General features: G+C 63.4%; 43 protein-coding genes and 1 tRNA gene (1 of these 44 running past the window's edge). 25 read left to right on the top strand and 19 right to left on the bottom strand.

Annotation, left to right across the window (positions count from 1 at the left end; translation table 11 throughout):
- Positions 1 to 109 precede the first annotated feature (109 nt).
- On the bottom strand, positions 110 to 286 hold the full coding sequence (locus KA354_13145) for a hypothetical protein (protein ID MBP7935586.1): 177 nt from the start codon (positions 284 to 286) through the stop codon (positions 110 to 112).
- 2 nt (positions 287 to 288) lie between these two features.
- Positions 289 to 1,281: a DUF2092 domain-containing protein gene (locus KA354_13150; protein MBP7935587.1), complete on the bottom strand. Its 993-nt coding sequence runs from the start codon at positions 1,279 to 1,281 to the stop codon at positions 289 to 291.
- 436 nt (positions 1,282 to 1,717) lie between these two features.
- On the opposite strand from KA354_13150, the gene KA354_13155 reads away from it, so the two are divergent.
- Positions 1,718 to 1,933 (top strand): hypothetical protein, encoded by a 216-nt coding sequence (locus KA354_13155; protein MBP7935588.1) that lies wholly within the window; start codon positions 1,718 to 1,720, stop codon positions 1,931 to 1,933.
- 208 nt (positions 1,934 to 2,141) lie between these two features.
- Here the strand turns inward: KA354_13155 and KA354_13160 are convergent, their stop codons facing one another.
- The 3 genes from KA354_13160 to KA354_13170 form a co-directional block, all read right to left on the bottom strand.
- On the bottom strand, positions 2,142 to 2,927 hold the full coding sequence (locus KA354_13160) for a DUF2092 domain-containing protein (protein MBP7935589.1): 786 nt from the start codon (positions 2,925 to 2,927) through the stop codon (positions 2,142 to 2,144).
- A 159-nt stretch (positions 2,928 to 3,086) separates the two neighbouring features.
- The gene (locus KA354_13165; GenBank protein MBP7935590.1) at positions 3,087 to 3,257 is read right to left on the bottom strand and encodes a hypothetical protein; all 171 of its coding nucleotides are present in this window, start codon (positions 3,255 to 3,257) and stop codon (positions 3,087 to 3,089) included.
- 563 nt (positions 3,258 to 3,820) lie between these two features.
- Entirely contained in the window at positions 3,821 to 4,000 is a 180-nt protein-coding gene (locus KA354_13170; GenBank protein MBP7935591.1) for a hypothetical protein, read from the bottom strand.
- 371 nt (positions 4,001 to 4,371) lie between these two features.
- Here KA354_13170 and KA354_13175 point away from each other — a divergent pair, with 371 nt between their 5' ends.
- Together KA354_13175 and KA354_13180 are read left to right on the top strand one after the other, a co-directional pair.
- Positions 4,372 to 5,193, top strand: a complete 822-nt coding sequence (locus KA354_13175) for a hypothetical protein (GenBank protein MBP7935592.1) — start codon at positions 4,372 to 4,374, stop codon at positions 5,191 to 5,193.
- 45 nt (positions 5,194 to 5,238) lie between these two features.
- Entirely contained in the window at positions 5,239 to 6,111 is an 873-nt protein-coding gene (locus tag KA354_13180; GenBank protein ID MBP7935593.1) for a serine hydrolase, read from the top strand.
- Between the two features lie 339 nt (positions 6,112 to 6,450).
- Here the strand turns inward: KA354_13180 and KA354_13185 are convergent, their stop codons facing one another.
- Positions 6,451 to 8,004, bottom strand: coding sequence for a right-handed parallel beta-helix repeat-containing protein (locus KA354_13185; protein MBP7935594.1), 1,554 nt, complete (start codon positions 8,002 to 8,004; stop codon positions 6,451 to 6,453).
- Between the two features lie 582 nt (positions 8,005 to 8,586).
- Between KA354_13185 and KA354_13190 the strand changes: the two genes are divergently transcribed.
- Positions 8,587 to 9,366 carry a glycoside hydrolase family 16 protein gene (locus tag KA354_13190; protein MBP7935595.1) on the top strand — a complete coding sequence of 260 codons (780 nt, stop codon included), beginning with the start codon at positions 8,587 to 8,589 and terminating at the stop codon, positions 9,364 to 9,366.
- A gap of 78 nt (positions 9,367 to 9,444) precedes the next feature.
- Here the strand turns inward: KA354_13190 and KA354_13195 are convergent, their stop codons facing one another.
- A complete protein-coding gene (locus tag KA354_13195; GenBank protein MBP7935596.1) occupies positions 9,445 to 10,692 on the bottom strand; it encodes a Gfo/Idh/MocA family oxidoreductase in 1,248 nt (415 codons plus the stop codon).
- A 462-nt stretch (positions 10,693 to 11,154) separates the two neighbouring features.
- On the opposite strand from KA354_13195, the gene KA354_13200 reads away from it, so the two are divergent.
- Entirely contained in the window at positions 11,155 to 12,552 is a 1,398-nt protein-coding gene (locus tag KA354_13200) for a Gfo/Idh/MocA family oxidoreductase (protein ID MBP7935597.1), read from the top strand.
- A 225-nt stretch (positions 12,553 to 12,777) separates the two neighbouring features.
- Positions 12,778 to 13,086 carry a hypothetical protein gene (locus tag KA354_13205; protein MBP7935598.1) on the top strand — a complete coding sequence of 103 codons (309 nt, stop codon included), beginning with the start codon at positions 12,778 to 12,780 and terminating at the stop codon, positions 13,084 to 13,086.
- A 431-nt stretch (positions 13,087 to 13,517) separates the two neighbouring features.
- Here the strand turns inward: KA354_13205 and KA354_13210 are convergent, their stop codons facing one another.
- Positions 13,518 to 15,218, bottom strand: a complete 1,701-nt coding sequence (locus KA354_13210; GenBank protein ID MBP7935599.1) for a hypothetical protein — start codon at positions 15,216 to 15,218, stop codon at positions 13,518 to 13,520.
- A 675-nt stretch (positions 15,219 to 15,893) separates the two neighbouring features.
- Between KA354_13210 and KA354_13215 the strand changes: the two genes are divergently transcribed.
- Together KA354_13215 and KA354_13220 are read left to right on the top strand one after the other, a co-directional pair.
- On the top strand, positions 15,894 to 18,314 hold the full coding sequence (locus tag KA354_13215) for a hypothetical protein (GenBank protein ID MBP7935600.1): 2,421 nt from the start codon (positions 15,894 to 15,896) through the stop codon (positions 18,312 to 18,314).
- Between the two features lie 246 nt (positions 18,315 to 18,560).
- Positions 18,561 to 19,352, top strand: coding sequence for a PEP-CTERM sorting domain-containing protein (locus tag KA354_13220; protein MBP7935601.1), 792 nt, complete (start codon positions 18,561 to 18,563; stop codon positions 19,350 to 19,352).
- Between the two features lie 492 nt (positions 19,353 to 19,844).
- Here the strand turns inward: KA354_13220 and KA354_13225 are convergent, their stop codons facing one another.
- The 5 genes from KA354_13225 to KA354_13245 form a co-directional block, all read right to left on the bottom strand.
- Positions 19,845 to 21,425 carry a hypothetical protein gene (locus tag KA354_13225; protein MBP7935602.1) on the bottom strand — a complete coding sequence of 527 codons (1,581 nt, stop codon included), beginning with the start codon at positions 21,423 to 21,425 and terminating at the stop codon, positions 19,845 to 19,847.
- An 11-nt stretch (positions 21,426 to 21,436) separates the two neighbouring features.
- Positions 21,437 to 22,663, bottom strand: a complete 1,227-nt coding sequence (locus KA354_13230; GenBank protein ID MBP7935603.1) for a hypothetical protein — start codon at positions 22,661 to 22,663, stop codon at positions 21,437 to 21,439.
- 87 nt (positions 22,664 to 22,750) lie between these two features.
- Positions 22,751 to 23,995 carry a hypothetical protein gene (locus KA354_13235; protein MBP7935604.1) on the bottom strand — a complete coding sequence of 415 codons (1,245 nt, stop codon included), beginning with the start codon at positions 23,993 to 23,995 and terminating at the stop codon, positions 22,751 to 22,753.
- Positions 23,996 to 24,270: 275 nt separating this feature from the next.
- Positions 24,271 to 24,444, bottom strand: a complete 174-nt coding sequence (locus KA354_13240; protein ID MBP7935605.1) for a hypothetical protein — start codon at positions 24,442 to 24,444, stop codon at positions 24,271 to 24,273.
- Positions 24,445 to 24,560: 116 nt separating this feature from the next.
- Positions 24,561 to 24,633, bottom strand: a tRNA-Ala gene (locus tag KA354_13245).
- Between the two features lie 273 nt (positions 24,634 to 24,906).
- Between KA354_13245 and KA354_13250 the strand changes: the two genes are divergently transcribed.
- From KA354_13250 to KA354_13260, 3 genes are all read left to right on the top strand, one after another.
- Positions 24,907 to 26,565, top strand: coding sequence for a hypothetical protein (locus KA354_13250; protein ID MBP7935606.1), 1,659 nt, complete (start codon positions 24,907 to 24,909; stop codon positions 26,563 to 26,565).
- Positions 26,566 to 26,662: 97 nt separating this feature from the next.
- Positions 26,663 to 27,364 carry an SDR family oxidoreductase gene (locus KA354_13255; GenBank protein MBP7935607.1) on the top strand — a complete coding sequence of 234 codons (702 nt, stop codon included), beginning with the start codon at positions 26,663 to 26,665 and terminating at the stop codon, positions 27,362 to 27,364.
- 90 nt (positions 27,365 to 27,454) lie between these two features.
- Positions 27,455 to 27,874 carry a secondary thiamine-phosphate synthase enzyme YjbQ gene (locus KA354_13260; GenBank protein MBP7935608.1) on the top strand — a complete coding sequence of 140 codons (420 nt, stop codon included), beginning with the start codon at positions 27,455 to 27,457 and terminating at the stop codon, positions 27,872 to 27,874.
- A 164-nt stretch (positions 27,875 to 28,038) separates the two neighbouring features.
- Here KA354_13260 and guaA read toward each other — a convergent pair whose 3' ends face one another.
- The gene (gene guaA / locus KA354_13265; GenBank protein ID MBP7935609.1) at positions 28,039 to 29,586 is read right to left on the bottom strand and encodes a glutamine-hydrolyzing GMP synthase; all 1,548 of its coding nucleotides are present in this window, start codon (positions 29,584 to 29,586) and stop codon (positions 28,039 to 28,041) included.
- A 15-nt stretch (positions 29,587 to 29,601) separates the two neighbouring features.
- Between guaA and KA354_13270 the strand changes: the two genes are divergently transcribed.
- Both KA354_13270 and KA354_13275 read left to right on the top strand, forming a co-directional pair.
- Positions 29,602 to 30,657: an acetyl-CoA carboxylase carboxyltransferase subunit beta gene (locus KA354_13270; protein ID MBP7935610.1), complete on the top strand. Its 1,056-nt coding sequence runs from the start codon at positions 29,602 to 29,604 to the stop codon at positions 30,655 to 30,657.
- Positions 30,658 to 30,813: 156 nt separating this feature from the next.
- Positions 30,814 to 31,137: an Hpt domain-containing protein gene (locus tag KA354_13275; GenBank protein MBP7935611.1), complete on the top strand. Its 324-nt coding sequence runs from the start codon at positions 30,814 to 30,816 to the stop codon at positions 31,135 to 31,137.
- Positions 31,138 to 31,186: 49 nt separating this feature from the next.
- Here KA354_13275 and KA354_13280 read toward each other — a convergent pair whose 3' ends face one another.
- On the bottom strand, positions 31,187 to 32,032 hold the full coding sequence (locus KA354_13280; GenBank protein MBP7935612.1) for a uracil-DNA glycosylase: 846 nt from the start codon (positions 32,030 to 32,032) through the stop codon (positions 31,187 to 31,189).
- A 165-nt stretch (positions 32,033 to 32,197) separates the two neighbouring features.
- On the opposite strand from KA354_13280, the gene KA354_13285 reads away from it, so the two are divergent.
- From KA354_13285 to KA354_13310, 6 genes are all read left to right on the top strand, one after another.
- Complete coding sequence (locus tag KA354_13285) at positions 32,198 to 32,506, top strand: hypothetical protein (GenBank protein MBP7935613.1); 309 nt, start codon at positions 32,198 to 32,200, stop codon at positions 32,504 to 32,506.
- Between the two features lie 347 nt (positions 32,507 to 32,853).
- Positions 32,854 to 34,710, top strand: coding sequence for an N-acetylneuraminate synthase family protein (locus KA354_13290; GenBank protein ID MBP7935614.1), 1,857 nt, complete (start codon positions 32,854 to 32,856; stop codon positions 34,708 to 34,710).
- 83 nt (positions 34,711 to 34,793) lie between these two features.
- On the top strand, positions 34,794 to 36,008 hold the full coding sequence (gene neuC, locus KA354_13295) for a UDP-N-acetylglucosamine 2-epimerase (hydrolyzing) (GenBank protein ID MBP7935615.1): 1,215 nt from the start codon (positions 34,794 to 34,796) through the stop codon (positions 36,006 to 36,008).
- A gap of 174 nt (positions 36,009 to 36,182) precedes the next feature.
- On the top strand, positions 36,183 to 37,064 hold the full coding sequence (locus KA354_13300) for an HDOD domain-containing protein (protein ID MBP7935616.1): 882 nt from the start codon (positions 36,183 to 36,185) through the stop codon (positions 37,062 to 37,064).
- Positions 37,065 to 37,355: 291 nt separating this feature from the next.
- Positions 37,356 to 38,945, top strand: coding sequence for a glycosyltransferase (locus KA354_13305; GenBank protein ID MBP7935617.1), 1,590 nt, complete (start codon positions 37,356 to 37,358; stop codon positions 38,943 to 38,945).
- Between the two features lie 54 nt (positions 38,946 to 38,999).
- Positions 39,000 to 42,284, top strand: a complete 3,285-nt coding sequence (locus KA354_13310; GenBank protein MBP7935618.1) for a hypothetical protein — start codon at positions 39,000 to 39,002, stop codon at positions 42,282 to 42,284.
- Between the two features lie 196 nt (positions 42,285 to 42,480).
- Here the strand turns inward: KA354_13310 and KA354_13315 are convergent, their stop codons facing one another.
- Positions 42,481 to 43,380 carry a prepilin-type N-terminal cleavage/methylation domain-containing protein gene (locus KA354_13315; protein ID MBP7935619.1) on the bottom strand — a complete coding sequence of 300 codons (900 nt, stop codon included), beginning with the start codon at positions 43,378 to 43,380 and terminating at the stop codon, positions 42,481 to 42,483.
- A gap of 52 nt (positions 43,381 to 43,432) precedes the next feature.
- Positions 43,433 to 43,855, bottom strand: coding sequence for a hypothetical protein (locus KA354_13320; GenBank protein MBP7935620.1), 423 nt, complete (start codon positions 43,853 to 43,855; stop codon positions 43,433 to 43,435).
- A 653-nt stretch (positions 43,856 to 44,508) separates the two neighbouring features.
- Here KA354_13320 and KA354_13325 point away from each other — a divergent pair.
- From KA354_13325 to KA354_13335, 3 genes are all read left to right on the top strand, one after another.
- Positions 44,509 to 45,903, top strand: a complete 1,395-nt coding sequence (locus KA354_13325; GenBank protein MBP7935621.1) for a SpoIID/LytB domain-containing protein — start codon at positions 44,509 to 44,511, stop codon at positions 45,901 to 45,903.
- Between the two features lie 133 nt (positions 45,904 to 46,036).
- Positions 46,037 to 47,344 carry a hypothetical protein gene (locus KA354_13330; GenBank protein ID MBP7935622.1) on the top strand — a complete coding sequence of 436 codons (1,308 nt, stop codon included), beginning with the start codon at positions 46,037 to 46,039 and terminating at the stop codon, positions 47,342 to 47,344.
- Positions 47,345 to 47,351: 7 nt separating this feature from the next.
- Positions 47,352 to 50,996, top strand: coding sequence for a hypothetical protein (locus KA354_13335; protein MBP7935623.1), 3,645 nt, complete (start codon positions 47,352 to 47,354; stop codon positions 50,994 to 50,996).
- A 1-nt stretch (position 50,997) separates the two neighbouring features.
- Here KA354_13335 and KA354_13340 read toward each other — a convergent pair whose 3' ends face one another.
- Positions 50,998 to 51,447: an ACT domain-containing protein gene (locus KA354_13340; protein MBP7935624.1), complete on the bottom strand. Its 450-nt coding sequence runs from the start codon at positions 51,445 to 51,447 to the stop codon at positions 50,998 to 51,000.
- Positions 51,448 to 51,579: 132 nt separating this feature from the next.
- Positions 51,580 to 53,055 carry an AMP-binding protein gene (locus KA354_13345; GenBank protein MBP7935625.1) on the bottom strand — a complete coding sequence of 492 codons (1,476 nt, stop codon included), beginning with the start codon at positions 53,053 to 53,055 and terminating at the stop codon, positions 51,580 to 51,582.
- A 173-nt stretch (positions 53,056 to 53,228) separates the two neighbouring features.
- Here KA354_13345 and KA354_13350 point away from each other — a divergent pair, with 173 nt between their 5' ends.
- The 3 genes in view from KA354_13350 to hypF are tightly spaced (at most 36 nt apart) and all read left to right on the top strand, a layout consistent with a single transcriptional unit that may run on beyond the window.
- Entirely contained in the window at positions 53,229 to 54,071 is an 843-nt protein-coding gene (locus KA354_13350) for an SPOR domain-containing protein (protein ID MBP7935626.1), read from the top strand.
- 17 nt (positions 54,072 to 54,088) lie between these two features.
- Entirely contained in the window at positions 54,089 to 55,720 is a 1,632-nt protein-coding gene (locus KA354_13355; GenBank protein MBP7935627.1) for a lipopolysaccharide biosynthesis protein, read from the top strand.
- 36 nt (positions 55,721 to 55,756) lie between these two features.
- On the top strand, positions 55,757 to 57,671 hold the 5' portion of the coding sequence (gene hypF / locus KA354_13360) for a carbamoyltransferase HypF (GenBank protein ID MBP7935628.1). 407 nt of this gene lie beyond the right edge of the window; only the first 1,915 of its 2,322 coding nucleotides appear in the window; it begins with the start codon at positions 55,757 to 55,759; its stop codon lies beyond the right edge, outside the window.

A 57,671-nucleotide genomic window follows, 5' to 3' on the forward strand; every position in this document is an offset into this window, starting at 1 on the left:
TATAGCCCTGCGGTTCGCGAACCTCACCGCCGGTGAACTCCGGGAGCAACGGCCGCCGGGCACGATTCGCCCGGCCGGGCCGTGCAATTCGGCACCTTCGTGCTGGCTTTTATGCAACTGGGGGGTATAGATAGAAACTCAGGAGCGCCCGGATGATCATGGCGTTAACCGGCATCCAGACTGGCCCCCGCCAGTTGGAGTTGCCGCCGAACATGCCGGTACTCGACTCGGCCGGCAGGTAATCGGCGCGGTACTCCTGGCCCCCGCCGTGGAACTTGATCTGCAAAGCTACTCTCCTCTGTTCAGGGGCGACATCTCGAAGCGTTTGACGTTGCCAGGCAGCTTGAACGCGAATGTCCCCTCATTGAACGAGGGTGAGCCGCTCCAACCAGCGATATCCGCCGTGTATCGCGATCGGGTCTCATTTTGCCCGTAGTCGATGGTGATCTTACGAAGAACCGGTTTGCCTTCAGCCTCGATCCAGAACTCCCAGCTCGAGTCGCCGGCCACGAACACCAGGTGATGGCACTTGCGGCCGTTCACGGTAGCCGTTCCGAGGTAATCACCCGCTGTGATGCGGGTCAATACCCTGTCGTACAGGTCTTTGTACATCAGATCCTCGAGAGGAAAGACGACTTCGTACTTCACGGCGAGGGTGTCGAGTGCGGCGTCGATCGTATTGGGAACCTCGACGACGGTGTAGAGGCTCTTCGAGCGATCGAGCATTGAGACCGTCTTGCCGTCGTAGACCATTCGTCTGGCGCCGTTGTCGCCGGTGACTTCGACCGCTACTTTATCCGGCCGGCTCACGCAGATGGCCCGCCGCTCTGAGACCTGGACCTTGTCGCCGGACACGCGGATCTCATCGCGGGTCGTATTGGCGACCATGCTGAACTTGTCGAGGCCGGCGAGGTAATCGCACGCACCCTTGAGGATCTCGAAAGGATTGGGGCCCTTGGCCGCGGCCGATTCTCCCGGTGGCGCCGGGGATTCGGCAACGACGTAGCCCTTTTTGCCGTCCTGCTCACCATCCTGGTAGTACACACCTTCCGACTCGTAGTAGGTTGTGTTGTTAATGACAACCGTCTCGTATTGTGGAGGGAGGGCGGGGTAGTAGTACCCGACCGGCGGATACGCCCAGCTGTAGCACACGGCTCCGGCGACCCATCCGGCGGTGAACCAGGCCCAGCCCGAGTGCCAGTAGTCGTTTCCGTGCCACGGGTAGTGAATGGCACCGGCAGGCAGGGTGGTGACATAGCGGCCGCCGTACGGGCCTCGCACGCCCGCGACGCCGTAGCCCGCGGGTCCCCACGCTGCGCCGGCGGCTGCTCCTCCGGGTCCTCTGACGCCGACCGCGCCGCCGCCATAGGGTCCGCGGACAGCACCCGCTGCCGCACCCCCCGGTCCTCGGATGCCAGCGGCCGCACCACCGTTGGGACCTCTAACGGCACCGGCCGCGCCGCCCTCAGGCCCTTTGACGCCCGCGGCTGCGCCACCGCCGGGGCCTTTGATGGCACCGGCACTCCCGCCGTCGGGTCCCTTAACGCTGACAGCACCGCCACCCCCGGGCCCCTTGATGCCGCTGATCGTGGTACCGCCCGGCGTCGTGATGGAGCCGTGGTGAACGAGCGATCCGGTGTTTGCCGGCAGTTGAGCGGGACTGACCGGCCGCGAGATCGAGGCTGCACCGGATGAACCCGGAGTCGGCCGCCGGATCGTGGTTGTAGCCCCCCTTGCGATCGCCGGTCCGGGCGCGACGCTGCCGCCGGCGGTGCTGGGCCTGGGGGCAACGCTTCCTCCAGCGGTACTGGGCCGAGGTGCGACGCTGCCGCTCGCGGTGCTGGGCCGCGGCGCCACGCTCCCGCCGGCGGTGCTGGGTCGATATGACGGGTTCGACGGCCGCGAGTACGAGGGCGTCGATGGTCGGGAATAGGATGGCGTGGAGGGCCGCGGTGATGAGTAGCGGATACTCCCGCTGCCGGAGTAGGATGGACGGCTGACTCCGCCTCCGCCCCCTCGGAATCCTCCTCCGCCGCGTCGCCCGCCGCCACCACCACCACGTCCGATCGCGTATGCGGTGTCACCCATGAGTGCGACAGCGAACATGCAGAACAACGCGAGCCACCGGTATTGACGACTGGTCATGGCTGTGCTCCTTCTTCATCGGTCACCAGCTCAGACATCGGAACGCTCTTTGCCCCCGCCGACGGGGCAAAGGTAAATGTCTGTTCCGAAACGGCCGGTGCGAGGTCCCAATCATCCATCGTGGCGATGTACTGTGGCTGGTCCGGCTCCTGGGTATACGTGATCAACAGCTTTCGCGGAACCGCCACTTTGCCCGCGTCGATCCAGATCTGCCAGTCGATATTCTCCTGGCGGAACAGGAGATGATGACACTCTGTCTCGCCGACCGCATGAAGACCCAGATAGGCGCCGGAGTCGACGTTGGCCAACAGCGAATCGTAGGTCTTGCCGGCCAGCAGGTCGGCCAGCGGTATCACCAGATCGTAATGGTCGACCATGTAGTCGAGCATCTCGCCGATGCGGCCCGGCACCTTCTCAGTCGCATAGGCGTTGGCGTCCTTGTCGAGTATCACCAGCGTGCGGCCGCGATACCAGACAGACCACTTGCCATCGTCGGATTCGGTTTCTGCCCTCAGCCGGTCGGGCCGGGCCACGGTGACCATGCTGGAGCGGTGGAACTGGGCGAGTTGCCCGGTGCCCACGGGTCTGTCGATCGTCGCCTGTACACGGACCCGAAACGTCTTCGCGGCGTCCATGGTCGCGCACATCCGCTTGAAGATCGGATCGGCCTGGGGATCGATCTCGCGTATTCGGGCTTCCTGAGATGCGCAGCCTACCGACATGGCTGCAGCGGCGATGCCAAGCATCGCTCCGTAGGAGAGGTATCTTCGTAACAGGGTCATTTGTCTGTCCTCCAAATACCGGGAATCGGTGATCATCGACCGGTTCCGCATGAAAGCCTGTGTTGCTCGCTGCCTCGCGTTGCGGATGCCCGCCACGCTGAAACCAGGTTCAGGACACCAACTGCTGCTTTTCGGCCGGCGCTCTTTCTGCTCAGGGTCTCATGGAACGCGATCGGCGTCAATCATCGCGCCCCAATTCGTGCGTTTGCGTATCTGGTCCTTGATCTCAGCCGGCACCGGGTCGTTTCCCTGTCGCAGTTCCCAGCCGCCGCCCAGCGCGCGACACAGCGTGATCATGCGGTGTGCGGCGGAGCCACGAGTTGAGATCAACCGAGACTGCTCGGTGATCAGGTTCTGTTGGGCCACCCGTACGCGGATGTAATCGGCGATGCCTCCTTTGTATTGCTGTGTCGCGACGTTGACGGCGCGTGACGCCGCTTCTGGCGTGGAACCGGATGGTCTGGCCCGATCGTCTAAGCAGCAGGACCAGATCGAGACAACTGAGATGGACCTTGCGTGTCATGTGGGCCTCCAAGTGTACGGCCCATCTTACTCGTTTTCGCTGGTCGAGTGAATTGCCGTTGCGTCCTCTAGTCGGGCTGGCACCGGCGACCCGCATTCTGGGCAAGTGCGACTCGTGTTCCCGGTCAAGTTATAGCCACACTGCGAGGAGTGACCGGATGGGAAGCGGCGGCGGTCACGCCACCACAGGAAGGCGGTCGGGACGGTGATGGGTAGGAACGGTATCCATAGCGGTAGAGACGTGGAGGAGGGGACGACGGCAAAGCAGATGGGCTCCCAGTCGGGGGGTGCATCCCGTCTGGTCATCTCCAATCTGGCGGGCGGTGCTCCTATGGATGATTGCCAGCCCTCGTAGGCCATCCGACCTCCACTCAGCCCGCAACTCCACGCTTGGGGAAGGACAGCTGCGTTCCGATCTTGGCAACCGAGAGCGCGGCGGCCGCATTCGCACGCAGGACGGCATCGCGCATCGGTACGCCTTCGCCGAGGGAGACCGCGAGGCTGCCGATGAACGTATCGCCCGCGCAGGTGCCCGGCCGCCGTGGAGCCATCAACGCCGATGTGGCGAGCAAACGGTTCAGCCGTTCAGGTGCAACCACGTGGGAACACAGGCGGAGACCTCAACTATGGTGCGCGACCCTTGTGGAAACGACGCGGCAGAGTATCTTCTGGTAAGCCTGGCACTGAAGATGTCACTTCGGTTGCAGGCAACGGCGGGCCGCGGGAGCAAGGGCGAGTGGCGCTTGTCCGCTTCTCCCCTCGTGTCGAGGCCGGACACGCCGTATAATACATAGACCTACCCGGCGACGTAGCCGGGCAAGGCCAAATCGGAAGCGTTCGCCAGCGAAGGCCCTCACATGCACCGTATCGAATGACGGCAGGCCACGATGCCGCCTCCGCTGCCATGCGAGGAGGGTATACGATGCCAGAGATGCGATCACGATGGGCAGCGATTATTGTCGCCTGCATGGGCACCACGACCGGACTGCTGCCGCGGGCGCAAGCCCAGATCCAATGGAACTTCACATCCGACTCGGACGGATGGGTGGTGGCCGACCTGCAATGTGGGGTGGCCTACCGGGATGCGCTGGCCGCCTATCCCGCCACGTGGCACGCCACCGGCGGCGACTCAGTCGGGTACATTAGTGGCACCGATCAAACCAGTAATTGCTTCTTTTTTCAGGCACCCGCGGAACAACTCGGTAACCTCAGCTCGTATGAGGGCGGGCGGATCCAGTTCAGCCTGAAATCCAGCCACAACACCTGGCTTCAGGATAACGTGGTGGTCCTGGTCGGCGCAAACTCGACGGTACTTGTCGCCGAGATCACACCGTTGCCGGCCACTTCCTGGACACGTTACGAGGTGCTACTCCTGGCCGATTCATTCCGGTACAACACGAAGGCCGGCGCGGTCTGCTCTGAAACGGGTTTTCAGGCCGTGCTGGCGAACGTAATTGCGATGCGCATCCCCGCCGAGTTCGGATCTTCGGTTCAGGAGACCACGTCGCTGGATCGGGTACGGTTGGTCACGCCCTGGGGTTGCACCGAGTGCCCCACGGATTACGACGAGGACTGCGATGTGGACGGCAACGACTTCGAGGTCTTCCTAGCCTGCGTGAGCGGTCCGGGCGTCCTCCAGGCCGATGCCTCGTGCCGTCAGAAGGCGGATCTCGACAATGACGGCGACGTGGACCAGAACGATTTCGGCGTCTTTCAGCGATGCTTCACGGGCCCGCAGCCCTAGCTCCAATTCGATGAGAAACGTGTCTCACGAAAGGAAGTCTCGCCAGTGCGGCATCTGCTGACCATCGCCACACTCACCATGACCTGCCTTTGCTCCTGTGCGACCGGACCGGCGAGCCAGCCAATCGAGCGGTATGTGCTCAACTACGACTCGCCGACGGATCCACCGCTACAGGCTCAGGTCGAGCACATCGATGCCAATCTGCGCCGGCGACATGGCATGACCACTGAGCAGACCGCCGTCGGCGTGCTCGACCTCAAGGCTCCTCGGCTGGCGATGATTCACCCGGATCGGATCGAATACGCCGCCAGCATACCGAAGATCGGGATCCTGCTCGCGTACTTCCAGTTGCACGCCGAGGCAGCGACCAGCCTCGACCCAGTGACACGGCATGAACTGGGCCTCATGGTCAAGGCCAGCAGCAACGAGATGGCCGCCAAGTACTCGCGGCAGCTCGGTCTCAAGGCGATCCAGGGCGTGCTTAACGACCAAGGGTTCTACGACAAGGCTCGCGGCGGCGGCATCTGGGTGGGCAAGCACTACGGCAAGGGTGAAGAGCGGTATCCCGACCTCGTCGGCGATCATTCCCACGCTGCCACCGTTCGCCAACTGCTCCGGTACTTTCTGCTCCTCGAAAAGGGGAAGCTTATCTCGCCCGAGGCATCACGAACCATGCGCGAGATATTCGCTTCCCCTGATATTCCGCACGATGATATCAAGTTCGTCAGGGGCCTCGCCGATCGCCACGTGCAGATCATCCGCAAATGGGGCTCGTGGGAGGACTGGAACCACGACGCCGCGGTGGTCACCGGCCCGGACCGCCACTACATCCTGGTCGCTCTCACTCGGCACCCTCGAGGCAACGATTACCTGGTCGAATTGGCGAAAGCCATCGACGACCTGATGCAACGGCGGTAATCGACTCTATCCAAGGAAGCATGCAATCTCTGGGTTTGATGTTGAACAACAGAACACGGCTCAGCGGCGCGGCTGGGCAAGATCATCAAGACAAGGTCACGCGGACCTTGTTTCTTGCGGGAATTCGCTTCCGCGGATCGCTGTGGGGCAACAACCTGCGTAGAATACTGCCGTTCGTCGTAACGATGATCGTGGCATCGGCAACCGCGGCCCAGACCCCTGCCACTCAGGCGGACGCCGCCGTGCCATTGAGCCAGTGGTCGGGCGAAGGAGTTTTCACCCGCCGATAGATCACCAGCGCAGAGCGCGACATCCTGCCGCCGATCCAGGCCGTGGTCCTTAAGGCAAGGCACCTGCGGCTTTGCCCTGACCGGCCAGGCCGCGAGCCGGGCTGTCCGGGGTCAGGTGGTAGTCACGTTTTGCCGCATCGACGAACTTCGGATCGGCCAGGACAGAGTGACCATCGAGGCCATGTGAGCGCATGAAAGCGGAGAAGCCTTCGGCACCCACATTCTGCTTGTCCCACAACACCCACGGGCCGCGAGCCTGAATCCAGCAGTTGAAGTCCATCGCGAGTTCGGCGGTCCAGTCCCGCCCGTGCAAGCGCATGAGGCTGTCGGTCGCGTTGCAGAAGATGTTGTGGCGGATCATCACCTTGGTCGTGGCTGCGGTGTTATCGTAGAACATGAGATGCCGCCCGTTGGGGTCCGGCCGCTGGCCGTGGCCCCAGCCGAATCCGGCATCCACACAGGTGTTGTGTTCGAACACGATGTTGTTCGTTCGGCTGGCGGCCTCGCGGTTCCAATACTCGAAGGAGTACTCGCTGTTCCAGATCACGTTGCGGCGATAGGTGATGTTCTCCTGCACGTTCTTGCCGCTGCCCTGGTTGGTCAACGCGGCATCGTAGATTTCCCAGATGCGGCAGTCCTCCACGAGGCAGCCGCGCGCGTCGGCCCAGAATTCGATGCCGTTGCCGAAGCGGACGGGCGAACCATCGGGTCGCGTGAGCTGATGGCCGCCGCCGATGTAGGAGATTTCGCAGCCGCGGATGGTGATGTGATGGACGCCTCCGCCGCCGAAGCCGTGGGCGGCGCCATAGCGCAGGTCGAGGTTCTCGTAGCTCACATGGCCTCGCCCGCTCTGATCGACGATGTGCCGTCGCAGAGCCAGTTCGATACTCCGGTAGCGTGTCGCTGGATTGGCATCGGAGCGGAGTTTCACTTGCCAGGAGCGGGCGTCGTACAGGTAGTCCCCGTCGCGGCGGAGATCGTCGAGCTTCCATTTCTTCACGCCGGTGGTCTTGCCGTGATCGAAGATGATGTTGCCCACGTCCACTGAAAGAGGCATCGACTGATTGCACCGTGCCTGCGTGAGTCGCCCCGGCTTCACCAGCAGCGTGGAATCCGCGGGCAGAGCGCCGCCGAGAAACACGGTGATTCGGGCATCGGCGGCCGTGGTTGTCACACGGAACCGGATTGTGTACTCGGCCCAGGTTGTGCCGATGGTCGGCGGGTCCGTCTCCGGCGAGGCGTAGGATGTCCACGGTGAGTCCTGTTTCATCAGGGCGACCGAAGCCGGCGTGAATGGCTTGGTGGCCTGGGCCTGGAAGGAGACGAGGTAGTACTCGCCTTCCTGCACGGCAAGCCCGGAGATGAACAGCTGCAGGTGATTGGATCGCGTCCCGGGCTTTCGGCAGGTCAGCCGGAGCGTTGTCTTACCATCCGCGTCCTGCTTGTCGCGGGCGAGATCACACGATGCGCCGCCCTCGTGATGCAGCGACCAGCGTTGCTGCGGTAAATCGGTTTGATTGCCGACCGGCTCGAATCGCAGAGGTTTCGTGTCCCAGAGATGCTCGCCGGCCGGCTGCCAGTCCTCAGGGTGATCGGCGGCCACGGAGCCCAGCAGAATGGGCTTGTCACCCGTCCGAAGGCGCCGTAGGTGACGTCTCCATTGGCATTGCCGTCATGCGGGATCAATTGTCCTCGCCACGTCTGGCCGCGACGGAACAGGACCCGGTCGCCAGGGGCCAGAGACGCGTGGTTAACCTTGGCCAGCGAGCGCCACGCCGTTTCCGCCTTCAGACCGTCGCTCGAATCGTCGCCGCTCGCCGCGTCCACATAGTAGGTATGAGCCGGAGCACCAACCGCGGCCGTGTCCAAGGCCTGCAGTAAACCCAGGATAGTGACGAGCATGATCTTCATCGCCGTCTCACCTGAAATAGACATTGGCTCGACAGCTCGGCATGAGCGCATGCACCGCGTTCGAGTCCAGCTCCAACCTACCGTGTGGACCTTGCAGGGGCAAATGTCGGCTGATCGTCCGGCGCTCAACCCGGCTCGGCGCAAACGCCGCCTTGACAAACATCGGTGCCGACATAGCATCGCAAGCGTCAACCATACGATATAGCGTCCGATGCCGGGGTTTCCGACTCGTGGTTGCTGGTAAGGCACATCCCTCTTTTGAAAGGACCGGAAAATGAAACGGTTGCTCGCAATCCCATCTTTGCTCCTGCTCCAGTTGACCGCGTGTTCCCAGCTCACCAACGTGAAAGACACCCTGCCGGCCGCCCCCGAAGGTAAGACCTGGAGGCTGGTCTGGCACGACGAGTTCGATGGGACGGAGCTCGATGCAACCAAGTGGGGCATTCCTGAATACAAGCGACGTGACGGCTACTGGTCGCGGAAAGCCATCTCCCTCGACGGCAAGGGGCACTTGGTCATGAGCGTCCTGAAGGAAGACGACAAGTACCTGGATGGCTGCGTGCGGACCAGAGACAAGTTCGAGCATTGTTTCGGTTATTACGTGGCTCGTATCCAGTTGCACAGGCAAGCGGGCCACTGGCCGGCGTTCTGGATCATGGGCGATGGCGTGGGCAAGGTCGGCGACGAGGGCCGTGACGGCACGGAAATCGACATCATGGAGAAGCCGCGGATGGACGAGAGAGTCAACTGCGCCCTTCATTGGGACGGATACGGCAAGGAACACAAGTCCGCAAGCACGGTGGTCAACATCCCCGCGGTGATGGACGGCTGGCATACCTTTGCCCTGTGGTGGAAGTCCGACGAATACGTGTTCTACGTCGACGGCAAGGAAACGTGGCGAACCAGCGCCGGTGGCGTATCCCAGGTGCCTGAGTTCATCAAACTCAGCGATGAAATCGGAAAGTGGGCCGGAGACATCAAGGAGGCCACGCTGCCCGATGCGTTCCTGGTTGACTACGTTCGCGTGTACGATCTGGCGGAGAAACCACACTAGGGCCGCCCCGCCGCGACCATCCCGCCCCGCCCGGCATACACGCCCGACGCGCGGGATGAACGCCGAACAGACGGATGCCTACAGCGAATACTGCGGGATCTTCAAGGTCTCGCCGTCCTTCGTGGCCGACAGATGGGCATAGTAGCCGGGGACGGTCATGTTCAATGCGTCGATCACATCGACCGCCGGTTTCCGGCCCCGGAGGATGGCGTCAATGAAGTCGTCACACAAATACCCGTGCGAACCGCCGTGCCCGCCCGGCTCGATACCGGGCGGCAAGGCGGGTTTCTTCGTCTGCACGCCTTGTTCGATCGCTTTCTTGAATCGCCGTTGGCCTTCGGCGTCACCCACGAAGCCGTCCGACCGCCCGTTGTGCCAGTCGTAGCCGCCATATTCCCCCCGAAGCCTTCCGGCTTCCAGATACTCGCCCTGGGAGCCGCAGACAATGATACGGCACAGTCCTCCCTCGCGCGTCCGGAACAGTCCGACTTCCGAATTGAAAATATTGCCGACGCCGTTGGGCGTGCGTTTGCTCTTATCGAACGGGGCTGTTCCCTGGCAACTCACTTCCAGCAAGCTGCCGTGAGTCACGCCGACATAGTAGGCGGTCGCGTGGGTCGGATACCACATCGGCGCGCCGTTCTTGCGCCAGTCCTTGTAGGATCCGATCGCGGGGGCTCCCAGGGAATGTGGATGGCAGTATTCCCCTTCCGAGTAAACGATATGCCCGAAGACGTCGGCCGCGTACAACTTCTGCATGGCGTACAAGTCGTTGTGGAAGACGGAGGTCTCGAACATGGCATAGACCAGGCCCCGGTTCTTGTTGACACATTCCAGCAATCGCTCGGCGTCGTCGATATCGCCCCGGAAGACGGGAACGGCCGTACAGACATGCTTGCCGTGGTTGAGAACCTCGATGCAATGCTTGGCGTGCGATGGGGCGTCCGTAGCCACGAAGACGGCCTCAATCGTGTCGTCCTTGACCAGTTCCTCGAGCGACGGGTAGGTCTTCTCGCACCGGCAGACCTTGGCCAAGTTGGCACAGCGGTCGGGGAAGAGGTCACTGACGGCCGTCACCTTGACGTTGGGGTGATCCTGGAAACTGAAGGCGGCCCCGAACTGGCACACGCCGTATCCTACGATGCCTACACGAATCTTGCGGTCGGAGAAGGGTTTCCAGCTTTTGGACGAGTCCGCGTCGGCAGGCGTTTTCTCAAAGCCCGGGATCGGCTCCTTCTCGGAGCGGGCCGATTGCTGAAGCCCCAGAGCGGCCGCGCCCGCACCCATCGCCTGCAGGAACGAACGTCGTGTCGAAAAGTCACGCATCGCAAGTCCTCCGTATGTGCTCGACGAACAATGATCACTATAAGGGCTTGCCCTGGTGATCAACAAGGGCGATTCGAAGCCCAGGCCATGTTCGGCCGCTGCCAATGTTTTCACCGCAAGCGGCCGTCCACATCCGCGATGCAGGGTAGCATCGTCTTCCCCCCATGCTTCGGTCCCAAGGTTATCTGCGGATCCCCGCCAATCCTCGGGCGCCTCCGTCGCAACGGCCGAGGTCTAATGAAGATAACAACAAGCAGCCACCAGGGTGCGGCCGCGAGGCCGATCCGGACGAGAGCGATCCTGATCGGCGCACAGTCCTTGCTTCGCCCTTTCTTCCTCGAACAAGGCGCTTGACACCGGCGTGTCCGGGAACGACACTCATGCTCATCCGGCTACCATCGTAGGGTCCCGGTGGCCGTGACGGAGCTTACGGACCCCCATCCCATGAATCGGAAACCGGCCATGAAGAAGATCAATTGCTCGATGTCGTCCCGTCGCGAGTTTCTGAGAAACACCGGTTGTCTGGCAACCGCCTCCGCCCTCTCCGGCGTCATCGTACCCTCGGTCTACGCCGCGGGCAGCGATGCGATCCAGGTCGCTCTCATCGGCTGCGGCGGCCGTGGCACCGGGGCCGTTGAACAAGCCCTGTCCACCAAAGGAGGCCCCATCAAACTCGTTGCCATGGCGGACGTCTTTCCCGACCGCCTCAAGGGCAGCTACAACCACCTCCACGGAAACGAGCGGTTCAAGGCGAGCGTGGACGTCCCGCCCGACCGCCAGTTCCTCGGTTTCGACGCCTACAAGAAGGCCATGGATTGCCTTAAGCCGGGCGACATCGCCGTCTTCGGAACGCCGCCGGCGTTCCGCTGGGTCCACTTCACCTACGCGATCGAGAAGGGCCTGCATGTCTTCATGGAAAAGCCGGTGACCGTCGACGGCCCGACCTCGAAGCGCATGTTCGCACTCGGCGAGGCCGCGTCGAAGAAGAACCTCAAGGTGGGCGTGGGTCTGATGTCCCGCCACAGTCGGGCACTGGCGGACCTGGCCAAGCGCGTCCAGGACGGCGAGATCGGCGACATCATCCTGCAGCGCGGTTACCGCATGCACGGGCCGATTGGCTACTTCGCCTCACCGCCCAAACCCGCCGGCGTCAGCGATCTGATGTACCAGGTCCAGCGTTTCCACAGCTTCCTCTGGGCTGGTGGCGGGAACTACAGCGACTTCTACATCCACATCATCGACCACCTCGGCTGGATGAAGGGCGCCTGGCCGGTCAAGGCTCAGGCTCTCGGCGGCCGCCACTACCGCGAGATCTCCAAAGGCGTCCTCTCCGTGGATCAGAACCTGGACACCTACGCGGTCGAATACACCTACGCCGACGGAACCAAGTTCAACTTCGACGGCCGGTGCATCAACGGGTGCGACGATACCTACGCGAGCTTCCTGCACGGCACCAAGGGCTCGGCGATCGCCTCTGCTGGAGGCGACTGCGGCGGACCTTCCAGGCTTTTCAAGGGCCAGGCCATGAAGGACTCGGACAAGTTCTGGGAGTCCAAGGTCAAGGACGGCGAGGGCGATCCCTATCAGAACGAGTGGGACGACCTGATGGACGCCATCCGCAATGACAAGCCGTACAACGAAACCAAGCGCGGCGTTGAAGCCAGCCTCGTGACCTCGATGGGCCGCATGGCTGCTCATACCGGCCAGGTGATCACGTTGGAGCAGATCCTGAACTCCGATCACGAGTTTGCCCCGGGGCTCGATAAGCTGACCGCGGATTCGCCCGCGCCACTCAAGGCCGGTCCCGACGGAAGGTATCCCGTCCCCCAGCCGGGTATCACCAAGACCCGCGAGTACTGAGAAGGACCGAGCGCGGACAAGACAACGCGGGCTCTCCGCACGAGGTGTGGAGAGCCCGCCTTCTTTGGAGGACTGACCGTGGCGCGAGCGGGGACATCACCCATGCCTTCAGAAGCCGCGACGCCGGGATAGACGCCGCCCATCGATGAAGGATCATCGCGATGAAAGACTCACCTCTATTCTGCCACCGCTGCGGCGTCGAGTTGTCGCCGGGGCGCGCGGACGATGGCTTCGTTACTCGGTGATCGTTTCTCCGCCACCTATTATGGATTCCTGGTCTTCTCGCCGTTCGCGGTCGTGCTGGCGCTTATCGTGTTGAGTCGTTGCGGCGTCGGGCCGAGGATGCCACTTACATTCCTGATCACGTTTCTCGCTTTGCCTCTTGCGGTGCGACTCATGCGCCGTGCCCTCGCCCGAAAGACGAGCACCGATCCCGCCCAGTTTCGCTCCCTGGACGGCGCAACCGGTCAGCTCAACCTCGCGTTCGGGCTTCTCTCCACCGCTGCACTCGGCCTCGCGGCCATTCCGCACTGACAGTACGGCCGAAGAAGGGGGGACCAGGGGCTGCGCTCCGTGCAGAGGAAGTCGCCAAGCCGAGAGGAAGTAGTCCCCCAAGGTTGCGGAGGGACGGGGATGAAGGATCAACGAACGTCGAAGCCAGGATTGCGAGGAGGATGAATAGAATGGACAGGATGACGTGGCGAATCCTGTCCATCCTGCTCGTCCTGTCCCGCTCGTCTCGCCGAGTCGCACTTGCGTCAATCCATGCTACCCTTGGTTTCATTCGTCACGCTCGCGGACTCCCGAAGCGCGGGCCCGGAACCGGTCCTTCAAAGCCGGACAAGAGAAGCGTATCGCCGGAATAGCATGAAGCTGTCGCTGCAGGAGTCAGGCGCGTGGATGCTGCAGCAAGCCAAAGCGGCCATGAAGGCCTCCCTGGCGGTGGCCGGCTGGTGTTCGGCTGCTCAGTACAGCCGCACGACCCTGCCTTGGGGATTGATGTTCGTCACCGTGTCGCCCAGCCACTCGACGGAAAACGGCTCGGGGTGCCCGGCGGCCTTTTCCGCAACTCGCTGCTGGGGCTGAGCGAAGGTCAGCTCGACCCGATCGCCCCCGGTGAGGTTCGCCACGAAGGTCTCGTGATGAAGGGGCCGGGCGGGCTGCTCCTGGTCATTGATCCTGAGTCTGAGGGACTCCCGTGATAACCAGTGGGGGGCCCTTATGAAGAGCGGGCCAGGCCGGTGCATCGTGGCCTCCACCCGACCCTCCACCGGGAGGTGGCTCCTGACCGTGACCGCTTCGCTCGGACGGCTTAGCAGCAGGTTGACGTGCAGCCCCGCCTGGTCCTGCGTGACGATCGAGTTCCAGGCGTCGCAGAGGCTCTGCACGGCCCCGCCGACCAGGTCCGTGGCGTACGAGTGGTAGTCGCTCGGCGTCGTGAACACAAACCCGCCCCGCGCACGCCGGCGCACATCGCTGTAGATCGTCTCCGGCGTATCCGGACGCCCGTCGGAATCGGCTATCCAGTCGGTGTTGACGACCTGGCTGGCCAGAAGACCATTGCGGATGAAGCGTTCGGCATCGGCGAAGTACGCACGGTGACCCCCTTGCCCGAGCAGCAGCGCCGTTTGAATCAGATCGCCCGTGTTGTTCGCCTCCCCGCGTCCGGGCCCGTTGATACGCTTCTCCGCCGCCCACCCGAAACTGGTACGCCACGGACGCAGCCCGACGTCGTAGATGCGCCTGCCGGCCTCGACGTACTCCGCGTCGCCGAGTACCCGGCCCAGATCGATCAGCCCGGTCACAGTACCTTCGATGGAATGCAGGTGCGTGCCGGCCATCTCCGTCAGGTCGCCGCTGGGTGTGAACGCGCGGGCCAGATTGTAGTCGGCGAGACGCACCGCGAGGTCGATCGCGATCGGGTCACGTATCGCACGGTAGTAACGTAACAGCGCCCCGATGAGCCGGCCGGAGTTCATCGGTGGGTAGCGATGCGAGCCGTCGAGCTCGTCCCAGCCGGCCTCCAGCCGAAAGCCGGCGGGAAAAGTGCCCGTCGCCCGCGTGGCCACCTCGATGTCCCGTACGAATCGCCTCGCCCGTCCCGCCGACTCGTCGCACTTCTGCCAGGTCGCAAGACCCGCCAGCGCCAGCAGCACCTCCCGGCAGTGATGCATGCACGCGCTGCGGCGGCCGTCGGGGTCGGGCCCGATATCGAACGCAAACCCTGTCGGGTTATCGAGCGATGCGAACAGGAGCCTCCGCAGCCCGCTCAGCACCTCCATGTCGGCCGGGACGCTGACTATCGGAGCGCTCACCGCAAGGGCGTCGATAAACCGCCCCACCATGTGCGGCGATCCCCAGGACGAGTGCTGCGCACACGGCGGGGACTCCGTCAGATCAAACCGCACCACCGGCAAATACCCGCGCCGTCGATCCACCGCACCGTGGTAGATGTGCTCGACGGCCATCCTGATCGCGTCACGCAGATCAATGGGCCGAAGGCGAAGTCCATTGAGCTGCGGGGGCGACGGCCGTGAGGCGGGCGACGGCCGTGAGGCGGGCGACGGCTCGGTCCCCGACGCGGTTCTCCTGAACCTGTTCAAAGCGCAGCCGATCGCGAGAGTCTGGCATCCGCCCAGGAATGTGCGCCGAGTTGAGCGACTCATGAGCATTGGCTCCCTGATGCAGTCAACTTGCCCTCAAGCTGAGACTACCTGCTGGGTCGGTCCAAGTCTCCAGGTCGGCGTCTCGGAGAGATTGACGCGAATGCCCGAAGCTCAAGAGCAATAGAGCAACGATGGCGACGACGACTCGGACCTCGATCAACGTGGAATCTGGCCTATGCAAAAGCCTGCTGGGAAAGAGCTTCCGCGCATTTGCCAAGAGCTGTTCCGACACGTGCGAGCTCCCAAGTGAGAGCCAATGCAGGCGAGGGATCGTTATTCCATAATAACACAAGTACTCCGCGGCCGGAGACTGTCAAGTCGGAAAGTCCGAAAAAAGCGTCGGCTCCGTTCGATAGCCGCTTGACAGGTCGGTCCCTTCGTAATATGCTGATAACACCTCGTACCCAGTCGCTGGTCTGTTGTCACCTCGGAGGCGGCCTGCGTGACCAGCAGAGGATTCAAGCCAACTCCCGGAGCGAGTCGCGTTCGGCGGGAACGGCGGCGCGACTTGCGATCTGGGCATTTCCCCTTGGGTACGCCGCTTTCCTTGGTGCGGAGGGTGGCCGCTGGCGCGAGCTTCTCTCCCTGTTCGGTACACCAGGCTTCCAGGCAGATCGAGGCCGCAGGACACAGGGGCAGGTCCCAGGTCTGGCCAAGAACTCAAGGAGGAAGAAGATGACGCGGACACAATGTGCAGTCGTGGCCCTGGTGGCCTGCGTGGCCATGATGGGGCTGGTTACGCCGGCGGAGGCGGTGACGATCACCGTCGACGGTACCGTGGTGTTCGACGCGGGCGGCTTTGAGGCGGATACGCCCGGGCAGTTGCCCGGCGCGGCCGCGGTGGGAACCTGGAACGTCGGCGACAACGGTGACACGCGCTGTCGCGTGGTGGATAACGCGCCGATCGCGGGCGCTTACGAAGGTGCCCATGCCCTGAACTTCTATCGCAACGAAGGGGATTCTGCTGGCGCGACTGCCGTCATGGCCTCCGCTTCCACCGTCGGGCAGACAGTGAAGGTGACCACGATGCTCTACCTTCAGGAATTCGCCCTCCCCGGCTGGGAAACCAAGGCTCTGTCCGCTCAGTTCGGTCTCCTGGGTGGAGGTTTATACCTCCAGAATGTGCAATTCGGGGGCGGTGGCGTACTCCAGTACTATGCAGGCGGTTGGCAGAGCACAAGCCTGACCGCCTCCTTCGGTGCATGGCACCTGCTGGAAGTCGAGTACCTGACCGGTGCGGATGCCCTGACGGTGACGTTGGATGGTGGTGCTTCGGTTTCGATTCCCGCAGCCAACGTGCTGGCGAGCGTGGATAGCGTCCTATTCCAGGTCAGCAACTGGTACAACGATTGGTATCTTGACGCCGTGCCGGCGGACGTGCTGCTGAACGACACCTGCGCGAGAGCGATGGCCATCGGCGACGGGACTTACGGTGGCTCCACGGCACTGGCGACCGCCGACGGAACCGCCTCCTGCGGGACTTCCGACGGCACCGCGGATGTCTGGTACAAGGTGACACCTTTCAACTCGGGCACTCTCGCTCTGGCAACGTGCGGCTCCGAGTTTGACACCGTCCTCAGTGTCTACAGCTCGTGCGGGGGGGGTGAGATCGGGTGCAGCGACAACTGTGCCGGCTCACCGTGTGGAGGTACGGATTCCTGTTTGAGCGTGTCGGTGACCGCCGGTTCAACGTACTTCGTGCGTGTGAGCGGCGTGAGCGGAGCCAAGGGGACCTACACGTTGAGCGTCACAACGCCGCCTCCCCCCCCGCCGCCACCCAACGATTCCTGCGAGAACGCCGCGGCCATCGGCGACGGGACCGTGACGGGCTCAACGACGTGGGCCACCGGTGATGGTGACGCTTCGTGCGGCAATTCGGGAACCGCGGTCGACGTCTGGTATGCGTACACCGCGACATGCGACGGCGTGCTGTCGGCGGATACCTGCGGATCGGCGTACAACACCGTCCTCTCGGTGCACGGGGAGTGTCCAGGTACGCTCGGCAACACGCTGGCCTGCAGCGACGATTGCGCGGGGACATCCGCCTCATGCCTCCAGACACCGGTTGTATCGGGCCAAGTATACCTCATCCGCGTGGCGGGCAACGGCACGGCCAGGGGCGACTTCACCCTGCATACGTCCTGCGGGCCGGCAACGACGACGCTGGCCCTGCCGTTGGTCCAGGCATTCGAGACCGATCCGGCCGGTTCGACAGGTGGATGGGAGGTGGCGCCCAGTCTGGTCATGTCTCCGCCGCCCATCTGCTCGAGCCCGCCGCTGATCGAGGTGATCACGACGGATCCGAGCCCGGCCGGTGGCGGGACGCACAGCCTCAAGTGGTTCGAACCCGCCGGTGGAACGCGCAGCGGCGTGGGGCTTCGCTGGATGCCGCCCGCCAGCAGCACGACAGGCATCATGAAGCTGAGTTACGACTTCAAGATCGTGCAGCACACGAACCGCGGCCTCTCGTTCTGCCTGTCCGGTTTTGCCGCCGACGGCACATTGAACCTGAACGTATACGGTACCCGGTTTGATTCCACCACCGATGACGGTCTGCCGATCGGCTGGAATTGGTACTACGGCGGAGAATGGCACAACATCATACCCGTAACGGACGTGAATCAAGTGATCGGACACTGGTTCCGCTGCAGTGCAACTGTCGATGTTGGAGCACGCACGGTGGATCTCACCATGACGCCGCTCGATGACGGTGGGGTGGGCGGCCATGTCCTCGGTGAGTTCGGTGGCGGCAACCCGCTGGACATGGACATGGCCAACTACACCGGCTTCTTCGTGTTCCAGGCTAACCCCGCGGCCACCAGCGAAGTCATCTTCGACAACCTGAGGGTCGAGATCGTCGGCCAGGAGGTCTGTCATCCTGTGTGGGCGGACCACGACGGCGACAACGACGTGGACCAGGTCGACTTCGGCGCGTTTCAGGCGTGTTTCACAGGCGCGACGACCGGGCTGCTACCGGGCTGCTATTGCTTCGATCGAGACAAGAACTCGACCGTCGATCGGAGTGACTTTGCGTCATTCGAGCTGTGTGTGAGCGGGCCCAGTGTCCCGGCGGACACGGTGCTGTGCGCACCGTGAATGACGAGACTCCGTCCCCTCGGCGTGTGCCGGAAGGCCATCGGTGGCGGGCGGACGGTTAGCGTGTCCGCCACGGGAGGAGGGACACTGGGTTCCTGAAGGCGGCCTCTGGCCGAACGACCTGGGCCGCCGCAGCGGCACTCACCCGAGGAGTGCCGCAGCAAAGGAGGTGGTCGCACCAAGACGATTGATCTGTTCTGCGTGATTTGCCCGCGACTGTTGTCAGCTTTTCTGGAGGGAGACCTAATGCGATATGTGGGTCTTACGGCACTGGCCGCCATGGTTACGGGAATCATCCTGTCGCCCGCCGTGGGCACGGAGATTCTGCGAAACGACGCGGTTCTGGTTTCGGACAACTACAACACCACGGCCAGCGGAGGAAACGACACCCTCGGGGCCCAGCCATTGGCCGACGTCGGCACATGGATTGTCGATGAGGGCACTTCCGGCAACATCGTGACCGACGCCGCCATACCGGGAGTGCAGGAGGGCGACGGTTACTTGAAGCTGCTCCACGATGGCGCCGGCGGGGCTCAGCTCAAAGCCAAGTTCGATCCCATCACGGTGGTGGGCGACAAGTTCACATGGCGGTCTCGCGCCTATTTCACAGGCGGTGGGCACGACGATGACTATCAATTTGCCCTTCGCACGACCGGGACGCCGACGTCGCCCTGGTATGATGATGTCATCTTCACGACGACAATCCGGGGCGGGGTGGTCAACGCCTACGATGGAAGCAACTACGTTCCCACCGGCACCACGATCCTGACCGACCAGTGGACGACATGGGAGGTCTCATACACCCGAGGGGCCAACACATTCTCTTGGTTGGTGAACGGTGTTGGCGACACGGCAATGCCAACCATACCAGGGGCGTCGAACAAGGACATCGGGTTCGCGATGTTCTTCGGCAACTACACCTCGAGCACCGACGGCGGCTTCCCGGTCTGCCTGGACATGGTTCCGGAACCGACTTCCGCACTGCTGCTGCTCGGAGGAGTTGCCGGTCTGGCCATCCGGCGGCGGAAGACCGCCTGAACACCACGGGGTTTCGCGATGTTCTTTTGGGAGCGGCGGCGGATGCGACTCCGCCACTGCTCCTATTGTTGCGTACGGGAAGTACGTGGTTCCCGTTGAGCGTGCGCGCCTACCTAGCTTCTCGGTCCCGGAAGGCCTTCAGGGGGTGCGCTCAGGCGAAGGAGGTCGGCAGAAGCGAACGAGGCCGCTTATGGCGGACGGTTGAAGATGAACAAGCAGGCGCGACTTCAATTGTGCAACGAGCGCAGACCTCCCCATCCTGGAAGACCGTGTGGTAGGCGCAGACGTTGCCCTCCCGGGGCTGATCGTGAACGATGGTCAGTTCACGGGGGCTCGGGGAGTGCAGCCTCAGCGAAGCCCCGTTCATGCTCTCGATCCGGGCATCGTCGACGAACAGTTCGAGTTGCGATCCGATGCGCACAGGTTCGCCCGCCTGACCGCACAGAGCGATCCCGCCCGTTAGCCAGATCGTGCAGAAGCTTGAAACTCTTATTAATTCTCATTACTGTTTATCAAAGTGACCGCATACACCGTCGCACGTTCCAGGTGTAGACGAAGCATGTGCTTGCCCGCGGCCAGGTCGCCGAGTCTCCGGTCCTTCCATGCCACGGGGTGCCGGAGAGAGTCGCCCTTGACCGGAAGACAGTCGTCGCGCGAGAAGCCGCGAACGCGTTTTCCACGTTTGTCGAGCACTTCGACTCGCACGGACCCCGCGGAGGCGTCCGCATTGACCAGGATGCCGGTGTACCCCGCAAGGTCGATCGGCTTCAGCGTGACCTGGCCGACGTGCTCGAGAGGCTTCAGAAGCGTTGGCTGGTCGCTACGTTCCACAGACCGAATCCCGGCAAACCGATCGCGAGGGATCGAGGCGAAGCCGATTCCGCTCCCCAGGTTGTAGTCGTCTCCGCCGGTAGCCCCCTGCGAGTACGCCCCGTAGTAGAAACGAATCTCATCCTCAAGGACAACCGGCGTCGAACTGGTAAAGACGGACCCGCTGTCGAAGGCGCTTCCAGGCGCGCGGGCCAGCACGAAGGCGTGGCGGAAGGGACGATCCCAGCGCAGGCCGTCGCGACTCGTCGCCATCTCAATGTCGATGACCCCACCACCCTTTGCGCGATCCAGAATCTGGATGAGCGAAAAATACACATCTCCATACAGGAACACAGGGGCAGTGTGAAACTCGACCCAGGGCGAGTCGAGATCATCGGGGGTAAGAACAAGTTGCGGCGTGGACCAGTGAATGAAGTCCTTGCTTTCGGTCCGGCCCATACCGTGTTTGAAGCCCATCCCTCCGTCCGGGCCGTCAAACCACATCTTTCCGTAGATGGCGAAGACGCCACGCTTCGTGTCTTGGAAGACATCCACTGCGTCCGACATCGACAGGGGGACATCCCAATCTCGCCCGGGCTCGTCGGAATATGGCAGGACCGTGCCGTAGTTTCCGTAGAACGAGTGCAGCAGCGGCATCTCGGGGTGCTTCGTCCAATGGATGCCGTCGGGCGAAAACGCCACGTGTAGGCCCGGGTACTCCTTCCCGCTGCTCTTGCCGAAGTCGAAGAACGTCATCTTGTAACGCCTGGTGGGATCAGGGTCCGCGGGGTCGACGATGACCGAGTTGGCGTACCGGACCGACGTGCCACCGGCACCGATCAGCACGATGTTGGTCTTCCTGATATCGTTGAACGGAAAAAGGTCCAGTTCCGGCTTGGCAAAGTGAATACCGTCTCTGGATTCGGCGTAGCACACCACGCAGGCGTGCGTGCGTTGGGTAGCGCGATTGCCCGAGAACGCCTGGTACCAGAGCTGGTACAGACCGGTTTCGGGGCTCCGGTAAACGCTCATCCACGCAATGGCGACCTCCCACGGTTTGTCGCACCTGATGAGCGGGTTTGCCGGGTGCCGGGTGAACGGCTGAACCTGTCGCTTGGTCCCGGAGCGGTAAAGGACGTCCTCATCGTCGATCAGCAGGATCGTGCGGGCCAACCCGTTCGTCGACTCCTCGGCGGCTTGGGCACACAGGGCCACCCCGCAGGTCACCGCCAGAACGAACACCCCTGCCGTGCGTACGCGCATCAGTGGACTCCTCATGGAGACGGGTTGCTGATCGTGCCGATCAGGTAGAGATCCGGATGATGCCCAAAGGCCTCACTGTCGATCACCGCGCCGCCCGTTTCGCCACCTGCAAGGTAGATGTGGTCGCCGCGGACGATGGTCATTGGGGTATTGTTGTTGAGCGGCAGTGGGTCGGCGCTGCCGAAGAGGCCTGTCTGAACATCGTAGACGAACACGTCACTGAAATAGGCTCTGTCGGGATAGTGGCGGGTCGGCTTGCCATACGGGGGGCGAACCGTGCCATCGGGGTTCTCGATCCTTGGGTATTGGCAGCCACCCACGAGGATAATCCACCGGTCGCGATAGGCGATCTCACCCACGGTGAAGAAGTTGCCACTGGCGATGGGCAGATCGCGCAAGCGCGTCCATCCGTCGACCGTCGGGTCGTACATCCAGTTGTCGACAACGGTAGAGTAGCCTCCGGGCGCCAGCGAATTATCGTCGCCGCCCGCGCCGCCAAAAACGTAGATTCTGCCACCGACGACGGCCATACCAGGCGTAAAGCGTGGCGTGCCCGGGCAGTCCGCCAGCCGTCGCCATCCGGCCTTCAGATCCCGCGTATCGAGCATGAGCAGCTTCGCCCCGAGGCGCGGCTGGTGACCCGCACGGTCGGTATGTGTGTAGAATCTCTCGGAATCGTAGTCGGCGCCGCCGAAAAGATAGATCTTGGATCCGATGGCACATGTCCCGGACCAGACGGCTGGGGCGGGCAGTCCCGGTACACTCGTTTCCCAAACCCACTCATCACGTTTCTTCGAGAGCCGATAGCCATCGCGATAGGTGAACGGAGCCGTATAGTTGATGCCGCCCCAGCAGTAGAGGGTCTCATCAACGACGATTCCGGCGAGCGCCTGCCGCTCGATCCCCGGCAGGTCAGGCAGCGACACCCAACTCGCCTGAGGGTCCTTCAGGCTCAGCGCCCACCCCTTCTTCAGGAACCCGCGCGGGTACTTGCCGGGCTTGCCGGGAACCGTCTCCTTGTCTCGACCGGCGCAGAATCCACCCACCAGGATCAACTGGTCATCGATGATCCCGATCGCGCTATCCTGCAACCCCTGCGGCAGGGAGGTTCCCTTTTTCCAGGTGATCCGCAGAATCGAACGCAGCTCCGACTGCGGTTGCGTGTCGGCAGGTTTGGTCTGGGCGATCGTGGTTTGTGCCATAAAGACGAGGGCCAGGCCGACGCGGAGTAAGCTCATTGAATCCTCCTGTCCAGGGAGCCGCGACCTTGAAACCACAGCGCATCTGCGTCTGCACACATATCGCCGACAGAACCCGCCTGCGGCTCATTTCGTCTCTTGAATCGTCCCGACCAAGTACAAGTCCGGATGGTGGCCAAAAACCTCGCCTTCGATTTCACAACCGCCGGTCTCGCCGCCAATCAGGTGAATCCGACGATCTTCGACCACCGTCATGGGGAGATTGTTGTTGAGTGGCAACGGGTCCGCCGTGCCGAACTCGCCTGTTCGCGTGTCGTAGACCAGCATGTCACTGTAGTAGCTCTTGTTCTTGTAGTACTTGAAGGGCTGTCCGTAGGGATCTCGCGCGCTCCCGTCCGGATTCATGACCTTGTCGTAGGGGTTGCCCCCGACGAGCAGGATGTACCGGTCGGCGAAGACAATACGTCCACTTGGGAAGTTCCCGCTGGCGATCGGGAGGTCGCGGATTCGGCTCCATTGGCGGGAGGGCGGATCATACACCCAGTTATCTACAACGGTGCAGTAGGACTTCGTCCGATTGTCGTTCCCAGTTGCGCCGCCGATGACGTAGATCTTCCCTTTCACCGCCGTCATCGCTGCAATCCATCGGGGCGTCCCCGGACATGGGTCCAGTTCCCTCCACCCGGCCTTGAGGTCGGCGGTGTCAATGACCAGGAGCCGAGTCCCCTGACGTTTCACCGAGCCTGTTCGATCGGTGGACGTGAAGAAGGTGCCGTCATTGACGTCGGCGTCGTAGTCGCAGCCTCCACAAACGTAGATTCTCGTGCCGACGGCGCAGACCCCGCTCGAGGCAGCCGGCGAAGGAAGGTCGGGCAGGGAATCCCATACCCATTTGCCAGCACGCAGGGAAAGACGATACCCGTCCTTGTAGCAGTAAGGCTTCGTATAGCTGAAGCCGCCCCACCCATAGAGTGTCTCATCCACCACAATGGCGAACAACTCCTGCCTCGGCTCGCCCGGGAAATCCGGCAAGGGCTGCCAGCCTCGACTTGACTCTGCGAGGCTGAGCCCCCAGACCTTCTTCAGGAAACCGCGTGGGTACACGGTGTCCTTGCCGGGCACCCCCTTTTGTCCGCTACAAAACCCCCCGACCGTGACCAGCATGCGGCCAACGATCCCTCCATCGCTGTCCTGGAAACCCTGGGGCAGGTCGGGGCCTTTCTTCCAGGCGATCTTCAGCATCGGTCGCAGCGATTCCTGCGGCTGCGGCCCCGGGAAGGGCGGAATCGGGTCGGCGCACCATCCCTCCGTTGCCCCACATCCAATCAGGGCAACGCAAGCCAAGCCGTGCAGCAGTCTATGGGAGGCCATGCACATCTCCTTTGGTCCTGGGGCAACGCGTCTCCTCGTCGATGTACACATCAACTCCTTCCTAGGGGAAAGTCGAGATTGTCGTACCGGCCCAGAACGGACCCCAAGGCCGTAGTGGGCCGCTATCCAGTCAGCGATCGAGCACAGTCTCGGAACATGCTGCAGCCGCGATTACAGATCACGTCAGGGCCGGATCCATCTGACCTTGGGGGTGAGGGGCACCCCCGCTGCCGAGTTCCCGCCAACTCGCATCGCCGTGCCGCTCCAGTGTGTGTTCAGTACCCACTTGTTGCCAACCACTCGGCAATCAGCCGCTCGTATTCTCGGCGGCTGTCGGTCGAACCGTGCGGGCCAAGGTAAAAGTCCCTGCCGTTCAAGCGGACCACTGCCAGCCCGCTCGGTTTGTGCAGACGATACCCGGGGATTTTGGGGGGCTTCACGCTGGGCATCTTGCAGCTCCTGGAAGTCCAAATGTGGTCATTACCACACTCATCAGCTTCCCGAGCCGCACTGCCGCACGCCGGCAGGAACGCTAAATCAAGCGTTCGGCTGGACTTACAGTGAATGGAGGCGAAGGGATTCGAACCCTCGACCTTCGCATTGCGAACGCGACGCTCTCCCAGCTGAGCTACGCCCCCAAGCCGAGTGCATAATCTATCGGCCAATGGGCGGTCTGGCAAGAGCCCCGGAGTGTTCTGCAGGCACGATTTGACCCTTCCCCCCTTGCGTCGGTATGTTCCGAGGGCATGACCGTGCTTCGGATTCGACACCCTATTGGCCCGGCGGCCCTGATCCGGATGGCCGTGGTTGTCGGCGCATGGGGGATAGTCGCTCTGGGGGCTGCCTGCGGCCCGGGGTCGGGAGGGGCAGGCGGCCCGTACTCCCCGGCTTTTCCCCCAACGATCGACCGGATGATGAAAGCCTACCCGGACCTGGCCAGTCGGAAGTTTCAGATCCTGGCCGACTTTGAGGACCCTGCTCAGGCAAGTCTGTTCCGACGGGAAATGGATGGCCAATCGGAAGCCATGACCGTCTCCACCGAGCGGGCTCAGCAGAGCACGGGTGTCGGTTCGCTGAAGATGCCGCTGCTCGGCTCGACGCAGCGGGTATGCGCCGCCGACCTTCCTGACCGTCAGTGGTCTTTGTACCGCGATTGGTCGAAGTACCACCTGCTTCTGTTCAGCGTGTTCAGCCCGCGCGACTTGGGCGGCTTCACCTTCGGCGTCACCAGCGGCACTGACAAGCGTCTGACTTACCGCCACCCGCGCATCTTCCTGCACCCCGGATGGAACCTGATTCGGATTGACATGGCCGACCTTGGTGACCACATCAACCTGGCTGACGTTCGCGAGATGCAGTTCTGGTGCGACCCGCTGGATACACCGACCGATCTCTATCTGGATGATCTGCTGCTGGTGGACAACAGGCGGCAGATCTTCGGTCCGACCGACCCGGGGCCGGGGGATCTGTACGTCGGCACGAAGGGTCGCCGCCTGGTGGTCGGAGCGGGCGAGCGGTTCGAGCTGGTTCTTTCTCGCGGGCGGGTCGTTCAGTGGTTCGATCTCGGCAGAGATCCCACTCGACTTCACAACCTGATCGGACCGGGGGCGCTGGGACCCACGCCGGTGGTGGTTTTCGGTGACGCCGATGCTTCGGTGCGGATCGACGACCCGGGGCAATGGTCGGCATTAGGCCCGGCGATCGATTCGCATCAGACCCTTGTCGAGGTCTGCCCGCTTCGGGCGGTGCTCCAGGGCGAGTGGCGGTTCGGTCAACCGGACGCCCCGGCTACCGAGAACGGCCCGGTTCACCGCTGGACCTACTCGGTCTATCGTGACGGCCGCGTGTACATGGCCTGTTCAGGTACTGCGCGTACCCCGGGTTTTCAGCCGGCGGGGCTGGGCATCGTTTTCGGTTGCGATCGCGAGCAGGGGTTCACCCGGCGGGTGATCGAAGGCTGGAGCGGTGAAGAGTCTCCTCCGATCGGGCGTGAAACCTACGCTCTTTTCAGCCGAGCGGAGAGAGGGCAGGCGGACCTGCTGGTCGTTCCCGCGCGCCCGCTGGTTGTCCGGGCGCCCCAGGCACCGCGCGACCCTCGATTGTCGGTGCTGTGGCGGCTTCCGTCAAACGGCGACCAATTCACGTTCAGCTGCCTGATGAGGGTCTGGCCGCCCGATCTTGACTCTCCCGAACAAGCCGGACCGGTGGCCTCGGACTACTGCCACCCCCTGCCGATCACCCTCGACGCCGGCCAGTTGGTTCGCACCGACGAAGGTGACGACAACAAGGACGGTTTCAGCGAGGGCCATGGCTACTACGTCGTGCAGCTTGACGGGAACGTCGCCAAGGTCCGGCTCAAGGGCAAGGAGCACCTGCGCTTTTCGCCACTGTTCAAGCTGGCTGACACCAGCAGCCGGGATGTGTGGGTCTACATCGACGGCCGGGAGCTGAAGGAGCTGCATCGCGACCAGAGCGGCGACGTCCTCTTCGCGATACCGGGTGTGGTTTCCGACGAGGTGCTCGTCGAGGTCACCTCGACTCTGCGTGAGGCGACGAGGACGAAGTCGTAGGGTGACTTCGGGGCCTTGAATGGGCACTTGGTCTTCTCGTCGATTGATGAGTTGCCCTTTCGATGCCGGCGGCGGCCGGATTCAGGAGGAGGCTTCGGTGTCCCTTCGCGGCAAGGTGTGTATTGTGACGGGCGCGGGTCGAGGGATCGGCCGTGCGATCACGTTGCGGCTGGCCCGCCAAGGCGCGAACATCCTGATGGTTGCCCGGACGCAGAGCGATTTGGCCGAGACCGCCAGACTGGCGACGGATCACCCTTGTCGCTGCATCGTACATGAAGCCGACGTCACCCAGTCCGGACAAGTGGATGCCCTTGTCGCCCACTGTGAGCGAGCGTTTGGCTCCATCGACGTCCTGGTGAACAACGCCGGTATCGCCCCGCTGGCGAGCATCGAGAACACGACCGACGACATGTTGGCCACCGCGCTCGCGGTGAATGTGAGCGCGGTGGTCTATGCTTGCCGGGCGGCCTGGACGGCTCTCTCGCGGTCGCAGGGCACGATTATCAACCTCTCGAGCATGGCGGCCACCGATCCGTTTCCCGGCTTTGCCGTCTACGGGGCGACGAAGGCGTGGGTCAACGTCTTCACCCAGGCCCTGGCCGGCGAGGGAAAGAAGGTCGGTATCAAGGTCTTTGCGGTGGGACCTGGAGCGGTCGAAACGGAGCTGTTGCGGAAGAACTTCCCAGGATTCCCTGCCGCGCAGACGCTGCAGCCCGACGACATTGCGGGAGCGGTGGAGTGGCTGCTGGATGATCGCTGCAGGCACATGACCGGACAGACTCTTTATGTCAAGAAGTGAGGAGCCGCGATCAGCGATCGGTTCTCTGTTGCTTCCCGTCGGTGTCATACGACTGGTCGCTGACCGCCCTCCTGCAACGGAGGCCTCAAGATGAAATCCTACCGCAAGGAACTCTGGCTCAAGACTGCGAACCGCCGGGACTACATCAACATCACCTCGGAGATCGAGGACGCGGTGCAGGAAAGCGGCGTCCGCGAGGGACTGGCGCTGGTCAACGCGATGCACATCACCGCCAGCGTCTACATCAACGATGCGGAGACCGGTCTGCTGGCCGACTATGACGATTGGCTCGAGAGGCTCGCTCCGCACGAGCCGACCTCCCAGTACCGGCACAACGCCACCGGTGAGGACAACGGAGACGCCCATCTCAAGCGGCAGGTCATGGGCCGCGAGGTTGTCGTCGCGATCACCGACGGCAAGTTGGACTTCGGGCCGTGGGAGCAGATCTACTATGCCGAGTTTGACGGCGGACGAAAGAAGCGCGTCCTGGTCAAGATCATCGGGGAGTAACGGCGGACTCAAGGCGTTCGCCGTGGTGCGGCCTGATGTCGTTGAACGGCTGAAGGATCCGGAATGCCCGGTGGAGACAGGAGAACGCACGACGAATCGCTGTTGCCGTGATCGGCACAGCCGGCAGACTGGTCGCTCAACACCGACTACCGACCGAGGCCTCGTCACTCCCACTCGATTGTGGCGGGCGGCTTGCTCGACACGTCGTAGACCACGCGGTTCACGCCAGGCACCTCGTTCATGATGCGGCTGGAGATGCGGGCCAGAACCTCATGGTCCATCCGCACCCAATCGGCGGTCATGAAGTCGGTCGTTTCGACGAAACGCAGGGCCACCAAGTGCTGTCCCTCGTAGCTCCGCCCGTCGCCCATGACGCCGACGGTGCTGACCGGCACGAGGGCGGCGAAGGCCTGCCCGATCTTGCGGTACCAATCGGCCGCCCGGATTTCTTCGATGACGATGTCGTCAACCTCCTGGAGGAGGGCGACGCGTTGGGCGGTGACTTCGCCCATGATCCGGACTGCCAGGCCGGGGCCCGGGAACGGATGCCGCCACACGATCTCGTCGGGCAGTCCGAGGTGCTCGCCTGCCCGCCTGACCTCATCCTTGAACAGTTCGCGAAGCGGCTCGATCAACTCGAAGCCGAGGTCTTTGGGCAGGCCGCCCACGTTGTGGTGCAGCTTGATGTTGGCCGCATGGCCGCTGTATCCCTGTCCGGACTCGATGACATCGGGATAGAGCGTCCCCTGGGCCAGGAACCGGGCATTGGGGATGGCCTTCGCCTGGGCGCTGAACACCCTGATGAACTCGTGTCCGATCCGTCGTCGCTTCTCCTGCGGCTCGATCACGCCGGCCAGCTGAGCCAGGAAGCTCTCCGCGGCGTTGACCACGCGCAGGTCGATCTTGAAATGGTCACGGAAAGTCGATTCAACCAGTGCAACCTCGTTCTTGCGCAGCACGCCGTTGTCGACGAAGATGCAGACCAACCGGTCTCCGATCGCCTCATTCAACATGGCGGCGGTGACACTGCTATCCACGCCGCCGGACAGGCCGCAGATTACCCGGTCGCTGGGAGTGACCCGCTGGCGAATGGCCGATATCGTTTCGGTCAGGAAATTGCCGACCTCCCATAGCCCCTTGCATCCGCAGATCTCATACACGAAGTTGCGGAGAATCTGGCCCCCGCAGGGCGTGTGAGTGACCTCGGGGTGGAATTGCACGCCGAAGATCGGGCGGGTTCTGTGCCGAACGGCGGCGATCGGACAGCTGGGTGTTTTGGCGAGCGGGACGAAGTCCTTGGGGAGGATCTGGACCATGTCGCCGTGGCTCATCCAGACATTGGTGCGGGCGGGGATGTTCGCCATGAGGCTACTGGGATCGACGACATCGAGCCGAACGCGGCCGTACTCCCGGGCCGGGGCGGCATCGACCTTGGCGCCCAGGAGGCGGCAGCTCGCCTGCATCCCGTAGCAGATGCCCAGCACCGGCAGTCCCATTTCCAGAAGCGCGGCGTCACACTGCGGGGCACCCTCGTGATACACGCTGGCGGGACCGCCGGAGAAGATCAGCCCGACGGCGTTCATCGCTCGCAGCTCGGCGGGGGTGATGGCCGGTGACACCAAGGTGCTGAAGACGCGGTTCTCTCGCACTCGCCGGGCGATGAGTTGCGCGTACTGGCCACCGAAGTCGAGAATGGCGACGGTCTCTTTCATGGGGGAATTATAAACATGGCCCGGCGAACTCCGCCAGCCAGGACGACAGCCGGTGCCGCGGCGCCGAGCTTGGTCTCGTCACGGTCCTTGGTTGACCCTGAGGGGGGTTCGGAGATAATAGCCGGCGTCTCGTGGCCGGGTGCCGGCGTGCCCGAGGGTCGCCGTGCATGCAGAGGGCGGTCGCTCCCTGGAACGAGGCAGGTGGAGACCCGAACGTTGGCAGGCGAGCAACCGACCACGACTCCGAGCAGCAGCTCCTCGACCGGGCCGCAGGACCGGGTGGACGTTCCGAAGGGGATGTGGAGCCAGTGTCCTTCCTGCCAGGCGACGGTGTACCAGAAGGCTTTGGAGGAATCGCTGCACGTTTGTCCGGAGTGCGGCTACCACCATCGCATTTCCGCCCGCACCCGGATTCAGCAGCTGGTCGATCCTGACACGTTCGAGGAATTCCTGAGGGACCTGGTCTCGACCAACCCGCTCAACTTCAAGGATCGCATCGGGTACAGGGACCGGCTTCGTGAGGTTCAGGCCAAGACCGGCGAGCCGGAGGCGGTCATTGTCGGTCGGGCCTTCATTCGCGGCCGGCCGGTCGTTCTGGCGGCCATGGACCCCTTCTTCATCATGGCCTCGATGGGAGCCGTGGTTGGCGAGAAGATCACCTCGGCCATCGAGCGAGCGGCCGACGAGAACATCCCGTTTGTGATCGTGACCGCCTCGGGCGGGGCTCGGATGCAGGAAGGCATGGTATCCCTGGTTCAGATGGCCAAGACTTCGGCGGCCGTCGCCCGACTGGACGATGCCGGTGGCCTTTACATCGTGGTCATGTCGGACCCCACCACGGCGGGGGTAGCCGCCAGCTTTGCCTCGCTGGGCGACATTCACATCGCGGAACCGGGGGCGATGATCGGCTTTGCCGGGCCGCGTGTGATCGAGAACACGATCAAAGCCCTGCTGCCCGAAGGCTTCCAGTCCGCGGAGTTCATGCTCGAGCACGGCTTCATTGATCTCATCGTCGAGCGACGGAACCTGCGCACGGAGATTGCGCGTATCATTGACTACTCCGGAAAGTAGCGTCCGATAAGCCGGCCCCCCCAGCGGTCGAATCTGAGACCTTGCCGCGCATAGCTCAGCAGGGATCCGTTCTGATCCGATATCACCAGAGAGACGCGGTACGGAACGAGGTGCGAGCGAACTCGCCACCGGTCGACCCGCGAGAAGGGAGCGACTATGTCCTCGTCAGATCAGCCTGAGATTTTCAGCACGCTGGGCAACGATCCCGACATGGTGGAGCTGATCCAGGAGTTCGTCAACGCCCTGCCTGAGCGGGTCAAGTCGATCGAGGCGGCGATGAACGCGAACGATCTTGAGACTCTCCGGCGTCTCGCCCACCAACTCAAAGGCGCCAGCGGCGGCTACGGATTCGAGCTACTCGGCCAAGCCGCAGCGTCGCTGGAACAGTCCGCCAAAGCGGCCAGTTCGGTGAACCAGGTCACCGGGCAGGTTCAGGAATTCGTCTCACTCTGCCAGCGAGCCAAAGTCGCTCCAGCCTGAGCCAAGACCGCCTTTTTGCCTACGAGCCTGCGACGAGTCCGGGCAGCGATCATGCGGGTATCGGCAAACCCAGGAGGGCCATGACCTGCTTCAGGTCGCTCCACGCCTTGCCCTTCTCCGATGGATCCCTCAGGAGATAGGCAGGGTGAAAGGTAGGCATGAGCGGCGTAGGCTTGCCAGCCATGGGCATTCCCGAGATGTGGTAGTCGTGGAACTGGCCGCGTAGCCGCCCGATGCTTTCCGTGGTTCGGAGGAGGGTCTGGCTGGCGGGTTTGCCGAGGGCCACGATCACCTCCGGTTGGATGATCTGGAGTTGTCGGTCCAGGAAAGGCCAGCAGGCGGCTATTTCGTCGAGCGCCGGTGTTCGGTTCTCGGGCGGCCGGCACTTCAGCGTATTGCAGATGAAAACGTCGTCGCGGCTCAGTCCCATCGCTTCGATCATCCTGCTGAGCAGCTGGCCGGCCTTGCCCACGAAGGCCAGACCCTGGAGGTCCTCGTCACGTCCCGGAGCCTCGCCGACGAACACCAGCCGGGCGGCTGGATGACCCTGGCCGAAGACGGTCTTGGTCCGGGTGCGGCACAGATGGCATTTGGTGCAGGGCTTCACTTCCTGCTCATCCAGTTGGCGAAGGGCCTCCCGCCGTTGGGCGATCTCATTCTCGGAGAGGGCAGCCTGCCGTCGGAGTTCCGGAGGTACGCCCTGGGGGCAGGCCGCCGAGGGGCGCTGAACCGCTCCATGGGTGGTTAATGACGATATGCCGTCGGCGGGGTGTTGCGGTTGAGGCGGAGTCGCTGGCGGGCTTCTCCGAGATGGCGCCGGCACCGACAACGGCACGGCGCGGACGCCGAGGAGGAGGTCGGTTTCCAGGTGGCGGACCAGCGAGCCGCGGAGCATGTCATCGGAAACGTCCTTCACGCCGTGGGTTTAACCGACCGGGGGTGGGACGTCAACCTGTTGCCGGCGCTGCCATTGAAGAGGACGATTGGTATAATACAGGGCTTGTCCGTTGGTTGGCCCGGAGATCGGGGAGCATGTGTGCCGAGGAGGTTGTGATTCGCGATGGCGATTGACCCAAGCAAGAATCTAGCGGCAGGTACCAAGGTGCGGGTGGTTGCGCCGATGGAGGTACCCGAATGGTCGGAGTGGGATGACGACAAGGGACGTTGCTCCACGCCGGTAAAGAAACGGCTGCAGTCCATGTTCTTCAAAGGGGAACAGAAGGTTGCCGCGGAGATTGTCTACATCGCTCGTGAGACCGAACGCGACGAGCTTCGCCGCCTCGGGCGTGTCAAGGTCCGCCTTCGCGACCCCAGCGGTTCCACGGTGGTGGTGACGGCCGAGAGCGCCAAGCTCACCAAAGCGCGATAGCGGGCGTGAGCTGGGCCCAACGGCCAACACGTTGCCGCCCTACCTCGTGGTGTCCCGGGTGTATTCCTGATGTGGGTGACGCCCGGGCTGGCAGGCATTTCGAAGTTGTTCAGCGGCTGATCCGAGGCCGGGCACGGGGCGTGCTGGCCCAGTGGGACGGCCACCTCGCCGGGCAACAGACCGCGGTTCTGGTCTCGCCGGAAGCGGCCGTTGCCCAGGGCCTGCGTCATCTCCCTGAGAGGCGGTGAGGCGCGCCCCGCTGGTTTCAGACAATTCCCGAGCGACCGTCGAGCAAGCGTCGCAAATCCCGTTCAAGCCGCGCGCACCGCTGAGCCGATCTATTCTCAATGAACACCCTCACGGTCATCATGGCCAGGGCGGGGAGCAAGGGTTTGCCCGACAAGTGCTGCCTTCCGCTCTGCGGTCGCCCGGTGATCGCCTACACCATCGGTCATGCCCAGAGGAGCCGGCGGGGCGGAACCATTGTCCTGACCACCGACTCAGTGCGTGCCCAAGCGATCGGGCGCTCAATGGGGATCGAGCTGGTGAACCGGCCCCCAGAACTGGCCGTGGACACTGCCCGGGTCGACGATGTCGTCCGAGACGCGGTTGAGCAGTACGAGCGCCGGTCGGGCTGCAGGGTTGATGTCGTGGTCATCCTGTACGGCAATATTCCCATCCGCGCCGACGGCATCATCGACCGGTGTGTCGATCACCTGGTTCAGACCGGATGTGATTCGGTGCGAACCGTCGCCCCTGTATCCAAGCAGCATCCCGACTGGCTCCACCGCCTGAACGGGGATCGGATGGAGCAATTCAGAGTCAACAGCATCCACCGCCGCCAGGACCTTGAACCGGTCTACTATCACGACGGTGCGGTGATTGCAGTCACCCGGGCCTCGCTCTTCAATCCGCAGACGCGGAGTGACCCGCACGGCTTCTTCGGGCGCGACCGACGCGCCGTCGTGCAGCGGGCGGAAGATTCCGTAGACATCGATACAGCCATGGATTTCTATCAGGCCGAGGCGATGGTTCGTGTCCGGGGCGAGATCGGGCCCGAGCGGGCGATCGAAGCTGACATGATGACCACGAGTGCCCCGTGGTCTCCGATCTGTGAAGTGAGTGCTGGACACCTGGCCTGCCCGGCGTTCAGGATTGGCGGCACCCTGGTCGGGGCGCCCCGTTCCGCCTTCGTCATTGCAGAGGCTGGCGTCAACCACGATGGGGACATTCAAGCGGCCCGGGAGTTGGTCGCCGCGGCGGCCGAGGCCGGCGCCGACGCGGTCAAGTTCCAGGTGTTCGCCGCCCACCGCCTGGTTACGCGGACTTCGCCGGCGGCCGATTACCAGCAGCGGGCGGGTGGAGGCTGCGTCCAGTACGAGATGCTTGAACGTCTGGAGTTGCGGCATGACGAGTTCGAGGAATTGGCCGCGTTGGCCCGCAGGTCGGGCATTCAGTTTCTGGCCACGCCGTTTTCTGTTCCGGATCTGGATTTCCTCGTTTCCCTCGGCGTGCCGGCTCTGAAGTTGGCCTCCACCGACATTGTCAATGGCCCCCTATTGGACGCGGCGGCGGCCTCTGGACTACCGATTCTAGCCTCGACCGGAGCGGCGGACCTCCATGAGGTCTTGGCCGCGGTGGAGCGACTTCGCCGGGGTGAAGCCGGTCCACTCGCCCTGCTGCATTGTATCAGCAGCTACCCCGCCGATCCGGGCGAGGCCAATTTGGCAGCGATTGGCACACTGGCGAGAGAGTTCAACTGCATCAGCGGCTTCAGCGACCACACCGAGTCGCTGACCATTGGTGGACTGGCTGTGGCTGCCGGGGCCAAGGTCATCGAGAAGCACATGACTCTCGATCGCAGGCGGTCCGGACCGGATCACTCCTTCTCTCTCGAACCGAAGGCCATGGCCGAGTATACCCGGTCCGTTCGTGATGCCGCCCGCGTCCTTGGCGAAGGGCAGCTCGAGCCGACGGCGACCCAGCGAGAGGTGCGCCGGGTATCGCGAGCCAGCGTTGTGGCCGCCCGGGACATCGCCACGGGCGAGGTCCTCGCTCGGACGATGCTGACGACCAAGCGCCCGGGTGATGGGATATCTCCCATGAGTATTGACAGCCTGGTTGGGCGACGGGTGCTGCGACCGGTTCCTGCGGACCACCTCATCACCTGGGACATCCTCGAACGGTCCACTGTTGCCGTATGACTGCCATCGCCGCCAAAGGACCATCCCGAGCGCGTCACACCTCCTCGGCGAGACACGGCGGTGCCGCTCTCGATAGGAATGACTTGACTGAAGCCGCCGAGTTTCGGGGGTGCCGGGGCACTGCTGGAGCCCGCGGGCTTCGCCGCGTAGCGGTCATCACGGGTACGCGGGCCGAGTTCGGCCTGTTGGAGACGGTTCTGCGAGCGATAAAAGCCCGCAAGCGTCCTGAGGTCAGGCTGATCGTGACCGGGATGCACCTGCTGCCAAAATTCGGCCGAACCATCGATCACATCCGCCGTGCAGGCTGGCGTATAGACGCGACCGTGCCCATGCAGACTGGCCGCGACGATGCCGCGGGCGAGGCTCAGGCTGTGGGCCGCGGGGTGGGTGGCATTGCCCGAGCCCTCGATTGCCTGCGTTGTGATTCGGTCCTCGTTTTGGGTGACCGGATCGAGGCTTTCGCCGGGGCCTGTGCGGCGGCCTGCTCGAGACGAATCCTGGTCCACATTCACGGAGGGGATCGTGCAGCGGGGGATGTGGACGATGCCTTGCGCAACGCCATCAGTCGGATGGCCCACGTCCACCTGGTCGCATCGCAGCAGGCCGCCGACCGCCTCTGCCGGATGGGCGAACAGCCCTTCCGCATCTACCGTGTCGGGGCGCCGGGGCTAGACGACATCCGCCTGTTTCGCCAGACGGATCGACGTGACCGCCGGCCGGCCGACAGGCGTGTCGCCGCCCTACTGGGCCCGATCGCGGCCGACTCTTACGCCCTGGTTGCGTTGCACCCTCGTGGCCGACCAGCCCGAACCGAGGCGGTCACCGCCCAGCGTCTGGCTGCTGCCGTGGAGGCATACGGTCTTGCGGGCATTGCCGTTTACCCCAACAGTGACCCGGGCCACGAGGGGATTCTCGAGGTGCTGGCCGCCGTCGCGGATCGCCCCTGGTGGCGTGTTTTCCCTTCGCTGACACGCGACGACTACATTCGGGTGGCGTCCCGAGCGACCGTTTTGGTCGGCAACTCGTCGAGCGGCATCATCGAATCGGCGAGCCTGGGACTGACGGCCGTCGATATCGGACCTCGCCAGAACGGTCGCCTGGCCTGCGGCCCCGGCGTGATCCACTGTGGTGAATCGCTGGCGGACATAAGCCGCGGCATCCGCCTCGCGGTGAGCCGCCGAAAGCCTGCGGCTGGATGCTCTGTCTACGGCGACGGGCGTGCGGGGCTACGCATTGCCCGAATCCTCTCGCGTCTGATAATCTCGCCTGTGCTGGCCCGCAAGGAACTGGTGTACTAGTCGACGGCCGTGGGCGGACAGTGTTCGCACCCCCCCGCTGCTCGACCGCCTCGCCCGTACCGGGCAATTCGACGTGTGCTTTAGCTAAATATGGGGCATCGGAGGGTCGATCCATAGCACAGGCGACTGGCTGGGGTCCAGCCGATCGCAGGATCCTCGCAAGGATGAACAGTAATGCCTAGTACAACAGCAGTTCCTGACGCCGCACAGGTCATCAAGCTGGCCCTCGGGAGGATCGGCGAGGTTGCCACGCTGCCGGAGGTGACCGCCAAGATCATCTCGGTGGTGGATGACCCCAAGAGCACGGCCCGTGATCTGCATCACATCATCAAGAACGACCCGGCGCTGGCGACCAAGATCATGAAGGTCGTCAACTCCGCGTTCTATGGCCTGCCGGGACAGGTGTCGGATCTCGACCGGGCGATTGTCCTTCTGGGGCTGAGCGCGGTCAAGAACATCGCGATTTCGGCTTCCATCAGTCGTCTCTTCACCAGCGACAAGATGTCCGACAAGTTCAGTGCCCGCGACCTATGGAAGCACAGCGTGGCCGTCGGCGTGGCGACTCGACAGTTCTGCTGTCTGATCGGCAAGAAGGCATTTGCGGAGGAGGCGTTCCTAGGAGGTCTGATCCACGATCTTGGTCTGCTGGTTCAGCGTCAAGCTTTCACCGATCAGTTCGCGGAGGTGATCCAGGTGGCCTCCAAGGGCGAGACGCGATTCTGCCAAGCGGAGGCCGAGATCATCGGTGCTGACCATCAGGTCCTCGGGGCGGCCTTGGCAGCCAAGTGGAAGTTCCCGCGCGGCCTGCAGACCGTGCTGGGCTATCACCACCATATCACCAACCTCAGCGAGGACCATCGCATCCTGCCGTCCATCGTCTACGTGGGCGACGTCCTCTGCTGCCACGAACGAATCGGCTTCCACCTCACCGCGGAAGGTCAACCGCTCGACAGCGGTTTACTCGAATCGGTTGGCCTGACCGAGGCGGACCTCAACAAGGTGCGCGAGGAGTTGCCCGAACTGATTGTGGCGGTTGAGGATATCCTCATGGCCTGACGCATCTTACGCGTCGTCGAGCTTGATTACGCCATCGCAGTACGCATCCCGCGACGATCCTCCTCCAGGGCCAACCCTGGGACCGGGCACCGGAAGTCTGGCACACAGCCGAGCTGGCGACGCATCTGCAGGCGAGCTGCGAGCCGGTTGTTTTGACCCGCGATTGAACGAAGCTACCCTTCATGAGCAGGCTTCACCTTCCATTGACACTGGGCGAACACAACCCTAAAGTACCGCCTGAGCGAGGTTTGGCGGAAACCACGGGAACGGCGAGCGGGGCTTGGGGACGCCATGGCGTCGAGCGACTTTCTAAGGTCACTTCTCATCACCGTCTTCCTGGTCAGCACGAGCGCCCTCGCCCTGTACGGCCTGCACCTGTATGTGCTGGTGTTCTTCTTTCGCAGGCGACACGCAGCTGCAAGCAGTGAGCAGCAGGCGTTTCTCGCGCGTTATCGCGAGGAGACTCCGGAAAGCGACTGGCTCGGCGTCACCAGCCAGATCCCGATCTACAACGAAGCCGATGTGGCCATCAGGGTGATCACGGCCGTGGCGGGCATGGACTATCCTGGCGGCAAGCACACGATTCAGGTTCTGGACGACAGCACGGACGAGACCCGGCTGCTCGTCGATCGGGTGGTCAGGCCGCTCCGCGAACAGGGGGTGGACATCGAGGTCATCCGGCGTGAGAACCGCGAAGGATTCAAGGCTGGTGCACTCAAGATGGGACTGGCGCGAAGCCGGCACCCACTGGTTGCCATTTTCGACGCCGACTTCGTTCCTCCCCGTGATTTCCTTCGACGGGCGACCCCGTTCCTGGCTGGGAACGAGAAAGTGGCCTGTATTCAAGGGCGGTGGACCTACCTGAACCCCCACGAGTCCTGGCTAACGGAAGCCCAGTCGGTGGGTCTCGACGGCCATTTTGCGATTGAGCAGGGTGCTCGGGCGTGGAATCAGCTCTTCATGAACTTCAACGGAACGGCCGGCGTCTGGCGCAAGGCCGCCATCGACGACCCGGCGGTGGGCGGCTGGACGGCCGACACGCTCACCGAGGACCTGGATCTGTCGTACCGGGCTCAACTGGCGGGCTGGAAGATCGAATACTGCTTGTCGCTGGAATGCCCGTCTGAGCTGCCCAGCACGATTACTGCCCTCAAAGCCCAGCAGCGGCGCTGGACGACTGGGGCTACCCAGACGGCAGTGAAGTTGTTGCCTCGGATCTGGCGGTCAGACGCCCGGCTCTCCCAGAAGCTCGAGGCGACCTTCCATCTCACGCATCACACGGCGTCGCTCTGGATGGTCTTCGTAGCCCTGATGACTCGTCCGTTGATCCTGGGAGTCGATCCTTCCGCATTTCTGCCCGCCTTCTTGACTGGTTACACGATGATGATCATCACGTCTCTCGCCCCGCCGACGATGTATGGATACGCCCGTCGCGTTCTGGGCGGCGGATGGAGCGGCCTCAAAACCACCCCGGCGATGATGGTGATCGGAACGGGCATGTCCATCAACAACGCTCTGGCAGTGCTTCGGGGGCTTCTCACCCGCGGGGGGGAGTTCGTGCGAACACCCAAATCGGGCAGCACGCAGCGGCGCAAGCAGGCGAGCCGCTACAAGACCAAGAGCGCTCCGCGGCTGTGGATCGCCGAGATGCTGCTCGGAGCCTATTGTCTGGCCTACTGGGTAGTATGCCTTTCTCAGGGTCGGCTCGTGTTCAGCGTCTTCCTGATGGTCTACGCGGCCGGGTTCCTGATATCAGGGTGGATGTCACGCCCCAGCGCACCAACGATCGATCGCCGACGTTTCATAACCGTCTCCGACGGCGGGGAGACCGAAGTGAGCCCCACCCTCGCTCCGGCGAGCGCGCCGGTTCGCGCCCGCTAGCCCGGCAACTCCCAGCTGACCGACTCATGTTTGTGCAGTGAAAGGAGCTTACGCATGCCGCAATGGAGTCTTTGGTTTGTCTTCAGCGTCATCGCGACGACCGGGGTCGGGCGGCAGACGGCCCAGGCCAAGGTGGGCGAAGCGGTCAACCTGGCGGACTTCGCCCGAGTCGTCAAGTACGTCGGCGATTCGCCGGAGACTTTGCAGGTTCGGGAGCTCGAGCAAGGCAGCGAGGGATGGGAACCCTGGCGTGGCGACGACAACGAGTACATGATCGGTCTCGAGTGGGACGAGCCGAGAGACGTGTGCCTGGTCGAAATCGAGTTCCGGCACGCCATTTCCGATCGAGACAAGATTCGCGTGCAGTATTATCAGGACCATTGGCCGAGTGCCGAGACAGGCGGGTGGGCGGGAGTTGATGATCCTTTCCACGGCAAGTGGGTCACCGCCAAGGCGGACTGGTGGGCAGGCGATCGGGACGTCACCTTCGCGTTCCTGCCCTACGACCAGGAGCAGCCCGGCGCCGGGGCTCCGGACGTCATCTACCGTCGGACCTACCGTTTGCGGTTTCTCCTTGGGAGGCGGGACATCGAACTGCCTGCGGTTAGATACTTCCGGGTTTATGGTCCCCGGAAGACGCTCTCGGCGAAGTTCGACATCCGCTTCGAGCCCCGAGGCAAGCTGCGTCTTCCGCTGGACGTCTCGGTGGTTAACGGTGACATCATCGACCGACTGGTTGGCGACACGACGATCCAGAGCTGGGTGCTGAATCGCGAGCCCACCAGTCTCGAAGTCAACTACCTCGAGGACCTGGAGACCCCGAGCCGCACCGTGGTCACACTCCGCTCGCCGGAGAATCCGCTTGTGGGCATGTCGTTTCTTCCGGCTGAGGTCGTCAAGCACGGGATCATGCGCGTTCCCTCGATGGGCATCGTGATCGCTCACGTTGGCAGCAGGCAAGCTCTCCAGGCGGGATCAAGGACGGGAATCTCGGTTTTCGATCGGGTGGCAACGGAGCCGGAGCAGAGCTGGGAGCGGGCCCGGCGAGAGATTCCCGAGCTCAGGAAAAGCCGACAGGTCCACCTTCCGCTGCACCTGCCGCTCGGGCCGCCGGATGCCCGCCAGGAAATCGCGGTTAGTTACGATGGGAGCATCCTGCTGAGCAAGTCGGCACTCAAAGTGCCCGCGGCGGACAGCGACCGGATGCACTTCCCTGCGGACGAGTGGTACATCCGGGTGGATACCGGCACGCGGGCATTCGACCGAACAACGGAGGGAAACGTCAAGCAGCGACTGGTGGACGGCTATCTGCCCATCGTGGTCAACTCGTGGGAACACGAGGGTGTCAAGTATGAGGAGACCTCGGTCGCCACGTTCCTCGACGGCGAGCCGCGGGAGATCCGAGGTGACGAGACCGTTGTCCTGCTGACCCGGTTGACCATGACCAATCCCGGCAGCGGCCCGGTTACGGCGGCGGCCGCACTCAGCAGCGATCCCGGGGAGCAGCTGATCCTGGAGTCGGGGCACGTCTCGGCCCGAGCGGCGATTCGCGAGAAAAAAGCGAGTGTCTATCACCGTCCGCAGTATCGGTACCACGTCAGGAGCAGTGCCGAGGTCATCCGAATCGAATCCCACGGCAGCGACGGCGCGGAGGCCATTGTATGGCAAGGCCGACTGGCGGCCGGACAGTCCGTGGTTCTCGAGTGGTTTGTGCCCTTTGTCACCATCGATACTGACGTCGAGCGGCGTGCGATCGCCGGGCTCGATTTCGACAAGGTCCTCAAGAGCGAGAGCGAGCGGTGGCAGGCCATCATTGCCGGACAAGCCACCATCGAAGTTCCCGACCCGCTGCTCAACGATTTCTACAAGGCCCAGCTGGCTCACATTCTGATCACCGCCGATCGTGATCCGTACGGAGGCTTTCGCGTTCTGCCGGCGGCCACGCTCAGCTACAACGTGTGCATGAACGAGTCCTGCCATCAAATCCGGGCGCTGGAGGTGCGTGGTTTGCACGCGCACGCACAACAGTATCTGGATGCGTTTCTCACGGGTCAGTCCACGCGCGGTCTTCATGGCCGGTTCACCGACAAGCACGGTGTCATCCACGGCCTGCCGAGCATAAACGGCAACTACCAGACGTTCAACTACAACCTGGACCACGGTTTCGCCCTGTGGATGCTGAACGAGCACTACCGCTTCACTCGTGACAAGGGTTGGCTATCGGCCGTGACCGGTCAGCTGGTTGCGGCCTGCGATTTCGTGACCCGCCAGAGCAGGCTCCCGGCTGAATCCAACACCCTGGGCAAGGACGATGCTCGATGGGGCGAAGGGCTATTGCCTCCGGGTCACCTCGAGGACCCGCCCGAATGGTTGTGGTGGTTCGCGGTGAATGCCTACGCCGCTCGGGGGATGCGAATGACCGCTGAGTCGCTGGCCGAGATCCACGCTCCTGAAGCGGCCCGGATCGCCCGCGAGGCGACCGCGTTCAGCAAACACCTCGAAGACTCGTGCCGGGAGGCGATGGTGCAAGCGCCGGTTGTCCGCCTCCGAGATGGCACCTACGTGCCCTTTCAGCCGACGCGGAGCCGGCTGCGCGGACGTGATCTTGGCTGGATCCGTGACGCTCTCTATGGCCCCGTACATCTGATCGATTGCGGCGTGTTCACGCCGGATTCGCCCGAGGCCGAGTGGATCCTCCGCGATACGGAGGACAACGTATTCATCGGCGAGGAACGAGGACGAGGACTCGACGACTTCGAGAGACGGTGGTTCAGTTGGGGTGGGATCACGATTCAATCGAACCTGCTGCCCAATCCGCTGGTGTACCTGCAGCGCGGCCAGGGCAAGCATGCCGTCCGGGCGTTCTACAACAGCCTGGCCGCCAACGTGTACGCCGACGTTCGGGCCTTCACCGAACACCCGGTTGCGGCGTACGGGCTGGGCCAAGGACCAAACTACAAGACGCCCGACGAATCCGCCTTCGTCGTCTGGCTCCGCTCGCTGCTGGTGTTCGAGCGCGGCCAGGAACTCGACTTGCTGGCCGGAGTACCGCAGGAATGGCTAGGGCCGGGCAAGAAGATCACGATACGGGGCGCGGCGACCTGGTTCGGGCCCCTCGATCTGGCAGCTGAAGTGGCGGCAGATGGACGGCAGCTGTCGGTCAAGCTCAGTAGTCCCAGCCGCAATCCGCCCAAGGCCATCCGGCTGCACACCCGGTTACCTGGCAAGGTGGCGGCCGTGACCCTCAACGGCGCTGCCCTCTCGACCTTCGATGCCCAGGGAGGCATCGTCACACTGCCGGGCAACGTCGGCCGGGCGGAGATCATCATCGCGCATTGACGGAGAACTCGTGGCGAGATCCTGAGCACCTGCGGGATTCTTCGTGGCGGGACCCCTCTTCGGGCGGGTCCTGTTGGCCTCAACCCCGTCATTTACCGTCCAACAAGAACGGCCGGCACAGAAGCCGGCCGCAGCGGCAATCGTCGGGACAACTGACCAGCGACCACGCGCCGGCGCGGGCACCGAAGGTGAACAGTCAGTTATAGCGGTGCCTGACGCCGTAGTCCTCGGCTGACGGGCACTTCTCGATCTGGCGATACGCACCTTTGCCGCCGGTCTTGGAACTGCCGCGGTAGAACTCATCATACCATTCGCGACCGGACACCCACTTGCTTCTGTACTTGACGCACTGGTCCCTGGAGCCGAAGTACTTCCCTTCCGTATGGGGCCGGGGCGGAAGGGACAGAGCCTCGACGTGGCCATCCGCGCAGCCGACGTTGCCCCGCTTGCGCGAATGCCGGTCGGTCAATCCGTCGTCGTTGTCCCAAGCGCTGTTGTTGCACCCGCTCAGGTACCACTCGTAGTCTTCCTCGACCAGGATGAAGGTGGGGCTGACGCGCATGTTCGCGGTGTGATCCGTCTCGCTGTAGTTGCCGGAGGCGCCGGCTCCTCCGAAGCGGTAGTGGGATTGTCCCACGGAAGCGGTATTGGCTCCGCTCATCATGACGGGGGTGGTGTAACTGTAGGCATCATTGGTTCTGCTGGTATCCCGGTGGGGGTTGTCGTCGGGGCAGCGGTAGGCCGCCCTGTTGCTGCCCATGTGCTTGAAGACGGTGCCATCCTCGGGCTGGCGCCCGGGGTATCCGCCGGTCTTCCTGTTCCTGTTGCTGAGTCCCAGCCAGTCCGCGTTGTCATCCTCGCTGTTGCCGGGAAGGAAGCCCTTGGTCTCCGAGGAATACGCGAGGAAGGCGGTCGTGAGCGACTTGAGGTTGGCCTGGCAAACGACCATCCGAGCCTGCTTTCTGGCCGACTCCAGCGAAGGGAGCAGGACGGAGACGAGTAGGGCAATGATGGCTACGACGACCAAGACTTCGATCAGGGTGAAGCCCCGGCTACGTCTGAGGTGCGGCATGGCCAAGTCTCCTGTTCTGTACATTTGTGACTTCGCAGACCTGTACTAATACTTTAGCCATCCTTGTAGTGATCTGTCAAGGAGCGGGATTGCCGCTGCGGCGAAGACCGGCGATGTTGTTCTGAATTGCGCTGCGGACATCAGTGTTTTTTTCTTTTTGCAGCAGCCGTTCAAGTGCGGGTATAGCCTGGACGGGGGCGTTCGTGCGGTAGATGGCGGTCACCAGCTGGATGCGGAGATCGGGGTCGTTGGGAGCCTTTTCGTAAGCGGCTGTCACCTGGGGAATGACCTCCGGGCCGCGGCGGCCCAGTTCAATGATCATGTCATCGCGCTGGTCGGGCTTGGCCGCCATCAGCTTGTCGATCAACTCGTCGGAAGGTGCTTTGAGCTGAGCGGCGGGCCGGTTGAGCCAGAGGTAGCCGAGGACGACCACGATCACGGCCAGGACGATACCGCCACCGACGGCGACTCTGCGATTGGGGCTAGAAGATTGGCTCATATGCGTCTTCCTGTCTCTCTCTTGCCTGGTTCTGCCGAAGCCAAGAACCAGCCTTCCTGAGTTGCACCTTACCGGGAAACCACCTCCCGCAATCGGGTTTGTTTCCCGTTCCATGGCTCGCGCCCGTCGCTGCGAGGGCACTATCGCGTGGCGCCGACCCCGGGGGGCGGCGGAGAAATGGGCGCTACGCATATCCTGCTGGTTGCCCTTTGGCCCAGGCCTCTGGACCGGGACTCGGCTCGACGCCCGCCGGCGTCCTGTCCTCCGTCCAGGGCGCCTTCCATGATACCACCTTTCTTCTCCCCGAGTCCACCAGACCACCTGGGCTCGGGTGCTGTGGGGTCGTCTCGGGCCTGCCGGAGGTCAACTGGCCGCGCTCGGGCCTTCAAGGCCCATGGCGGCGTCCTGGGTTTGAACGGATGAGTCGCTCCACGATTCGGCTTGCCGTGCCCGCCCTTCCGGGTTACTGTCGCGGCCATGGTCGTGTCCTCCAACTCGAACCGACCGAGTTCCGGCCATACCCGTGGCCGAGAAGCTGACGAGCGAGCTGAGGAAATGGGACCGAAGGTGTCCGCAATAGACAGCGGCGTTCTCTGTTGTTTCGCAAGTAACGCATTTGGGCTACGTTACAAACGTAGGAGATTTGTCATATCATGAGCGTCTGCAGCCTAGCGGCGTGGGATATGGAGACCCGCCAGGAGCCGAGCATCCGCGTGGGCATCATCCTTCCCGAAGACGAAACGCATCAGGTTCGGTTGAGCACCCCCAAGGATGATGCTTATCGTGTCTGGCTGGACGACATGAGTGGTCCCATGCTCCAGGGGGCCAGCCTTGAGGTCCAGATCGATGATCGGCGACTGGTCTTGAAGGGCGGCGACAGCGCGATCGGGAAAGCGGGCATCATCCGGTTGATGCCTGAGGCGGAGCAGCGGCTCGCCCAAGGGGCGGGAGCATTGGTCCGAGGAGTGGTCACCGGGCGTGGCTTCCATTGGCAGAAGCGGATTCACACCAGCCTGAATGGCATGCTCGAGTTCCGGCTGCACGAGGACCATCTGCTGCTGGTCAATGAGGTCCCGCTCGAGCAGTACCTTGTCGGCGTGCTCACGGCAGAGATGAGCGGCAATTGCCCGGTGGAGTATCTGAAGACCCAGGTCATTGTCGCTCGATCGTGGGTCCTGGCTTATACGGAGAACAAGCACCCGGATCTGCCCTTCGACCGCTGCAACGACGACGATTGTCAGCGGTACCACGGCACGACGTCGCTGACGCCTACGGCGGTGGAGGCGGTGCGGGCCACGCGCGGCCAGGTGCTGGTGGATGCCAGCGGCGAGGTCATTGACGCCAATTACTCCAAGAGCTGCGGGGGCGTGAGCGAGACGCCGGAGAACACCTGGTCCGTTGCCAAGGCCGGCCTGGTGGCCATGGTCGACGCGCCAGCGGGCTCGCAGGCCCGAGGGTTCTTTCCCGTGACCGAGGACAATCTCGACGAGTACCTCACCGGCTCATGGCTGGCACACACTGACATCTTCTGCAGCCCAGCGGTTGTACCTGATGATGAGGTTGCCCGGTACATCGGGAAGGTGGACGAGCGCGGCAACTACTTCCGTTGGCAGATTCACTATGATCGCGAAGACCTCGAGCAGATCCTGCGCGACAAGTTCTTCGCCCGACAGGATCCGGGCAAGGTGGCCGCCCTTTCCACGCTGATGGACGTTCGGGTGACGCGACGAGGGCTCTCGGGCCGAGCGATCGCGATGGATCTCGAGTATCTGGACCCGATGCGCCAGCTCCATCTGGTGCAGCTGACCGACCAGCACAAGATCCGCGATGCCTTACACGAGAAGTTTCTCTACAGCAGTGCATTCAAGATCGACATAGAACGCGACCCGAACGGTGTTCCGAGGCGAATCACGCTGACCGGCGCCGGTTGGGGGCACGGCGTGGGCATGTGCCAGATTGGAGCGCTGGGCATGGCCCTCAGGGGTTACACGTGTGAACAGATCGTGCGGCACTACTTCGAGGGGATCGACATCCACGCGTGCTACTAGCGAGGCCCGACACGCCGAGATGGGGATGCGATCTGTCGCCTTTCAGCCGGGGCGGGATCCTGGGATCAAGGGTCGGGGACGATCTCGACCGACGACCGCTCGAGCCCATGAAACCCGATAGCTGCGTACTTGCGTGAACATATCGAGCACATTCCCGTCGACCAACCGCCTCCTCACGTGGGGTCTGGCCTTGTTTCTGCTTGCGGTGATAGCGCGTGTGGGGTGGGTGGTTGTGCGGTTTGGCTCGCCGGAGCGATCGGAGACGCTGACCTACCCGGATGAGGAAGCTTACTGGGAGGGAGCCCTGTCGCTGGCGGCGGAGCGGGGGCTGGTCGACGAGTTTGGGTTTCGGGCAACGTACATGCCCGCGTATCCGGCGTTTCTGTCGATCTACACAGGCTGTCAGCGGCCGCTCTTCTGGGCTCGTATTGGACAAGCGTTGTTTGGAGCGTTGGCGGCCCCGGCGGCCATGTTTCTCGCCTGGCGGTGGTGCATGGCCGTCTCGTTGTCGTCGGGGATTCGGATCATCGCCCCCCTGGCAGGCACGCTTGTGGCGCTCGATCCGTTCCTGGTGTTCTTTTCCGGTCTCCTGCTCACCGAAGCCTTGTTTGCAGTGGTCTTGGTCGGATGGATGGCATTCGCCATCTCCATGGCCGACCGGGCGCGACGGCTTTCGATCCGGGACGCGTTGCTCAGCGGGGTGATGGCTTGGGGCTGCATCATGCTCCGCCCCTCGGCCGTGTTCCTTGTCCTGCTGTTGCCTGTGGTGATAGTGCTGCGCAAGCGGTTCGACTGGCGGAGCTTTGCGGCCGGGGGTCTCCTTCTTGCCGTTCCGATGCTTGGACTCGTTCCTTGGGCCGTCCGCAACCACCAGACTGTCGGCCAGTGGCGGTGGCTGACGACTCGCGGCGGGATTTCGCTGTACGATGGAGTTCGGGGGGGTGCGACAGGAGACAGCGATCTGGCCCATACCAAGAGTATGACCGAGGTGCAGGGGCTCAGCGAAGTGGAGTGGGACGCCTATTTTCGAGCCCAAGCCTGGAAGGCTATCGCCGAGGATCCTGGCCGGATCGTGCGTTTGATGGGCGCCAAGTTCCTTCGAACCTGGAGTCTCACCCCGAACGTTGCGGCATATCGAGGTGGCATGGTGGCTTGGATCAGCGGGATCTGGATGCTGGCGGTTCTTGTTCTGGCGGTGGCGGGCTTCTGTGTTGTCGTGGGTCGCAAACCCGGTCGAGAGGGCGAGCCGCCTTCGCGCCGGGAGCGTGTGGCGACTACCTTCCTCTTGCTCTTACCGGTGATTGTGTTCACACTGCTGCACATGGTATTCGTTGGCAGTGTTCGGTATCGGGTGCCGATCATGCCGTTCCTATGCGTGCTGGCCGCGACCGGCCTGGTGGCCCGGGGGCCGCGCCGGCGAACCGGGAACCTGCCCAGGTGAACCGCTCTTGAGGAATCCCTTCACCAAGCCGTGGGGTGTGCTGCTGAAGCGCCGCCGGCCGCTGTCTCGGGGACGGCGGTGGGTTGGTCTGGCTCTACTGGTGGTGCTGGTTCTGATTCTGGGGGGGTACTGCCGACTGACCGACAAGACCCGGCTGCGGGCGATGGCCGAGGGGTGGCTGGAGGATTTCAGCGGCGGCGAGGTGCGGATCGAAGATGTCCGCCTGGACATGTTCGAGGGGCTGCATCTGGTCGGGGTGACCATTGCGACGCCAACCGCAGCGCGCTTTGACCCGAGTGACGATTCGCTGGCCAACCGTGTCATCCTGAGGGCCGCCACCGTCTTCCTGCAGCTCCGCCCGGTCAGCGTTCTGACTGGCCATCTTGTCGTGCCGCAGATCACAGCGATCAATCCCGAGATCGTTGTTGCCCGCCGCAGCTCGGATGGCAAGTGGAACTGGGAGATGATGGCTCCCCAGCATAGGAAGCGCTTGTCCAAGAAGGCCATGCAGCTTCCGGAGATCCGGCTGCGTGATGCTCGGGTCATCCAATGCCGGCTGGACGAGCGCGGCTGGTTTCGCGCACCGGCCCAGGGATTCTGGGTGGAGGCTCGGCCCAAGCCCGACCAGGCCGACACGTACACGATCGCTCTCACCCGGGTGTTCAACAGCTCAGCCGAGGCCGAGACGGAGCCGGAATCGGCCCAATTTGACTTCAATATGCGGACGCTCGCGCTGGAAGGCAGCTTACCGTTCCTGTCCGTGGACGAGATCAGGATGGCAGCGCCGGCGACGGTCTCGCGGTGGCTCGAGGTGTTCTCCACCAGCGGTTTCGTCCGCGCGAACAGCCTTCGGGTGAATGAGGGCGCGAGGCTTGCCGCATCGCTTGATCTGCGCGAGGCCACCGTGTCGGTTCCACTGAACGACGACGAAGCCGCTCGTCCACCCGAGCAACGTCACATCCGCCTTGATCAGATCGAAGGCACGATCACGATCTCCGGCCGCGATGCGACCGCCGACCTCCGGGGCCGATTTCACGGCCGGCCGGTCGCGATGAAAGGTCGGCTGGAGTTGCCGGCCGACGCCGTCCGGGGCATCGAGAGCCTGGGATTCGAACTGGAGATCAAGGCTGACACTGTCCAACTGCCGCGTGCCGACGGACAGGCGGACGAAGCCGAGCGACGGTTTGTACAGAGCTGGCCGTCGGTAAGCCGTTTCGTGCGTGATTTCGACGGGATGGGGGCGATGGACCTGACGGCTCGGATCCGGAAATCCGCCGGGCCGGGCAGCCACGTCGAGTTCATCGATGGCAAGCTGGTGTTTCGGAACTCGTCCGCTCAGTACATCTTCTTCCCGTACCGGCTCCACGAGCTGAACGGCGCGGTTCAGTTCCGACCGGACGGTCGGATCGCGCTCAAGGACATTGCGGGGGTTCACGACCGGGGCCGGGTGGTCATCAACGGCCTTCTGGGCGGGCGCTTGTCCCAGGAGGGACAGCTGAGCATCACCGGTGAGGGCATCAGCTTGACCGAAGACCTGCTGGTCTGCCTCGATCGGCGAGACCAGGAACTCATCCGCAGATTCCGAGCCACTGCGAAGGCTGATGTCCACGTTGAGATGAAGCGGCCAGCGAGACCTCTCGACGGTCCGCCGGCACCTTGGGAAACCGAAGTCGACCTGCGTTTCCTGGACGGCAGCGTGAACCTGGACAGCTTCCCTTACCCGCTGGACCATCTTGGCGGGCAGATGCGCATCGCCAAGCAGCGTATCGAGGTCAAGGATCTCTCCGGCCGGCGGAGGGATGGGCGGGTCAGCGTCAGCGGATGGGCCTCGGACGCGCCGGATAGGGGCGTGGCGTTCGATCTGACGCTGAGCGCCACCGGCATTGAGATCGACGAGATGCTCGGCCAAGCTCTTCCCAGCAGCGGCCGGCGGCTGTACGAACGATTCGAACCCACCGGCGTTGCGGACATCGACGGCACGCTGAGCACGACCGAGCCGGGTGGCGCGCTGACCTGCAATCTCGACGCGAACCTGAGCAGGACATCGGTTGTCATTCCCGAGGGCGCCTCCCGACTGGAAGACGCACGAGCCAGACTGAAGATCACGCCAGAGACCCTTGAGGTGACCTCTTTCGAAGGCCGACTCGGCCAAGCGGAGGTCCGGTGTTCGGCGAGGATTCCGCTCGCGGATGACGATCCGCACCTGTCGTTGCACCTGACCGCCGATCGCATGCCGCTCGACGATAGGCTTCGCCAGTCTCTCCCCGCGAGCTTGCGGGAGGTCTATGACTCGTTCCAGCCCAAGGGTACAGCGGCCGTGGATGCCCGGTACGAGCGTTCGTCCTTCTCGTCCCGGCCTGCGGGTACAACGCAGCCCACCAGTCTCCCGACGGACACATCCGACTACGTCGTGGCGATCGAGCCTCAGGGTTGCGAGGCAGTTTACGAGGGCTTCGCGCTACCGCTCCGGGAAATCAAGGGCCGGATTACGGTGACCCCCCGTGCGATTCGCATCGAATCGACGACGGCTCGCTACGAGAACAGCCCGGTACGCATCGATGGTACCGTTCGTCGGCAAGGGAACCAGACCTCGATCGAGTTGGCCATCGACGCCAAGGAGGTCGGCTTCGCTGAATCGCTTCGGCAGGTGCTGCCTTGGCGAATACGGCGACTCTGGAACGATGTGAAGCCCATTGGCAAAGCGGATTTGACCTTCGACCGCCTGGCCATGACGCTGAGTGCCGGTTCGCGGCCTGCCTGGGAGTTTTCCGGCAGGGCTGAGCTGAAGGGCCTGTCGCTCGCCCTGGGCTCGTCTCTCACGGACATTCACGGGGTGATAGGTGCGACGGGCAGGATGGGTGACGGATGGGAGATCAGCGGGGAACTGGACTGGCCATCGTTGCGGATCGACGGCCGTCCGCTGAGCAACGTCAAAGCCCAATTCGCTCGTCCCGCGAACGATCCTGTTTTTCGAATCCAGCAGATTCTCGGCAACTTTTGCGGTGGCAGCGTGATGGGGGAAGTGGACATCGACACCTCGCGTTCGGGCCCGGCCTTTGGCCTGTCGCTCGCGGCCAGGGAGGTGTCGATTGGGGACTTCTTGAATGCCGCCCTTAAGCCAGGCCAGACGCCGGTCGACCTGCAAGGCCAAGTTGAAGGCAACCTGGTTTTGGCGGGCCGGTTCGGCGATCCGTTCAGCCGGCACGGTAGCGGTTCGGTGACGATTCGAGAGGCCCAGATGCTGAAGCTGCCGTTCCTGCTGGCCATGCTGCAGGCGGCGAACAAGCCGGCCGAGGATCAGAGCGCGTTTCAGGATGCCCTGCTGACCTTCGCCGTGGATGGTGACCAGCTCTTGTTCGAGGAGATTGACCTGCGAGGCAAGACGCTGTCGATGGTCGGAGCCGGTCAGGTGAACACGCCCACGGAGGCGCTCGACCTCACGCTGTTGATCGGCAGCCCGCTGCGTTTGCCCAGGATCGAGGTGCTGAGCGAACTGCTGGAAGGCGTTGCCCGGGAGTTGGTCGAGGTCCGCGTGGAGGGCACGCTAGCGTCTCCGATCTACCGGGCGGAGCTCGTGCGCAGCATTCGCAAGACGCTGGATACGATTCTGAACGCCCGGCACCGGCAACCGAGAGTTCCCCGATCGCGATGACCTATCGGAGAACGGCCGGTCGCCGGAGGTCGGCCTGTGCATCGCGACGTTTGGGTCCTTTCTCCTGCAGGACCTTCATGGCCTTCTTGTTATCGGCGACCTTGAACACCCCGTTGGTCTTGCCCCCTTGTGCGCCGGTCGTGCAGTAGGCGTAACTGATGTTGATGTGTGCGTCAGCCAGTCTCTGACACAGATCTGCCAGCGCTCCGGAGCGGTTGGCCAGAGCGACAACCAGGACCTCGGTCTCCGTGGTAGGCAGGTTCAGCCTGGTGAGAGCCTCACGGAGACGACCAGGGGCATCCACGACCAGGCGGAGCACGCCGTGCTCGCTCGAATCGGCCAGGGTCATGGCCAGGACATTGATCCTGGCCATGGCGATCTGTCGAGTCACCTGGGCCAGAACACCGGGCTTGTTGACCAGGAAGACGGAGAATTGCGACGTTAGTTCCATGCTGCACCTCGACTCCTGTACCTACGAACGCCGAACGAATGACCTGGATCACTTGATGCCTGGGGCATCGGTCCATGAACCGGGTCCGGGACGGGCCCCCGTCGCCGGTTCCAGGCAATTATAGTACCGGCACTACCCACCGAGCCTGGCCTTGAGTTCGCGTTTGAGGATCTTGCCGGTGGGTCCGTGGGGCAGGCTTTCAAGGATGTAAAGCTCTCTGGGGGTCTTGTAGCCCGCCAGCCGCTGACGACTGAACTCGCGGAGTTCATCGGCCGTGGCCTGGGCCCCGTCCTTGAGAGCCACGAAGGCGACGACCACCTCGCCCCGGCTGTGGTCCAGGCGCCCGATCACGCCGACTTCGAAGACCGCCGGATGCTGCTCCAGAACGGACTCGACTTCTCGGGGGAACACGTTCTCGCCCCCGACGATCATCATCTCCTTGGCCCGGCCGGTGATCTTGATGAAGCTCTCTTCGTCCAGGCGAACAATATCGCCGGTCCGGAACCAGCCGTCCTTGTCGATCACGGCGGCCGTTTCCTCGGGACGGTTAAAGTACCCCTTCATAATCATTGGACCTCGAACCCAGAGTTCGCCTTCTTGTCCGATGGGCAGCGACCGGCCGGCCTCGTCGCGAACCAGCAGCTCGCAATCGCGGATTGGGCGTCCGACCGTCCCGATCTTATTCGCCCAGGGCTGGTTGGAGGAGACGACCGGTGAGGTCTCGGTCAAGCCATAGCCCTCAAGGAGGGAGACTCCTGTCTTTGCGAGGAAGTCGTCGTAGGTTCGTCGCGGGAGCGGTTCCCCGCCGCTGACCGTCAAGACAAGCCGCTTGAAGTCGGCCGGCTCGATCTGTTTGAGGCGAGCGATGGCCCCGTACATGCTTGCGACGGCCATGATGATGGATATGTCTGAATCGCGGATCGATTTGTGGATGGCCTGGGGTGAAAACCGGGGGAGGAAAGTGACGGTGGCGCGCAGGACGACCGGGAGCAGAGTCGTGCAGGTCAGGCCGAACACGTGGAACGGCGGGATGATCCCCAGGACGTGGTGCTCGGGTGTCATCTGGAAGTGCTCGATGGCCCCCTGACAGTTGGTGAGGAGGTTATTGTGGGTGAGACAGACGCCCTTGGGTTGCCCGGTCGATCCGGATGTGTAGATGATGGCCGCAGTGTCGTGTGGATCCACATGGGGTATTGGGGGGGCGGAGCGCAGTTTCTCGACCAAGTAGGCGCGCTTGAGGGGAAGGTCCTCGAGGTAGACGGCCTTGACGGGCAGTTGGGCCAACTGGTCTTTGAAGTGCCTCGTGGCAATGACCAAGTCGATGCCGGCATCGGCGAGGATGGCGGCCAGTTCTCGGGCGGGCAGAAGGAAATTGAGTGGTATCGCGATTCGTCCTGCCCAAAGGGTGCCCAGGATAGTGCCCAGCGCGGCCACGGAAGCGGGAAGCATGATGCCCACCCCTTCGCAGCGACTTTCTCGGATCACAAGGCGGGCCATGACGCGGGAGAGGGTGACCAGTTGGGCATAGGTTACCTCGCGCACGCCATCCCGGGCAGCCGCTTTCCCCGGGATCCGCTCGGCGGCGTCAAGCAGGCATCTGAGCAGCATGGGGGTCTCCGACTCGACAAAAGACGTAGTTGCGATCATGCTAGCAGGGGTCCGCGAGGCCGTCCACCTGGGTGAGAAAAAAGTCGCGGGCATCGCCGGATCGGCACTGGACCGGAAGGCGCCGGGCCGCGGCAAAACGAGAGGTTCCTGGATCCGAAGGAGCCATGCGGACCATGGTGAACGATGAGTACGGATGGAGCGACGGGCGGCCTACGGGAGCGGCAGTCGGCACGAGTTCCGCGACGGGGCGCGAGGGCATGGTTCTGGTTGCCTTGGCTGCCCTTTTCGGGGGCTGCACGCAGTTTGGTCCTGCGGAGAAGGAATTGCTGATCCAGGCCAACCAGCAGTATGCTCAAGGCGACGTGAGCGGGGCGACTGGGCGGCTGAACCGGCTGATCAAGGACTACGGACAGGCCAGCGAGATCGGGGAGGCGTACTATCTCCGAGGGCTGTGCCGGGTGCGGGCCGGGCAGGCGGAGGCGGCTCGCAGCGACTTTGAGGAGGCTCTGAGCAGGAGCCGCCGGGACGACCTCACGGCCCAAGCGCAGGCATCATTAGGGACGCTTGCCTACGAACGAGGCCAATGGACTGAGGCCGCGGATCGATTCGCCAAGGCGATTCCCGGATTGCCCAACCAGCCGCCCAAAGACGAAGTGCTCTTTTCAGCCGCCATGGCCAACCAGCGGGCCGGCAGCTGGAGACAGGCGAAGGCCTATCTGGCCGAGCTGTTGCGCAACTTCCACGACCGTCCGATCGCCGCAGAAGCCCGGCGGCTCGCTTCCTGGCGGCACGAGTGTTACGCCATTCAACTGGCGGCCTATCAGAGTTCCGACAACGCCCAGGAAGCCGTCAAGTCATGGCGGCGCAAGGGCCTTGATCCCGATCTGGAGAACGTTCCCCGAGGTGGTGCCGCCATCTGGATCATCAAGGTCGGCCGCTACCGCACCTACGCCGAGGCGTCCAATGCCCTGGCCGCCATGCGCAAGCTTGAACCCAAGGCGATCATCGTGCCCTAATCGGCGAGGCGCGACACGTGACGAGTGAACCGGGCCACAACACCGCTTCCCCTCAAGCCATCGTGGGGCGTCCGCTCGGCTGCCTGGGTCAGGTTTTCAGATCGGGCACGGTTACCGAGTCCCTGAGCTTCTACCTTCCGGCCGCGTTGCTCTACCGGGCGCTGGGCCTGGTCCGGGGCGTCCTCCTCGCCTGGCTGATCAGCAAGCGGGAGTTTGGGATCTTCCAGATCATCCTTCTTGCGATCAACATCCTGGTGCCGCTCTGTGCGGCCGGCCTGAACGAGGCGGTAGCGAGGTACACACCGCAGTATGAGACCCGACACAGCCTGCGCGCGTTCCTGGGCAGAGCGATTCCCTTTGCCTTGCTGCTCGGTACGATGTTGAGTGCGATCGTTTTCCTGCTCGCAGCCCCCCTTTCGCGTCTGCTGTTTGCCACGTTTGGCCAGGGGCAACCGGAGACGGGCCTCGCCGACAGCCGCATCCCCCTGGTGTATCTGGCCACAGTCACCACGCTAGTCCTCATCGTCTACATCCTCATCCTCGCCCTCGTCCGTGGGCTGCGGATGTTCCTGGCGGTGAGCTTGATGGAACTCATCAGCAACCTGCTTTTCACGCTCCTGGCGGTGCTGACAGCCCTGGCCGGTCAGGAATCTGCCGAAGCCATCATGGTCTGCTACGCGGCCAGCTACCTGGTCACACTGGCCGTCTTCGGGCTGCCCTTGTGGTTGCTCGTGCGCGCGATGTCCGACCAGGGCCGGCCGCTTGACTTGGAGGCAGGCCAGTCGGGGAGCGCCACGTTGCTGGGTCGCATGCTGAGTTACAGCCTGTGGTCCGCCGTGGCCGCGGTCGCCTGGCAACTGGTTCAGTACTACCCGATGTGGTTCCTGCAGAAAGTGCATGGGCCGGAGGTCGTGGCCGTCTGTGCCGGCATTCACCTGATCACCCAAGCTGTTCTGATTGCCGCGACCTCGGTGGTCATGGTCATCCAGCCGACGGTCACGAAGACCTGGGAAGCGCTTGGCCGCGACCTGGCCAATCGACAGCTTCTCTTGGCTCACAAGGTTACCTTGCTGGTGACTCTACTCATCTGCGCGCTGCTCGATCTGGGCGCACCGTGGCTCGTCCGGCTGTTTCCGGCGGGATATGCGGCCGGCAAGGGCATTATCCCATTGTCGCTGACATTCTTCATGGTCGCAGGCCAGGTTGTCTTTTTAGGAGTGCACTTCACCCTGATCGAGAAGACACGTTATCAGTTCGTGGTCTGGCTCGTAGCCGTGGTGTCCAACGCCTTCTTCGCTGCCCGGTTCATCCGGCCGGAGCTGTTACCCCACCAGGCCCTGTCGGCCACCGTCTGGTCCGAGTTGTTGGGCATCACTGCGGCTCTCGCGGCAACGCTCCTGATTCTCCGCATGGAGCGGCAGCCCTTTGATCGTGGCTTGACACTCCTGATCCTGGCCGGCTACGGCCTCATCTTGCCGGCATTGGCGTTGCTGGCCGTGATTCTCGGGGTTGTCCTACTCACCGGCGTGACGAACGTCGTGTTGGACCGGAGAGAGAAGGTGGAGGCCCGGAATCATCTGGCGGTTATCCGGGCGGGTATACTATCGAGGCTTGGCAGGCTGACCTCGGGCCCGCCGCCCCAGGAGTGAGCATTGTCCGTCCGCGAACCTGATCAGTTTTCGGGAATAGCTCGACGCCGGCTCGAGGTGCGTGGCCGGGTACAGGGCGTCGGGTTTCGCCCGTTCGTCTACCGGCTGGCGATGGAGTCACAGCTGGCCGGGCTGGTTGGCAACGATACCCATGGTGCGTTCATCGAGATTGAGGGACCGACGGAGCGTCTCGAGCAGTTCATCCATCGGCTGCAGGCTGAGCTACCCCCGCTGGCGAGAATCGTGGAATTGCGGGCGGAACCATTGAGGGCCGTGGGCGAGAGGGCCTTTCGCATCGAAGCCAGTGAGCGGACCGGCATCCAGGATGCGGAAATCACGCCTGACGTGGCCACCTGCGACGACTGCCTGTATGAGCTTCTTGACCCGCAGGACCGGCGATACCGCTACCCGTTCATCAACTGCACCAACTGCGGCCCTCGCTACTCGATCATCCGGGCGGTGCCTTACGACCGCCCCAACACGACAATGGCCCGGTTCACCATGTGTCCGTCGTGTCAGGCCGAGTATGATGACCCAGCCAATCGCCGGTTTCATGCTCAGCCGAACGCTTGCCCCGCGTGTGGTCCTCGGGTATGGCTGACGGATCGCGGGGGCCGAGAGCTGACGGGCGACGCGATCCGCGAGTGTGCGCGGTTGCTCGCCGATGGTGGAACTGTGGCTATCAAGGGCATCGGGGGATTCCACCTGGCGTGCCGGGCGGACGATGAAGGTGCCGTCTCACGGCTGAGGGAGCGTAAGGGCAGGGAAGCCAAGCCGCTGGCGATCATGACCGCGTCACTGGAGGCGGCCCGGCACTACGTGGAGATCGACGCCTGCGGAGCCGCTGAACTCGCCCGGCCGGAACGTCCTATCGTCCTGTTGCCCAAGCGTACCACCGCCCAGATCGCGCCGAGCGTCGCCCCTCGTGTGGACGCCTTCGGGCTCATGCTGCCCTACACACCTGTACACACATTGCTTTTCGCGGAAGGGCTGGGACCGCTGGTGATGACGTCGGGGAATCCGACCGAGGAGCCCTTGTGCTGCGACAACGAGGAGGCCCTGCGCAGGTTGCCAACCATCGCGGATGCCTTCCTGCTGCACGATCGAGACATTCAGCGGCGGGTCGACGACTCCGTCGTATTGGCTCCTGCTCCGGGCGCCGGAGCGACGGCGAGCGATTCCCCGCTGCCGATTCGCCGGGCTCGTGGGTTCGCTCCGGCCCCCATCGAAGTCGCGGCCCCGACGCCTCAGACTGTCCTGGCCGTTGGCGGGGAACTCAAGTCAACAATCTGCGTTCTGACCGGCAATCAGGCGATTCTCAGCGAGCATCTGGGCGAACTGGCCAACGCGGAGGCCTATCGACACTTCACCACCACGATCGAGCAGTTCAAGGCCCTGCTGCGAGCCGAACCGGCCGTCGTTGCCTGCGACTTGCATCCCGACTATGCCGCGACTCGGTGGGCGCGGAAGCTCCCCATACCGGTGGTCGGGGTCCAACATCATCACGCCCACGTGGTGAGTGCCATGGCCGACAACGGTATTACCGGCCTAGTCGTTGGTGTCTCGTGCGATGGCACGGGGTACGGGCCGGATGGTGCCATCTGGGGCTGTGAGGTCCTGGTCTGCGACGAGGCAGAGTATGAGCGAGTCGCTCATCTCGGCTACTACCCACTTCTCGGTGGGGACGCCGGGGCGCGGGAGACCTGGCGTCCGGCGGCCGGGCTCCTTTCCGAGCTGCATGACCAGGATTGGGGCGAGATGGCGGCCGCCGAGTTCGGGGCCATCTCCGAGGAGGCTCTCGATGTGGCCCGACGCCGTCTCCGGGAGCCGCACCGCCTGCCCCAGACGTCCAGCCTGGGGCGGCTGTTTGATGCCGCGGCTTTTCTGCTTGGCCTGAGCAGCGAGAACCGGTTCGAGGCGGATGCGGCCATGAATCTGGAGGCCGTGGCCC

Source organism: Phycisphaerae bacterium (genome assembly GCA_018003015.1).
Taxonomy (GTDB): domain Bacteria; phylum Planctomycetota; class Phycisphaerae; order UBA1845; family PWPN01; genus JAGNEZ01.

What these genes read in the sequence shown, in the direction of transcription:
- KA354_13160 (MBP7935589.1), bottom strand. Translation starts at nt 2,927, where the DNA reads ATGACCCTGTTACGAAGATACCTCTCCTACGGAGCGATGCTTGGCATC.
- KA354_13170 (MBP7935591.1), bottom strand. Translation starts at nt 4,000, where the DNA reads ATGGCTCCACGGCGGCCGGGCACCTGCGCGGGCGATACGTTCATCGGC.
- KA354_13175 (MBP7935592.1), top strand. Translation starts at nt 4,372, where the DNA reads ATGCCAGAGATGCGATCACGATGGGCAGCGATTATTGTCGCCTGCATG.
- KA354_13190 (MBP7935595.1), top strand. Translation starts at nt 8,587, where the DNA reads ATGAAACGGTTGCTCGCAATCCCATCTTTGCTCCTGCTCCAGTTGACC.
- KA354_13195 (MBP7935596.1), bottom strand. Translation starts at nt 10,692, where the DNA reads ATGCGTGACTTTTCGACACGACGTTCGTTCCTGCAGGCGATGGGTGCG.
- KA354_13200 (MBP7935597.1), top strand. Translation starts at nt 11,155, where the DNA reads ATGAAGAAGATCAATTGCTCGATGTCGTCCCGTCGCGAGTTTCTGAGA.
- KA354_13205 (MBP7935598.1), top strand. Translation starts at nt 12,778, where the DNA reads ATGGCTTCGTTACTCGGTGATCGTTTCTCCGCCACCTATTATGGATTC.
- KA354_13210 (MBP7935599.1), bottom strand. Translation starts at nt 15,218, where the DNA reads ATGAGTCGCTCAACTCGGCGCACATTCCTGGGCGGATGCCAGACTCTC.
- KA354_13215 (MBP7935600.1), top strand. Translation starts at nt 15,894, where the DNA reads ATGACGCGGACACAATGTGCAGTCGTGGCCCTGGTGGCCTGCGTGGCC.
- KA354_13220 (MBP7935601.1), top strand. Translation starts at nt 18,561, where the DNA reads ATGCGATATGTGGGTCTTACGGCACTGGCCGCCATGGTTACGGGAATC.
- KA354_13225 (MBP7935602.1), bottom strand. Translation starts at nt 21,425, where the DNA reads ATGCGCGTACGCACGGCAGGGGTGTTCGTTCTGGCGGTGACCTGCGGG.
- KA354_13230 (MBP7935603.1), bottom strand. Translation starts at nt 22,663, where the DNA reads ATGAGCTTACTCCGCGTCGGCCTGGCCCTCGTCTTTATGGCACAAACC.
- KA354_13235 (MBP7935604.1), bottom strand. Translation starts at nt 23,995, where the DNA reads ATGGCCTCCCATAGACTGCTGCACGGCTTGGCTTGCGTTGCCCTGATT.
- KA354_13240 (MBP7935605.1), bottom strand. Translation starts at nt 24,444, where the DNA reads ATGCCCAGCGTGAAGCCCCCCAAAATCCCCGGGTATCGTCTGCACAAA.
- KA354_13250 (MBP7935606.1), top strand. Translation starts at nt 24,907, where the DNA reads ATGATGAAAGCCTACCCGGACCTGGCCAGTCGGAAGTTTCAGATCCTG.
- KA354_13260 (MBP7935608.1), top strand. Translation starts at nt 27,455, where the DNA reads ATGAAATCCTACCGCAAGGAACTCTGGCTCAAGACTGCGAACCGCCGG.
- guaA (MBP7935609.1), bottom strand. Translation starts at nt 29,586, where the DNA reads ATGAAAGAGACCGTCGCCATTCTCGACTTCGGTGGCCAGTACGCGCAA.
- KA354_13270 (MBP7935610.1), top strand. Translation starts at nt 29,602, where the DNA reads ATGGCCCGGCGAACTCCGCCAGCCAGGACGACAGCCGGTGCCGCGGCG.
- KA354_13275 (MBP7935611.1), top strand. Translation starts at nt 30,814, where the DNA reads ATGTCCTCGTCAGATCAGCCTGAGATTTTCAGCACGCTGGGCAACGAT.
- KA354_13280 (MBP7935612.1), bottom strand. Translation starts at nt 32,032, where the DNA reads ATGCTCCGCGGCTCGCTGGTCCGCCACCTGGAAACCGACCTCCTCCTC.
- KA354_13285 (MBP7935613.1), top strand. Translation starts at nt 32,198, where the DNA reads ATGGCGATTGACCCAAGCAAGAATCTAGCGGCAGGTACCAAGGTGCGG.
- KA354_13290 (MBP7935614.1), top strand. Translation starts at nt 32,854, where the DNA reads ATGAACACCCTCACGGTCATCATGGCCAGGGCGGGGAGCAAGGGTTTG.
- KA354_13300 (MBP7935616.1), top strand. Translation starts at nt 36,183, where the DNA reads ATGCCTAGTACAACAGCAGTTCCTGACGCCGCACAGGTCATCAAGCTG.
- KA354_13305 (MBP7935617.1), top strand. Translation starts at nt 37,356, where the DNA reads ATGGCGTCGAGCGACTTTCTAAGGTCACTTCTCATCACCGTCTTCCTG.
- KA354_13310 (MBP7935618.1), top strand. Translation starts at nt 39,000, where the DNA reads ATGCCGCAATGGAGTCTTTGGTTTGTCTTCAGCGTCATCGCGACGACC.
- KA354_13315 (MBP7935619.1), bottom strand. Translation starts at nt 43,380, where the DNA reads ATGTACAGAACAGGAGACTTGGCCATGCCGCACCTCAGACGTAGCCGG.
- KA354_13320 (MBP7935620.1), bottom strand. Translation starts at nt 43,855, where the DNA reads ATGAGCCAATCTTCTAGCCCCAATCGCAGAGTCGCCGTCGGTGGCGGT.
- KA354_13325 (MBP7935621.1), top strand. Translation starts at nt 44,509, where the DNA reads ATGAGCGTCTGCAGCCTAGCGGCGTGGGATATGGAGACCCGCCAGGAG.
- KA354_13340 (MBP7935624.1), bottom strand. Translation starts at nt 51,447, where the DNA reads ATGGAACTAACGTCGCAATTCTCCGTCTTCCTGGTCAACAAGCCCGGT.
- KA354_13345 (MBP7935625.1), bottom strand. Translation starts at nt 53,055, where the DNA reads ATGCTGCTCAGATGCCTGCTTGACGCCGCCGAGCGGATCCCGGGGAAA.
- KA354_13350 (MBP7935626.1), top strand. Translation starts at nt 53,229, where the DNA reads ATGGTGAACGATGAGTACGGATGGAGCGACGGGCGGCCTACGGGAGCG.